The organism is Aeromonas sp. s8 (assembly GCF_040907785.1).
Taxonomy (GTDB): domain Bacteria; phylum Pseudomonadota; class Gammaproteobacteria; order Enterobacterales; family Aeromonadaceae; genus Aeromonas; species Aeromonas veronii.
In genome coordinates, this window is sequence record NZ_JBFOCL010000046.1 from 1 (window position 1) to 54,820 (window position 54,820).

The 54,820-nt window shown below is 59.8% G+C and carries 51 protein-coding genes; 29 read left to right on the forward strand and 22 right to left on the reverse strand.

The annotated features are described in order from the left end of the window. The coding region (locus AB5Y86_RS15810) for an integrase core domain-containing protein (protein WP_368193409.1) at positions 1–102 on the forward strand (102 nt) is incomplete at its 5' end. A 68-nt stretch (positions 103–170) separates the two neighbouring features. On the opposite strand, the gene AB5Y86_RS15815 is transcribed toward AB5Y86_RS15810, so the two are convergent. Next, entirely contained in the window at positions 171–782 is a 612-nt protein-coding gene (locus AB5Y86_RS15815) for a flavin prenyltransferase UbiX (protein WP_101325777.1), read from the reverse strand. Then, positions 779–2,149: a UDP-N-acetylmuramate:L-alanyl-gamma-D-glutamyl-meso-diaminopimelate ligase gene (mpl, locus tag AB5Y86_RS15820; protein ID WP_236297419.1), complete on the reverse strand. Its 1,371-nt coding sequence runs from the start codon at positions 2,147–2,149 to the stop codon at positions 779–781. The genes AB5Y86_RS15815 and mpl overlap by 4 nt, the downstream gene beginning before the upstream one ends. Positions 2,150–2,407: 258 nt before the next feature. Between mpl and AB5Y86_RS15825 the strand changes: the two genes are divergently transcribed. Next, the gene (locus tag AB5Y86_RS15825; protein WP_368193367.1) at positions 2,408–3,109 is read left to right on the forward strand and encodes a phosphatase PAP2 family protein; all 702 of its coding nucleotides are present in this window, start codon (positions 2,408–2,410) and stop codon (positions 3,107–3,109) included. Positions 3,110–3,178: 69 nt separating this feature from the next. Here AB5Y86_RS15825 and galE read toward each other — a convergent pair whose 3' ends face one another. The 7 genes from galE to barA all read right to left on the reverse strand — a co-directional run bounded on the left by galE (position 3,179) and on the right by barA (position 12,157). Then, positions 3,179–4,192, reverse strand: coding sequence for a UDP-glucose 4-epimerase GalE (gene galE, locus AB5Y86_RS15830; RefSeq protein ID WP_368193369.1), 1,014 nt, complete (start codon positions 4,190–4,192; stop codon positions 3,179–3,181). A gap of 93 nt (positions 4,193–4,285) precedes the next feature. Then, positions 4,286–5,275 (reverse strand): FAD-binding oxidoreductase, encoded by a 990-nt coding sequence (locus AB5Y86_RS15835; protein ID WP_368193370.1) that lies wholly within the window; start codon positions 5,273–5,275, stop codon positions 4,286–4,288. Positions 5,276–5,386: 111 nt separating this feature from the next. Then, positions 5,387–7,036 (reverse strand): hydroxylamine reductase, encoded by a 1,650-nt coding sequence (gene hcp, locus AB5Y86_RS15840; RefSeq protein ID WP_368193411.1) that lies wholly within the window; start codon positions 7,034–7,036, stop codon positions 5,387–5,389. A gap of 289 nt (positions 7,037–7,325) precedes the next feature. Further along, the gene (locus AB5Y86_RS15845; protein WP_005362843.1) at positions 7,326–7,793 is read right to left on the reverse strand and encodes a Dps family protein; all 468 of its coding nucleotides are present in this window, start codon (positions 7,791–7,793) and stop codon (positions 7,326–7,328) included. Between the two features lie 155 nt (positions 7,794–7,948). Then, on the reverse strand, positions 7,949–8,836 hold the full coding sequence (locus AB5Y86_RS15850; RefSeq protein WP_368193372.1) for an N-acetylmuramoyl-L-alanine amidase: 888 nt from the start codon (positions 8,834–8,836) through the stop codon (positions 7,949–7,951). 34 nt (positions 8,837–8,870) lie between these two features. Further along, positions 8,871–9,350, reverse strand: coding sequence for a DUF1456 family protein (locus AB5Y86_RS15855; protein WP_005343323.1), 480 nt, complete (start codon positions 9,348–9,350; stop codon positions 8,871–8,873). A gap of 89 nt (positions 9,351–9,439) precedes the next feature. Beyond that, positions 9,440–12,157, reverse strand: a complete 2,718-nt coding sequence (gene barA, locus AB5Y86_RS15860; protein ID WP_201954273.1) for a two-component sensor histidine kinase BarA — start codon at positions 12,155–12,157, stop codon at positions 9,440–9,442. A gap of 153 nt (positions 12,158–12,310) precedes the next feature. On the opposite strand from barA, the gene rlmD reads away from it, so the two are divergent. From rlmD to eno, 5 genes are all read left to right on the forward strand, one after another. Beyond that, positions 12,311–13,633, forward strand: coding sequence for a 23S rRNA (uracil(1939)-C(5))-methyltransferase RlmD (rlmD, locus tag AB5Y86_RS15865; protein ID WP_368193375.1), 1,323 nt, complete (start codon positions 12,311–12,313; stop codon positions 13,631–13,633). Between the two features lie 231 nt (positions 13,634–13,864). Continuing rightward, positions 13,865–16,078: a GTP diphosphokinase gene (gene relA / locus AB5Y86_RS15870; protein ID WP_368193376.1), complete on the forward strand. Its 2,214-nt coding sequence runs from the start codon at positions 13,865–13,867 to the stop codon at positions 16,076–16,078. 73 nt (positions 16,079–16,151) lie between these two features. Continuing rightward, complete coding sequence (gene mazG, locus AB5Y86_RS15875; protein WP_368193378.1) at positions 16,152–16,949, forward strand: nucleoside triphosphate pyrophosphohydrolase; 798 nt, start codon at positions 16,152–16,154, stop codon at positions 16,947–16,949. A 141-nt stretch (positions 16,950–17,090) separates the two neighbouring features. Continuing rightward, entirely contained in the window at positions 17,091–18,728 is a 1,638-nt protein-coding gene (gene pyrG, locus AB5Y86_RS15880; RefSeq protein WP_005335584.1) for a glutamine hydrolyzing CTP synthase, read from the forward strand. 89 nt (positions 18,729–18,817) lie between these two features. Continuing rightward, positions 18,818–20,119, forward strand: a complete 1,302-nt coding sequence (eno, locus tag AB5Y86_RS15885) for a phosphopyruvate hydratase (protein ID WP_005335583.1) — start codon at positions 18,818–18,820, stop codon at positions 20,117–20,119. A 125-nt stretch (positions 20,120–20,244) separates the two neighbouring features. Here the strand turns inward: eno and AB5Y86_RS15890 are convergent, their stop codons facing one another. The 3 genes from AB5Y86_RS15890 to AB5Y86_RS15900 all read right to left on the reverse strand — a co-directional run bounded on the left by AB5Y86_RS15890 (position 20,245) and on the right by AB5Y86_RS15900 (position 23,921). Next, on the reverse strand, positions 20,245–20,730 hold the full coding sequence (locus tag AB5Y86_RS15890; RefSeq protein ID WP_368193380.1) for a GNAT family N-acetyltransferase: 486 nt from the start codon (positions 20,728–20,730) through the stop codon (positions 20,245–20,247). A 118-nt stretch (positions 20,731–20,848) separates the two neighbouring features. Then, positions 20,849–23,476 (reverse strand): AAA family ATPase, encoded by a 2,628-nt coding sequence (locus AB5Y86_RS15895; RefSeq protein ID WP_368193381.1) that lies wholly within the window; start codon positions 23,474–23,476, stop codon positions 20,849–20,851. A 16-nt stretch (positions 23,477–23,492) separates the two neighbouring features. Beyond that, a complete protein-coding gene (locus AB5Y86_RS15900) occupies positions 23,493–23,921 on the reverse strand; it encodes a VOC family protein (protein ID WP_331377803.1) in 429 nt (142 codons plus the stop codon). A gap of 455 nt (positions 23,922–24,376) precedes the next feature. On the opposite strand from AB5Y86_RS15900, the gene AB5Y86_RS15905 reads away from it, so the two are divergent. Continuing rightward, positions 24,377–25,552, forward strand: a complete 1,176-nt coding sequence (locus AB5Y86_RS15905) for an aspartyl protease family protein (protein ID WP_368193383.1) — start codon at positions 24,377–24,379, stop codon at positions 25,550–25,552. A gap of 40 nt (positions 25,553–25,592) precedes the next feature. Here AB5Y86_RS15905 and AB5Y86_RS15910 read toward each other — a convergent pair whose 3' ends face one another. Together AB5Y86_RS15910 and AB5Y86_RS15915 are read right to left on the reverse strand one after the other, a co-directional pair. Then, positions 25,593–26,189 (reverse strand): MliC family protein, encoded by a 597-nt coding sequence (locus AB5Y86_RS15910; RefSeq protein ID WP_088868527.1) that lies wholly within the window; start codon positions 26,187–26,189, stop codon positions 25,593–25,595. Between the two features lie 186 nt (positions 26,190–26,375). Further along, positions 26,376–26,741 carry a DUF2061 domain-containing protein gene (locus AB5Y86_RS15915; protein WP_368193384.1) on the reverse strand — a complete coding sequence of 122 codons (366 nt, stop codon included), beginning with the start codon at positions 26,739–26,741 and terminating at the stop codon, positions 26,376–26,378. Between the two features lie 191 nt (positions 26,742–26,932). Between AB5Y86_RS15915 and AB5Y86_RS15920 the strand changes: the two genes are divergently transcribed. Next, positions 26,933–27,139 (forward strand): hypothetical protein, encoded by a 207-nt coding sequence (locus tag AB5Y86_RS15920; protein ID WP_368193386.1) that lies wholly within the window; start codon positions 26,933–26,935, stop codon positions 27,137–27,139. Between the two features lie 118 nt (positions 27,140–27,257). Here AB5Y86_RS15920 and AB5Y86_RS15925 read toward each other — a convergent pair whose 3' ends face one another. The 3 genes from AB5Y86_RS15925 to AB5Y86_RS15935 are packed head-to-tail and all read right to left on the reverse strand — an operon-like array spanning position 27,258 to position 30,470. Further along, positions 27,258–28,112: a 23S rRNA (adenine(2030)-N(6))-methyltransferase RlmJ gene (locus tag AB5Y86_RS15925; protein ID WP_368193387.1), complete on the reverse strand. Its 855-nt coding sequence runs from the start codon at positions 28,110–28,112 to the stop codon at positions 27,258–27,260. Beyond that, positions 28,106–28,567, reverse strand: coding sequence for a DUF2390 domain-containing protein (locus tag AB5Y86_RS15930; protein ID WP_005343337.1), 462 nt, complete (start codon positions 28,565–28,567; stop codon positions 28,106–28,108). Before AB5Y86_RS15930 ends, AB5Y86_RS15925 begins: the two co-directional genes overlap by 7 nt. Continuing rightward, on the reverse strand, positions 28,560–30,470 hold the full coding sequence (locus AB5Y86_RS15935; RefSeq protein WP_368193389.1) for an ABC transporter ATP-binding protein: 1,911 nt from the start codon (positions 30,468–30,470) through the stop codon (positions 28,560–28,562). The genes AB5Y86_RS15930 and AB5Y86_RS15935 overlap by 8 nt, the downstream gene beginning before the upstream one ends. A gap of 154 nt (positions 30,471–30,624) precedes the next feature. Here AB5Y86_RS15935 and AB5Y86_RS15940 point away from each other — a divergent pair, with 154 nt between their 5' ends. Next, a complete protein-coding gene (locus AB5Y86_RS15940; protein WP_368193390.1) occupies positions 30,625–31,038 on the forward strand; it encodes a CBS domain-containing protein in 414 nt (137 codons plus the stop codon). A gap of 113 nt (positions 31,039–31,151) precedes the next feature. On the opposite strand, the gene AB5Y86_RS15945 is transcribed toward AB5Y86_RS15940, so the two are convergent. The 3 genes from AB5Y86_RS15945 to AB5Y86_RS15955 all read right to left on the reverse strand — a co-directional run bounded on the left by AB5Y86_RS15945 (position 31,152) and on the right by AB5Y86_RS15955 (position 34,880). Next, positions 31,152–32,813 (reverse strand): hypothetical protein, encoded by a 1,662-nt coding sequence (locus tag AB5Y86_RS15945; RefSeq protein WP_368193392.1) that lies wholly within the window; start codon positions 32,811–32,813, stop codon positions 31,152–31,154. 168 nt (positions 32,814–32,981) lie between these two features. Further along, positions 32,982–33,449, reverse strand: coding sequence for a hypothetical protein (locus AB5Y86_RS15950; RefSeq protein WP_368193394.1), 468 nt, complete (start codon positions 33,447–33,449; stop codon positions 32,982–32,984). A 54-nt stretch (positions 33,450–33,503) separates the two neighbouring features. After that, complete coding sequence (locus AB5Y86_RS15955) at positions 33,504–34,880, reverse strand: PLP-dependent aminotransferase family protein (protein ID WP_368193395.1); 1,377 nt, start codon at positions 34,878–34,880, stop codon at positions 33,504–33,506. Between the two features lie 116 nt (positions 34,881–34,996). Here AB5Y86_RS15955 and AB5Y86_RS15960 point away from each other — a divergent pair, with 116 nt between their 5' ends. The 8 genes from AB5Y86_RS15960 to AB5Y86_RS15995 all read left to right on the forward strand — a co-directional run bounded on the left by AB5Y86_RS15960 (position 34,997) and on the right by AB5Y86_RS15995 (position 43,076). Continuing rightward, positions 34,997–35,593: a LysE family translocator gene (locus tag AB5Y86_RS15960; RefSeq protein WP_005335536.1), complete on the forward strand. Its 597-nt coding sequence runs from the start codon at positions 34,997–34,999 to the stop codon at positions 35,591–35,593. A gap of 125 nt (positions 35,594–35,718) precedes the next feature. Continuing rightward, a complete protein-coding gene (locus tag AB5Y86_RS15965) occupies positions 35,719–36,309 on the forward strand; it encodes a LysE family translocator (protein ID WP_088868534.1) in 591 nt (196 codons plus the stop codon). 126 nt (positions 36,310–36,435) lie between these two features. After that, positions 36,436–37,134, forward strand: coding sequence for an aspartate/glutamate racemase family protein (locus AB5Y86_RS15970; protein WP_216952007.1), 699 nt, complete (start codon positions 36,436–36,438; stop codon positions 37,132–37,134). Positions 37,135–37,264: 130 nt separating this feature from the next. Further along, positions 37,265–38,371: a 1-acyl-sn-glycerol-3-phosphate acyltransferase gene (locus AB5Y86_RS15975; RefSeq protein ID WP_368193397.1), complete on the forward strand. Its 1,107-nt coding sequence runs from the start codon at positions 37,265–37,267 to the stop codon at positions 38,369–38,371. Positions 38,372–38,685: 314 nt separating this feature from the next. Further along, positions 38,686–39,156 (forward strand): YhcH/YjgK/YiaL family protein, encoded by a 471-nt coding sequence (locus AB5Y86_RS15980; protein ID WP_019445320.1) that lies wholly within the window; start codon positions 38,686–38,688, stop codon positions 39,154–39,156. A gap of 221 nt (positions 39,157–39,377) precedes the next feature. After that, a complete protein-coding gene (locus AB5Y86_RS15985) occupies positions 39,378–40,577 on the forward strand; it encodes an acetate kinase (RefSeq protein ID WP_201995648.1) in 1,200 nt (399 codons plus the stop codon). A 143-nt stretch (positions 40,578–40,720) separates the two neighbouring features. After that, complete coding sequence (locus AB5Y86_RS15990) at positions 40,721–41,962, forward strand: mechanosensitive ion channel family protein (protein WP_005335524.1); 1,242 nt, start codon at positions 40,721–40,723, stop codon at positions 41,960–41,962. Between the two features lie 187 nt (positions 41,963–42,149). Then, complete coding sequence (locus AB5Y86_RS15995; RefSeq protein WP_368193399.1) at positions 42,150–43,076, forward strand: L,D-transpeptidase family protein; 927 nt, start codon at positions 42,150–42,152, stop codon at positions 43,074–43,076. 69 nt (positions 43,077–43,145) lie between these two features. Here the strand turns inward: AB5Y86_RS15995 and AB5Y86_RS16000 are convergent, their stop codons facing one another. Further along, complete coding sequence (locus AB5Y86_RS16000; RefSeq protein WP_368193401.1) at positions 43,146–44,039, reverse strand: VirK/YbjX family protein; 894 nt, start codon at positions 44,037–44,039, stop codon at positions 43,146–43,148. A gap of 324 nt (positions 44,040–44,363) precedes the next feature. Between AB5Y86_RS16000 and putP the strand changes: the two genes are divergently transcribed. The 10 genes from putP to rpoS all read left to right on the forward strand — a co-directional run bounded on the left by putP (position 44,364) and on the right by rpoS (position 52,827). Continuing rightward, positions 44,364–45,881, forward strand: coding sequence for a sodium/proline symporter PutP (gene putP / locus AB5Y86_RS16005; protein ID WP_368193402.1), 1,518 nt, complete (start codon positions 44,364–44,366; stop codon positions 45,879–45,881). A 208-nt stretch (positions 45,882–46,089) separates the two neighbouring features. After that, entirely contained in the window at positions 46,090–46,407 is a 318-nt protein-coding gene (ftsB, locus tag AB5Y86_RS16010; RefSeq protein WP_005335520.1) for a cell division protein FtsB, read from the forward strand. Then, positions 46,400–47,092 carry a 2-C-methyl-D-erythritol 4-phosphate cytidylyltransferase gene (gene ispD / locus AB5Y86_RS16015; RefSeq protein ID WP_368193404.1) on the forward strand — a complete coding sequence of 231 codons (693 nt, stop codon included), beginning with the start codon at positions 46,400–46,402 and terminating at the stop codon, positions 47,090–47,092. Before ftsB ends, ispD begins: the two co-directional genes overlap by 8 nt. Positions 47,093–47,238: 146 nt before the next feature. Beyond that, positions 47,239–47,715, forward strand: coding sequence for a 2-C-methyl-D-erythritol 2,4-cyclodiphosphate synthase (gene ispF / locus AB5Y86_RS16020; protein WP_005335518.1), 477 nt, complete (start codon positions 47,239–47,241; stop codon positions 47,713–47,715). Beyond that, complete coding sequence (truD, locus tag AB5Y86_RS16025; RefSeq protein WP_368193405.1) at positions 47,715–48,773, forward strand: tRNA pseudouridine(13) synthase TruD; 1,059 nt, start codon at positions 47,715–47,717, stop codon at positions 48,771–48,773. Before ispF ends, truD begins: the two co-directional genes overlap by 1 nt. Continuing rightward, entirely contained in the window at positions 48,754–49,515 is a 762-nt protein-coding gene (gene surE / locus AB5Y86_RS16030) for a 5'/3'-nucleotidase SurE (RefSeq protein WP_005335515.1), read from the forward strand. Before truD ends, surE begins: the two co-directional genes overlap by 20 nt. Before the next feature lie 7 nt (positions 49,516–49,522). Then, positions 49,523–50,140 (forward strand): protein-L-isoaspartate(D-aspartate) O-methyltransferase, encoded by a 618-nt coding sequence (locus AB5Y86_RS16035; RefSeq protein WP_005335507.1) that lies wholly within the window; start codon positions 49,523–49,525, stop codon positions 50,138–50,140. Beyond that, positions 50,137–50,718, forward strand: a complete 582-nt coding sequence (locus AB5Y86_RS16040; protein WP_005354505.1) for a YqaA family protein — start codon at positions 50,137–50,139, stop codon at positions 50,716–50,718. Before AB5Y86_RS16035 ends, AB5Y86_RS16040 begins: the two co-directional genes overlap by 4 nt. Positions 50,719–50,727: 9 nt before the next feature. After that, positions 50,728–51,798 carry a LysM peptidoglycan-binding domain-containing protein gene (locus AB5Y86_RS16045; protein WP_043821617.1) on the forward strand — a complete coding sequence of 357 codons (1,071 nt, stop codon included), beginning with the start codon at positions 50,728–50,730 and terminating at the stop codon, positions 51,796–51,798. A gap of 45 nt (positions 51,799–51,843) precedes the next feature. After that, complete coding sequence (rpoS, locus tag AB5Y86_RS16050; RefSeq protein WP_005335504.1) at positions 51,844–52,827, forward strand: RNA polymerase sigma factor RpoS; 984 nt, start codon at positions 51,844–51,846, stop codon at positions 52,825–52,827. Between the two features lie 114 nt (positions 52,828–52,941). On the opposite strand, the gene AB5Y86_RS16055 is transcribed toward rpoS, so the two are convergent. Continuing rightward, a complete protein-coding gene (locus tag AB5Y86_RS16055) occupies positions 52,942–53,979 on the reverse strand; it encodes an alkene reductase (protein WP_368193407.1) in 1,038 nt (345 codons plus the stop codon). 199 nt (positions 53,980–54,178) lie between these two features. On the opposite strand from AB5Y86_RS16055, the gene AB5Y86_RS16060 reads away from it, so the two are divergent. Next, the gene (locus tag AB5Y86_RS16060) at positions 54,179–54,745 is read left to right on the forward strand and encodes a TetR/AcrR family transcriptional regulator (RefSeq protein ID WP_346202372.1); all 567 of its coding nucleotides are present in this window, start codon (positions 54,179–54,181) and stop codon (positions 54,743–54,745) included. Positions 54,746–54,820: the final 75 nt, after the last annotated feature.

Genomic DNA, 54,820 nt, shown 5'->3' on the forward strand with positions numbered 1-54,820 from the left:
GCGCGGGAAATGGTGCGTGAAGCGGTGGATATTTACAACGTGGAGCGGCCGCATCATGCGTTGAAATACAGAACCCCCGATGCGGTGCATAGGGGGTTCTGAGTAGAGAAATGCTAGTTGAAAATGTGTAAACCTATTTCAGGACTAGACAGCCGAATGTGGCGGTCACCTCAATGGTGGCCATAGCCCCAGCGGTGGGTCAACTCATGCTCGACACCGAGATGATCGAGGATGCGGGCGACCATAAAGTCCACCAGATCCTCGATGCTTTTCGGCTCATGATAGAAACCGGGCGCAGCGGGCATGATGGTCACCCCGAGCCGTGCCAGTTTCAGCATGTTCTCCAGATGGATCGCCGAGAAGGGGGTTTCGCGGGGCACCAGGATCAGCTGGCCGCGCTCCTTGATCACCACATCCGCTGCCCGCTCCAGCAGGTTGTCGGAGGTGCCGTTGGCAATGGCCGAGACGGTGCCCATGGAGCAGGGGCAGACCACCATCTGCTTGGGCGCGGCCGAGCCGGAGGCGACCGGCGAGAACCACTCCTCCTTGCCGCAGGCGACAATCTGCCCCTCCTTGGCGCCATATTGGCGACAAAGATAGGCAGAGAGCTCTTTCGGCGAGCCGGGCCAATCCTGCTGCTGCTCGGTCTTGAGTACCACACGAGCTGCCGATGAGGCGAGCAGATAGACCCGATAGTCCGCCTGCACCAGACACTGGAGCAGGCGCAGGGCGTAGGGGGCGCCGGAGGCACCGGTCAGCGCCAGGGTGATCGTTTTGTTCATAGTTCGCCGTGGTAATCCTTGAGGCGGGCGATCAGCTTGTCATGAATGCCACCGAAGCCGCCGTTGCTCATGATCAGAATATGGTCGCCATCACGGCTCTCGGCCACCAGCCGGTTGATCAGGGTCTCCAGATCGTTGAATACCTTGGCGGGTCGGGTCATATGGGCCGTCACCTCGCCGAGATCCCAGCCGATGTTGGGTGGCTGGAAGAAGAACACTTCATCGGCGCCAGTGAAGCAGCCAGCCAGCTCCTCCTTGTGAACCCCCAGCTTCATGGTGTTGGAGCGTGGCTCCAGCACCGCCAGAATACGGGCTTCTCCTACCTTGGCGCGCAGGCCGCCGAGGGTGGTCTCGATGGCGGTGGGGTGGTGGGCGAAGTCGTCATAGACGCTGATGCCCGCTACCTCACCCTTGAGCTCCATCCGCCGCTTGGGGGATTTGAATTGGCAGAGGGCTGCGATGCCATGCTCCACCATGACACCGGCGTGGCGGGCGGCAGCGATGGCCATCAGACCATTGTTGACGTTGTGTTCGCCGATGCACTCCCAGTGCACTTCGCCCTGTTTCTCGCCATCCAGCCACACCTCGAAGGCGGAGCCGTCATCGGCCAGCTTGACCGCTTTCCACTTGGCGTCGTCCTGACCCACCAGCTCTACTTCACTCCAGCAGCCCATCTTGCGCACGGCGGTGAGGTTGTCATCCGCCTGCGGGAACAGCACCCGGCCGTTGCTTGGCACGGTGCGCATCAGGTGGTGGAACTGACGTTGGATAGCGGCGAGATCCGGGAAGATGTCCGCGTGATCGAACTCCAGGTTGTTCATCACCAGGGTGCGCGGGTGGTAGTGGACGAACTTGGAGCGTTTGTCGAAGAAGGCGCAGTCATATTCGTCCGCTTCGATCACGAAGAAGGGGGCAGAGCCGAGGCGGGCCGAGACCGGGAAGTTGCCCGGCACGCCGCCAATAAGGAAACCGGGCTCCAGCTTGGCGTACTCCAGCACCCAGGCCAGCATGCTGGCGGTGGTGGTCTTGCCGTGGGTGCCGGCAACGGCCAGCACCCAGCGATCTTGCAGCACGTGCTCCAGCAGCCACTGGGGGCCGGAGATGTAGGGCAGATTGCGGTCCAGCACATATTCAACACAGGGGTTACCGCGGCTCATGGCGTTGCCAATCACCACCAGATCCGGCGCCGGATCGAGTTGGGAAGGGTCATAGCCCTCGGTCAGTTCGATGCCCTGTTGCTCGAGCTGGGTACTCATGGGGGGATAGACATTGGCATCCGAACCGGTCACCCGGTAACCAAGCTGTTTTGCCAACACCGCCAGACCACCCATAAAGGTGCCGCAGATCCCGAGAATGTGAATATGCATACCGCTTCCTTTCGCAGTAAAGGGAAGTGCGCATTCTAGGGGGTGTTGCGGTGGTGGCACAAGCCGCACTCATGGTGAGAGGCCCACAGATGCAGCACTGGAGGCAGAAATCTTGGCGCTGTTGGGATATGCGAGATTGGAATGGGCTGGAAGGCTTTATTTGAGACTTGATATTGTGTCGCACTTTCTTACAATTCTTCGGTTTTGTGACGCACTCTACAGTTTTACGATATCGCCCTTTTCCAAAGGAGAGTCCCCATGGGCAAGTTCCTGCTTTGCTATCTGGTCGGTGGTCTGGTGGCCATCAGTTGGGCTGCGTTGCCCGCTCATGGTCCCTGGGATCAGTGGGACCTCGCGATTTTTCATACCGTCAACGGCTGGCTCGGCCAGTCGGCTCTGTGGGCCGATCTGGTGGCCATCACCAATAACCGGCTGTTCGATCTGGCGGTTTTGGCCTGTATGGGGCTGATCTTGGCTCGTTGCTTCTTCGCTCGGAATTTGGCGGGTCGTCGCCAACTGGTGGCAATGGGCATAGTGATGCTGCTGAGTGCTCTGGTGATCAACCAGCTTGGTCACCGATTGCCGGTGGAGCGACCCAGCCCGACCCTGATGGTAGCTGATGCGCTGCGGGTGACCCAGATCAGCGGTATTCCGACCAAGGACTCTTCCGGTGATAGCTTCCCCGGGGATCACGCCCTGTTCCTGATGATCTTCGCCGGCTATGCCTTGCGCTATTTGCCGCGCTGGGCGGGAGTCACCGCATTGCTGATGGTGCCAATCTTTTCCGCGCCGCGCATTCTGGCTGGCGCCCACTGGTTTACCGATGTCTACGTCGGCGCACTGGGACTAGCGACCCTCTGTCTGCCCTGGTTGCTGCTGACCCCGCTGGCGGATCGGCTGATAGAGCGCATTGCCCCCCGATTGGCCTGTGTGCCGCTGCTGCGCAGTCAGACCCACTGATGGAACGTCGCAAAATAAAACGCCCCGACATGAAAATGTCGGGGCGTTCTGTTATCAACCCGCGAGAGATCAGCCTTGATAGCCGTTCGGGTTGTTGCTTTGCCAGCGCCAGGTATCGACCATCATCTGCTCCAGACCGCGCTCTGCTTGCCAGCCCAGCTCGGCACGGGCCAGCGTCGGCTCTGCCCAGCACTCGGCGATGTCGCCCGGGCGACGGGGTTTGATCTGGTAGGGAATGGGTCGGCCGCTGGCCGCTTCAAACGCCTTGACCATCTCCAGTACCGAGTAGCCCTGACCTGTGCCCAGGTTGTAGGTGAAGACGCCGGTGTCGCTCTTGATGCGCGCCAGTGCTTTCAGGTGACCGATGGCGAGATCCACCACATGGATGTAGTCGCGCACGCCGGTGCCATCCGGGGTCGGGTAGTCGTTGCCAAATACCCCCAGCTCCTTGAGCTTGCCGACACCCACCTGGCTGATATAGGGCAACAGGTTGTTGGGGATGCCGTTGGGATCTTCACCAATCAAGCCGCTCTCGTGGGCGCCGACCGGGTTGAAGTAACGCAGCAGTACGATGGCCCAGCGGGGATCGGATTTGGCGAGATCACGGAGGATCTCCTCCACCATCAGCTTGGAGCGACCATAGGGGTTGGTGGCGCTGGTGGGGAAATCTTCCCGCAGCGGCACCGAGGCGGGATCGCCATAGACGGTGGCCGAGGAGCTGAATACCAGCCGGAACACGCCAGCCTTGGCCATCTCTTCGCACAGCACTAGGGTACCGCTGATGTTGTTCTGGTAGTAGGTGAGCGGGATCTTGCTCGACTCCCCGACCGCCTTGAGGCCGGCGAAGTGAATGACCGATTCGATCTGGTGGTTGGCGAACAGCTGCTGCAGGCAGGCTCTGTCCAGCACATCCCCTTCGACGAAGGTGACCGGCTTGCCGGTGATCTGCTCGACCCGCTTGAGTGACTCCGGTGAGGAGTTGGAGAGGTTGTCGAGTACCACGACCTGCTGCCCGACGTTTAAGAGTTCAACCAGGGTGTGGGAGCCGATATAGCCAGCGCCCCCTGTGACCAGTATTGTCATTTTTTATCCCGTGTTCTGGTGAAACTGGGCAGAGTCTAGCGCCCCTGTCTACTTGGGAAAAGGTTGGGATACCGATGACGCCTTCACCACGCCTCAATAATCGAGACTGATATCCCCTTTCGCGGTGCAGGAGCAGGCCAGAGCAACGCCGCTCTCCAAATCCTGAGCACTTAGGGTCATCACGCTCTGGCGCTCGATGTCACCTGTGGTGGTGCAACGACAGCTGCCACATACCCCGGCGCGACAAGCCGCCATCATGGTTTCGCCCGCCGCTTCCAGCGCCGCCAGCAGGGTCTGACCCGGCAGGATCTTCACCTTTTTGCCGCTCTTTTTCAGGGTCAGCCAGAAGTGGTCGCTGGTGGTGGTGGCAGGCTCTGCTGGAGGAAGGCCAAAAGACTCCTGATGCAGCTGCTCCGGCGGCAGTCCCAGCTCCGTCAGCATGGTTTTGACCTCCGCCATATAGGGGGCCGGGCCGCAGAGATAGACATGGCGTTCGCGCAGATCCGGGGTCAGTTCGGCCAGCATGGCGGGGGTGAGTCGGCCCACCCAGGGATGAGCCGTTGGCGCCTCTTCCAGAATCAGGGCATGGCGTACACCGGCATGGGCCTCAGCCAGTGCAGCCAAGTCATCTGCGAAGATCACATCTGCTGGCGAGCGGGCGCTGTGAATAAAGCGGATATCGGCATCCGGCCGTTTGGCCAGCTCGTCCCGTAACATGGACCACATGGGGGTAATGCCGGAACCGGCACTGAGCAGTAGTGGCCGTTTGCAAGGGAGGTTGGTCAGGTTGAAATCGCCGAACGGACCATCCACCCGGATCTCGTCTCCCACCTGCAAGGTCTGGTGCAGATGGCGGGAGACCCGTCCCACATCCTTGATGGTGACCTGCCAGCATGAATCCTGCGGGCTGGAGGATAGGGTATAGGCGCGGCACTCCGGCTGGCCGTCGATCTCGGTATGCAGGGTGATGCACTGGCCAGCCAGCACGGGAGGGAGGCTGCCGGAAAGCGGCGCCAGCTGCCAGCTCACGACGTCGTGGGTGTTCTGTTGGCGGCCAATGCAGGTGAGCGTGAGATAGGTCATCACAAGGCTCCTTAGGTTTGAAACGGTTCGAAAAACGTCTGATGAAAAAGCCGGATCCAGAAAAAAGGCGAGCCGGACGGCTCGCCAAACGCTTACAACATGAGGTGCCGATCAGGCCGCCAGGATCTCGGCCAGGTCAGCCTCGGCCGTGGTGGTCCCTTTCAGACCGAACTGCTCTTCCAGCACCTTGAGCAGAGCCGGGGTGAGGAAGGCGGGGGCGGTCGGGCCGGTACGAATGTCCTTCACCCCGAGGGAGAGCAGGGTGAGCAGAATAACGATGGCTTTTTGCTCGAACCAGGAGAGCACCAGCGTCAGCGGCAGATCGTTGACACCGCACTCGAACGCTTCGGAGAGCGCCAGCGCCAGCTGGATGGCGGAGTAGGCATCGTTGCACTGACCCACGTCCAGCAGACGCGGAATGCCGCCGATGTCGCCAAAGTCGAGCTTGTTGAACTTGTATTTGCCGCAGCCCAGGGTGAGCAGCAGGCTGTCTCGCGGTGCCGCCTTGGCAAACTCGGTGAAGTAGGCGCGCTCGGCCTTGTCGCCGTCACAGCCACCCACCAGGAAGAAGTGGCTGATCTCCCCGGCCTTGACCTTCTCGATCACCGCGGGTGCTGCCTGCATCAGAGCGTTGCGGGCAAAGCCGATGGTGATGAAGTGTTCGAGTTCGGTGTGTTTGAAGCCTTCAAGCGCTTGGGCCTTGGCGATCACGGCGGAGAAATCATCCCCCTCAAGATGGGTGACGCCCGGCCAGCCGACGATGGAGCGGGTGAAGATGCGGTCCGAGTAGTTGCCCACATTCGGGTCGATGATGCAGTTGGAGGTCATCACCACGGCGCCCGGGAAGTTGGCAAACTCCTTCTGCTGGTTCTGCCAGGCGGAGCCGTAGTTGCCCACCAGATGAGGGTACTGCTTGAAGAAGGGGTAGGCCAGCGCGGGCAGCATCTCGCCGTGGGTGTAGACATGAATGCCGGTCCCCTGGGTCTGCTCCAGAATGAGCTTGAGATCCATCATGTCGTGGCCGGAGACCAGAATGCACTTGCCGGGGATGGGGGTTACGCGTACCTGGGTCGGCTCCGGATGGCCGAAGGCGCTGGTTTCACCGAGATCCAGCATCTCCATGATTTTGAAGTTGAGCTGACCGATCTCCATGGCACAGCTGAACAGCCGACCCATTTCGCTCGGGTCTGTGCTTAGCCAGCTCATGATGCGGTGGAATTCGGCGGCCACCTCGTCACTCTGCTGATCCAGCACCCGGGCGTGCTCCATATAGGCGGCCGCTCCCTTGAGGCCGTAGAGGCAGAGCAGGCGCAGCCCCATGATGTCTTCGTTCACCTCGCTCTTGCCCCGATTGGGGGCGGCTGATGCGGCATGGGCAAGTTGCTCCAGCAGCTCGGCACCGGGTTCGAAGTAAGCGGAGTGTGGCAAGTCGTTGACCTGCACCGCCATGGCGGTCAGACGATCGGCCAGCTGCTGGCGATAGGCGAGGGCCTGATTGACGTAGGCCACGATGCGGGCGGAGTCGAAGTTGACGTTGGTGAGGGTGGCGAAGAAGGCCTTGGGCACGAAGGCATCGATCTCGCGGTCGATGATGCCCTGCTCACGGGCGGCCAGCGCCCAGGCGCTGAGCCCCTGCAGGGTGTAGATCAGCACATCCTGCAGATCCGAGGTTTCAGCCGTCTTGCCGCACATACCTTGTGCGTAGGCACAGCCGTTGCCAGCCGGGGTACGAATTGTCTGTTCACATTGCACACAAAACATCATGCCTCTCCTAATTTGACATTTCAGTTGTCTGTTTTGTGGCGATTCTATTCCTCTCGCGAAAAACTTAATAGGCATTCAATTTGCCAATTAAGATTCCCTTGATGCAGATCAAAAACAAAAAAAGCCGCCCAAACAGGGCGGCAAGCGGGTGGATAAAAGGAGAGACAACTCAGGTTTGCAACAGAACATAACAATCAGACGGATTGGGCCGTGGTCTGGTCAGGTGCTTCCGGCCCGGTACTTACTCAAGCCCGCATACGTACGCTGTAGCTGGCTTGGTTCACTATCAGGCCAGATAAGCGCGCAGCATCCAGACCAGTTTTTCCTGCTGCTGCACATAGTCGGAGAGGATGGAGGCCGTGCCCTCATCACCGGCTTCGGCGGCCTGACCCAGAATACGACGCTGGGCGACCAGCAGTTCGCGGAAGCTATCCAGCAGGGATTCGACACAGGCGCGGCCATCGTGCAGCCCTTTTTGCTCCGGGATGGCAGAGACTTTCAGGTAGTCACTGAAGCTGTGCATTGGCACGCCATCCAGGGTCAGGATCCGCTCGGCCAGTGCATCGACTTTCAGCAGCAGGTCGTTGTAAATCTCTTCAAATTTCAGGTGCAGCTCGAAGAACTGGTTGCCACGGATATTCCAGTGGAAGCCGCGCACGTTCATGTAGAGGATCTGGTAGCTGGCCAGCAATTTGTTCAACTCGGCTGCCAGGGCTTGTGATTGAGCAGTATCAAGACCAATCGGGCTTTTCATCATTCACCTCCAGATTTGGAAATCGGTTTTAAATTCTCTTTCGGAACGCAGTCAGAATAACGCCTTGCAAAATGCAGGGACAATTGCTTGTGCCTAACTGTTTGATAGCTAACGGCTATCAAACAGTACGCTGCAGTGGGGACAATGGATGAGTATTAGGGGAAGTATTTTTCCAGCAGCGCCATCAGGATGGCCTGACACTCGCGGTCTGGTTTGCTATCGACCTTGCTGGCGCGAAAGTGGAGTTGAAAGGCGCCCATGACGGCGCGGCTCTGCTCATCCCACTGGCCGGTTTGGGACAGGCCGTAGCCATAGCGGGCCAGCTGCTGTTGCCACATGGTGGCACTCCATTCCAGCAGAGGGTTGGCAAGCAGCTCTGCCACCCGGTTTTCATCAGGCCAGGCGCCGACGCCATACTCCAGATAGAGCTGACGCCAGGGGAAGTGGGGGCCGGGATCTTGCTTACGCTCGGGGGCGACGTCGCTGTGAGCCAGCACCTGGGTCGGCGGGATCCGGTAACGGTCGACCAGCTTGCGGCTGAGTGCGCCGACGGCAGCAATCTGCTGCGGGGTATAGGGTTGCCAGCGGCGCGCATCGGGGGCCAGCGGCTCATCTTCTGCTGGATAGCCGAGGTTGACGATCTCGATGCCAAGGGAGCTGGCATTGAGCCCGGCATATTGGTGCCAGCGGCTGCGTCCCGCATGCCAGGCGCGCGCGCTGTCCGGCACCAGTTGATAGACGGTGAGCGGTGTCTCGCGGCTGTCGCGGGGGATCAGGTAGTGGGCGCTCACCTTGTGCTCCGGCTCGGTCAGCAGGCGCAGGGAGTTGGCATCATCTTCATCGGTGTAGTGGAGGATCAGAAAGGCGATCCGCTCGTTCTGGTTGGCGCTCTGATAACGGGTTGAGAGCTGATATTCGGACGGAGTACAACCACCCAGCAGCAGAACCAGTGGCAACAAGAAGAGGGGAAGAAGACAGCGCCAGCGCCATCCCCCTGCTGCAGCCAGGTTGCTGAGCGTGGGAGGAGTGAGTCGCTGGCACATGTCGAAGGCTCTGTCTGGTCAGTCGCGCGGCTGGTCAGCCGCGGTATTTGGCCGTGAGACCAATCAGGAAGTTGCGCAGGATCTGATCCCCGCAATCCTGATAGTGCTTGTGATCCTTGGAGCGGAACAGGGCACTGAGCTCGGACTTGGAGAGGTTGAAGTCGGCGAGTTTGAGGGTGCCGAGCATGTCCTCTTCCTTGAAGTTGAGACCGATGCGCAGCTTGCGCAGGATCATATTGTTGTTGATACGGTTCGGGATCACCTGGGGCGGTGCATCTTCCCGCACGCCGCGGCGGGCGATGATGAAACCGTCGAGGAACTGGCTCAGGGCCGAGTCGGGACAGGCGACATAGCCTGCCTCTTGCTCTTCACCTTCCGCTGCCTCTTTCATCAACCAGCTGTGCAGCTGGGCGTGAGTGACCGTCAGGTTGCCCTTGGCAAACATCTCGACCATCTGGTCGTTGCTGATGGTGAGGGCGTAGCGCAGACGGCGCAGAATATCGTTGTTGGTCATGCTGACTCCTGTGTAAACGGCGCAACTTTACCATCTGGCAGCCCTCGCGTCAGAAAAAGCGGGGGCCGATACAGTTCAGGTCAAGCTCATCAAGCCTTGCCGAGATAGCGGGGCGCCTCCTGGCGCACCAGTTCCAGCGCATCTTGCAGCTCCAGCAGCTCGGGTTCCAGTTCGCTCACCGGCACGCCGTCACGCAGCTGTTGCTCCAGCTGGGAGAGCAGCCGTTGAAGTCCCGGCACCCCGGAATAGGCACAGCCACCGTTGAGGCGATGGAGCTGGGCCAGCACCTCGCTATCTTCAATTTCGCCCGCCAGTGCGCTATCCAGCACAGGTTCCACCTCGTCGAAACTGGCCAGCAGCATGGTCAGCATCTCTTTGGCGAGATGCTCTTTCCCCGCCGCCTGTCGCACCGCCAGTGCCCAGTCGATCTGTTGGGCACCATTATTCTGGTGGCGGCGATGGGCAAAGTCGGTGATGAGCTGGGCCAGCATGCTCTCGTCGATGGGCTTGGCCAGATAGTCGTCCATCCCCTGGCGGATCAGCCGCTCCCGTTCGCCGGGGATGGCGTGAGCGGTCACCGCCACGATCGGGGTGGTGGTGTTGAGGGACTGGTTGCGGATCGCCTGGGTGGCGCTGATGCCATCCATGATCGGCATCTGGATATCCATGAAGATGATGTCGAACGGTTGGCTCTGGGCCTGTTTGACCGCCTCCTTGCCGTTTTTGCACACAACTACCTGACTCACCATCTCCTTGAGCATGGCGGCGATCAGCTTGAGGTTGGCTGCGTTGTCATCCACCGCCAGCACCTTGATTGGCTGCAACTGGCGCGGCGCAGGCTGGGCGGGCAGCTTCTGGCGGCTCGATTCCGGCGAGAGCAGGGCGTGCAGCAGCTTGCGGTGGTTGACCGGTTTGGAGAGACAGTGCTGGGCGCCATGGGCCAGCATAGCTTCATAGAGCGCCGGCTCGTGGCTGCTGAGCAGCACTATGGTGTTCTGCTGCTGGCCGTTCAGTCTGTCGAGACGGCCGAGCACTTGCTGCGGCGTATGCAGGGTGCTGCTGCCGATGATCACCATCTCCTGCTCGCTCATCTCGGGCCAGGGATCATCGCTGGTCAGTGGGTGCACGTCGAGGTGCCATTCCGCCAGCAGGGCGAGCAGGGAGGCTTGCGCGAAGGGATCCGGTTCCAGCAGCCAGAGCCGTTTGCCACGGATCCGATCCAGCGGCAGTTGATCGGTCTGGGGCAGGGGGGATACCTCCACATCCAGACTGAAGGAGAAGATGGAGCCCTTGCCGAGCTCCGATTCAAAACGGATCTGGCCGCCCATCTGCTGCACCAGCTTCTGGGTGATGACGAGGCCCAGGCCCGTGCCGCCATAACGGCGGGAGATGGAGGAGTCGGCCTGATTGAAGGCCTGGAACAGCTGATGTTGCTGCTCTTGGGAGATGCCGATGCCGGTATCGCGGATCTGGACGTTGAGCCTCACCTTGTGGTTGCCACTGCCGGTCTGCTCGATATGGACATCCACGTTGCCCTGCTCGGTGAACTTGATGGCGTTGCCGGTGAGATTGGTCAGCACCTGTTGCAGACGCATGGGGTCGCCGGTGAGGTAGTCCGGCACATCGGCATCCACCCGCAAGGAGAGCTCCAGCTGCTTGTCGTGGGCGCTGGGGCCGAGCAGGTGCATGGTCTCGTTGAGGGTGTCGCGCAGGCTGAACGGGATATGCTCCAGCTGCAGCTTGCCCGCTTCCAGCTTCGAGAAGTCGAGGATGTCGTTGATGATGCCAAGCAGGTTGCGCGCCGACTTCTCGATGGTCTGCATGTAGTCGGTCTGGCTCGGGGTCAGGCTGGTTTTCAGCAGCTGGCGGGTAAAACCGATGACCCCGTTGAGCGGGGTACGCAATTCGTGGGACATGTTGGCCAGAAACTCCGACTTGACCCGCGCCGCCTCCTGCGCCCGCTTCTTGGCCATGTCGAGCTCGACGTTCTGGATCTCGATCTGCTCCAGGGTTTCGCGCAGGTCAGAGGTGGCCTGATCGATATTCTGCTGCATCTCTTCGTGATATTCGGAGAGCGCCTTGGCCATGGCGTTGATGCCGTTTTTCAGCATATCCAGCTCGCCGGTGAGCTGGCCGCTGACCCGGGTATCGAGCCGCCCCTCCCTGATCTTGTGCACCGCCTGCACCATGTTGGTGATGGGTTGGGTCACGCTCTTGACCAGACGGAAGCCAAACAGGGTACTGAAGGCGACTCCGATGAGCACCATGATTACCGCAAAGAAGGTGTCGCGGTATTGCAGCAACATGGCCCTGTCGGTCGCCATCTGCATCGAGATGTAGCCGATCATCGGCGGCTCCACATCGCTTGGCAGCGGGAAGCCATCCAGACTGGTTTCAGCCTGGATCGGGGTGCGCAAAATGATGTCGTCTCCCTGAAATGTCACGCTGGTCAAATCGGGAATAGGCTCACCATCGGGCAGCCTGAGCCGGGTGAAATCCCGGTGGTAGTTCGAGGTGACGAACAGCTGGTTGTCCTGGGTGAAAACCGCGATGGACTTGATGAAGGGGGAGTTCTTGCGATGGGTCAGGCCAATCAGCCGCTTGAGGGATTCGCGACTGTGCTGGGTCATCCCGTATTCACTGGCGATTGCCAGCGGTTCGATGATGTTGATCCCCTGATCAATGAGGTTGTTTTCCAGCTGCTGGTAGCGGTGGAAAGTGAAGTAACCGGCCATCAGGCCACCGATGATCAGGGTCGGCAGGATGGTGAAGGCGAGAACGCGTGCTCTCAGGCCATATTTGGTCATACGAACAGGCCACCAGTGAACAGGGTTGGCGATAGGGTTGATGGCAATACACGGGCTCTGTGGCCGTATTTGGTCATACTATTATTCTTGTGGGACAATACCCGGCAGCAGATTCCACAATCATGACATAGCCACCTATAGGCACCAAGTTTTATGGCCCAGTTTTTCAAGCCCCAAAAGAAGTCCACTCAGCTCCAACGCATTGAATTTACGATAGACACCCTCGATCACCACTGCGTCGGTATCGGTCGCCATCAGGGCAAGGCGATCTTCGTCGAAGGGGCACTGCCCGGCGAGACCGTCAAGGCACGCATCACCGAAGAGAAAAAACAGTATGGTCACGCCGCCTTGCAACAGGTGGTGACCCCGGCGGCCAATCGTATCGCTCCCTTTTGCAGCCATTATCGCGAGTGCGGCGGTTGCAGTGCCCAGCACATGTCGGTTGCCGATCAGCAAGCCGCCAAGGCGGCCGGACTGGTCAGCCTGTTCGAGCGGTTGGGCAACATCAAGGCGCCGGCGCTGGAGCCGGTACTGACCGGTGAAGATCGTGCCTACCGCCGGGTCTGTCGTCTGGCCATCAAATTTGACAAGAACGGTCGCTGCACCCGGGTCGGTTTCCGCCGCCGCAACAGCAACGATCTGGTGGAGATCGACGGTTGCCCTGTGCTGGCTGAGCCGCTCTCTGCGTTGATTGGCCCGCTGCGTGAATGCCTCAATCGCCTCAAGAGCCAGCGCGAGCTGGGCCATGCGGAGCTAATCCAGGCCGAGCAGGGGATCATGATGCTGCTGCGTCACACCGGCCGTCCCAATGAGGCGGATCGCGCCCTGCTGGTGGAGTTTGCAAAAACGCAGGGGATCGACCTCTATCTGCAGGCGGCGGATGATCGCATCGAAGCGCTGCAGCAACAATTTTCCACATCCTACTCGCTGGATGGCCTGTCTCTTGCATTTGCACCCGGTGATTTCATTCAGGTCAACGGCCCCATCAACCAGAGCATGGTGGAGCAGGCGCTGACATGGCTCGGGGCGAGCAAGGATGACAAGGTGCTCGATCTCTTCTGCGGCATCGGCAACTTCACCCTGCCGCTGGCCCGTCAGGCTCGCGAAGTGGTGGGTGTCGAAGGTGAACTGGCCATGGTGCAGCGGGCCGAAGAGAACGCCCGTCGCAACGGCATCACCAATGCCCGTTTCTACAAGGCAGACCTGAGCGATGACATTGTCGGCATGTCCTGGGCGCGGGAAGGGTTTGATCTGGTGCTGCTGGATCCGGCTCGCCCCGGCGCGCTGGAAGTGATGGGACACGTCGTGAAACTTTCACCCAAGCGGGTGGTCTACGTCTCCTGTAACCCGGTCACCCTGGCGCGGGACAGTCAGGTACTGGTGAAAGGGGGTTACCGTCTGGTGCGCCTCGGCATGCTGGACATGTTCCCTCACACCGGTCATCTGGAGTCCATGGCGCTGTTTGAACGGGAGTAAATGACTCATCAGTTCGGCGATGCGGATATGTAATCTGGCATGTCTGCGTCTGTTTGAGCTGATGTGATTGGGGTAATCTAGACCCTCGTCGTTCGGCAGGGCCTGTTGGCGCGCTCTATTGTCTTTCTGGACAATATGCCTTGAAAAGTGCGCTGGATATCCCCATTTGAGGCAATCTCATGAAGGGAGAAAGTGACAGCTTTCGGCCCGATAATTTAAAGGATTGATACCATGGTTGCGGTTCGCGATATTCATTTGAAAGACAACTTCACCCTGGAAGAGTGGGTCAGCTCGCTCTCCTTGAGTGACAGTGAAAAGGATCAGCTGCGAACCGTCTACCAGTATTGTCTGACGCTCGGTGACGAGGCGCTGACCAGCAAGCTGCTGGTACGCGGCATCGAAATGGTGGGCATCCTGCAGATGCTCAGCATGGATATTGGTACCCTCAAAGCGGCCATTATCTACCCCTTCGTCGAAGCCGGTCTCATCAGCCAGGAGCGGATGGACGAGGATTTCGGCTCCAAGATCGCCAAGCTGGTGGAAGGGGTGCTGGAGATGGAGGCCATCCGCTCCCTGCAGACCCTCCATCGCAGCGAAACCTCGCCGGAGCAGGTCGACAACGTGCGTCGCATGTTGCTCGCCATGGTCGAGGATGTGCGTGCCGTGGTGATCAAGCTGGCGGAGCGGATCGCCTGCCTGCGGGAAGCGAAGACGGCAGATGAAGAGACCCGGGTGCTGATGGCCCAGGAGATCACCAACATCTATGCACCGCTCGCCAACCGTCTGGGCATCGGCCAGCTCAAGTGGGAGCTGGAAGATCTCGCCTTCCGTTACCTGCACCCGGATACCTACAAGCAGATCGCCAAGCAGCTCGACGAGAAGCGGCTCGACCGCGAGCGCTACATCCGCGAGTTTGTGCAATCCCTGCGTAATGGCCTGAAAGAGGCGGGAGTTGACGCCGAGGTGTACGGTCGGCCGAAACACATCTACAGCATCTGGCGCAAGATGCAGAAGAAGCACCTCGAATTCAACGAGTTGTTCGACGTGCGCGCGGTGCGGGTAGTGACCAAGCGGCTGCAGGATTGTTATGCGGCGCTCGGCATCGTTCATACCCACTTCCATCACATTCCCCGCGAGTTTGACGACTATGTCGCCAACCCCAAACCCAACGGCTATCAGTCGATCCACACCGTAGTGGTGGGGCCGGAGGGCAAGACGGTCGAGATCCAGATCCGTACCGACCAGATGCACCAGGATGCCGAGCTCGGCGTCGCGGCGCACTGGCGCTACAAGGAAGGGGCACAGGCTGGCGGCAAGGCCAACACCTTCGAAGACAAGATCGAGTGGCTGCGCAAGCTGCTCGCCTGGCAGGAAGATCTCTCCGAGAGCGGCTCTCTGCTCGAAGATCTGCGCAGTCAGGTGTTCGAGGACCGGGTCTACGTCTTCACCCCGAAAGGGGATGTGATCGACCTGCCGGCTGGCGCTACCCCGCTTGATTTTGCCTATCACGTCCACAGCATGATCGGCCACCGTTGCATCGGCGCCAAAATTGATGGCCGCATCGTTCCGTTCACCTACGCGCTGCAGACCGGCGATCAGGTGGAGGTGATCACCCAGAAAGAGCCGAACCCGAGCCGCGACTGGATGAACCCCAACGCCGGCTTCCTGCGCTCCAGCCGGGCGCGGGCCAAGGTGGCGACCTGGTTCAGAAAACTGGATCGGGACAAGAATATCGTGGCCGGTCGCGAGCTGTTCGAGAAGGAGCTGGATCGCCACAACCTCAGCATGTCCAAGATCGACAAGGGCAACATGCTGCGCCGCTTCAATCTGGAGAGCACCGACGATCTGCTGGCTGGTATCGGCAGCGGCGACATCCGCATCAACCAGGTGCTCAACTATCTCGACACCTGTTACAACAAGCCGACGGCGGAAGAGGAAGATCGCCGCCTGCTGGAGAAGCTGGAGCAGAAGGCCAATGCGCCGATGCGCCACAAGCCCAAGGATCACATAGTGGTGGAAGGGGTCGGCAACCTGATGACCCATATTGCCCGCTGCTGCCAGCCCATTCCAGGGGACTCCATTCAGGGCTTTATCACCATGGGGCGCGGCGTATCCATTCACCGGGAAGATTGCGAGCAGTTGAAAGAGTTGTCACGTCGCAACCCCGAGCGGCTGATCGATGCGGTGTGGGGGGAGAACTACTCCGGCGGCTACGGCCTCACCATCCGGATCATCTCCAACGATCGCTCCGGCCTGCTGCGCGATATCACTACCGTGCTGGCCAACGAGAAGATCAATGTGATGGGGGTGCGCTCGCGCTCCAATGTGCGCGAGCAGACCGCGGAGATCGACATGGAGCTGGAGATTTACAACATCAACGCCTTCAACCGGGCGTTGGCCAAGCTCAGTCAGCTCAACGATGTGATCAGCGCCAAGCGGCTTTGATATCGAACCGACCGGCCCCAGTGGCCGGTCTGTATTTATGACCCTTTTTGAACGAATTGAAAGCGAATATCCCATGTCCCAACGTTACGATCTGCCCCAACTGCTCGATATCATGGCTCGTCTGCGTGACCCGCAAAACGGCTGCCCCTGGGATCTGAAACAGGACTTCCAGAGCATAGTGCCGCACACCCTGGAAGAGGCCTACGAAGTGGCCGATGCCATCGAAACCGAGGATTGGCAGGGGCTGAAAGGGGAGTTGGGCGACCTGCTGTTTCAGGTGGTGTTTTACGCCCAGCTGGGTAAAGAGCGGGGCTTGTTCGACTTCGCCGATATCGTCGATACGGTGAGTGAAAAGCTCATTCGTCGTCACCCCCACGTTTTTTCCGATGCAGATCTCTCCAACGAGCAGGCGGTAAAAGCGAACTGGGAGGCGGAAAAAGCCAAAGAGCGGGCCGCGCTCGATCAAGAGAGCGTGCTGGACGATATCCCGCAGGCGCTGCCTGCCCTGACTCGCGCCGCCAAAATTCAGAAACGCTGCGCCACCGTCGGCTTTGACTGGAAGACGCTGGGGCCTGTGGTGGACAAGATCCACGAAGAGATCGACGAGGTGATGGAAGAGGCATTGATGGCCGATGTGGACGAGGCGCGGGTGAGCGACGAGCTCGGTGATCTGTTGTTTGCCACCGTCAATCTGGTGCGGCATCTGGGCAAGGATCCGGAGCAGGTGCTGCGAGGCGCCAACGCCAAGTTCGAACGTCGTTTTCGTCAGGTTGAGCAGATAATCGCCGCAGAAGGCTTGAAAATGACCGATTGCACCCTCGAAAAGCTCGATGCCGCTTGGGATAAGGCGAAGGAAACCGAGCAAAGTTGATTTGGCGCAAGATGGGGGGGCGGTGAGCCTGATAGATTTTTGCTCATTGTTTGGGAGAGGGGTTTTTGGTATACTGTTTCCCCGTCCTGCTTCATCCCCGAAGCACCCCTTAAAATTCCCTAAACTTCTTTCAGGTTCAGCATGACGACCAAATATATTTTTGTTACTGGTGGCGTTGTTTCATCCCTCGGCAAAGGCATTGCCGCAGCTTCTCTGGCAGCCATTCTGGAAGCCCGTGGTCTGGATGTGACCATCATGAAACTGGACCCGTACATCAACGTGGATCCGGGCACCATGAGCCCGACCCAGCATGGTGAAGTGTTCGTAACCGAGGACGGGGCCGAAACCGATCTGGATTTGGGCCACTACGAGCGTTTCATCCGCACCAAGATGACCCGTCGCAACAACTTTACCACCGGCCGTATCTACGCCGACGTACTGCGTAAAGAGCGTCGTGGTGACTATCTGGGCGCCACCATTCAGGTTATCCCGCACATCACCAACGCCATCAAAGAGCGGGTGATTGCCGGTGCCGAAGGCCATCAGGTTGCCATCGTCGAAGTGGGCGGTACCGTAGGTGACATCGAGTCCCTGCCGTTCCTCGAAGCCATTCGTCAGCTGGCTGCCGAAGTGGGCCGCAACAATGCCATGTTCATGCACCTGACCCTGGTTCCTTACCTGGCTGCTGCCGGTGAAGTGAAGACCAAGCCGACCCAGCACTCCGTCAAAGAGCTGCTCTCCATCGGTATCCAGCCGGATGTGCTGATCTGCCGCTCCGACCGTGCCATTCCGGCCAACGAGCGCGCCAAGATCGCCCTGTTCTGCAACGTGCCCGAGCGCGCCGTCATCTCCATGAAAGACGTCGACTCCATCTACAAGATCCCGGCACTGCTGAAATCCCAGAACCTGGACTCCTACTTCACCGAGCGTTTCGGTCTGGAGTGCAAAGAGGCTGACTTGTCCGAGTGGGAACAGGTTATCTACGAAGAGGCCAACCCGACTGGTGAAGTAACCATCGGTATGGTCGGCAAGTACGTTTCCCTGCCGGACGCCTACAAGTCCGTCAACGAGGCGCTCAAGCACGGTGGTCTCAAGACCCGTCACTCCGTCAACATCAAGTACATCGACTCTCAGGACATCGAGACCCGTGGCGCCGAGCTGCTGGAAGGTCTGGACGCGATCCTGGTGCCGGGTGGCTTTGGTGAGCGCGGTGTGGAAGGCAAAATTCTGGCTGCCCAGTATGCCCGCGAGAACAAGATCCCCTACCTGGGTATCTGCCTCGGCATGCAGGTTGCCATGATCGAATTCGCTCGCAACGTGGCGGGCATGGAAGGGGCTCACTCCTCCGAATTCAAGAAAGATTGCGCATACCCGGTCGTCGGCCTCATCACCGAGTGGGTGGATGAAGAGGGCAACGTCGAGACCCGTACCGAGAAGTCCGATCTGGGCGGTACCATGCGTCTGGGTTCCCAGCTCTGCCACCTGGTCGAAGATTCCAAGGTGCGTCAGATGTACGGCAGCCCGACCATTTACGAGCGTCACCGCCACCGTTATGAAGTCAACAACAAGCTGCTGCCGCAGATTGAAGCGGCAGGTCTGAAAGTGACCGGTCTCTCCGCCGACAAGAAGTTGGTGGAAATCATCGAGATCCCGGATCACCCCTGGTTCGTGGCTGCGCAGTTCCACCCGGAGTTCACCTCTACTCCTCGTGATGGCCACGCTCTGTTCGCCGGTTTTGTGAAGGCGGCAGGCGAGTATCAGAAGCGTAATTTGAAGTAATTGAAAATAAATGCGGTTGGGGCACTGTGCCACAGCCGCTTTTTTTGGCATATTTTTGTTGTTTTTTTACGAAACCTGAGGAAATACACATGTCCAAGATCGTTAAAGTGATCGGTCGTGAAATCATCGACTCCCGTGGTAACCCGACCGTTGAGGCCGAAGTTCACCTGGAAGGTGGTTTTGTTGGTATGGCAGCCGCTCCGTCTGGCGCGTCCACCGGTTCCCGCGAAGCGCTGGAACTGCGTGACGGCGACAAGAGCCGTTTCCTGGGTAAAGGCGTGCTGAAAGCCATCGAAGCCGTAAACGGCCCGATCGCTCAAGCTCTGCTGGGTAAAGATGCCAAGGACCAGGCCACCGTTGACCAGATCATGATCGACCTCGACGGTACCGAGAACAAATCCAAGTTCGGCGCCAACGCCATCCTGGCTGTTTCCCTGGCTAACGCCAAAGCTGCCGCTGCTGCCAAAGGCATGCCGCTGTACGCCCACATCGCCGAGCTGAACGGCACCCCGGGTGTTTACTCCATGCCGCTGCCGATGATGAACATCATCAACGGTGGTGAGCACGCCGACAACAACGTCGACATCCAGGAGTTCATGATCCAGCCGGTTGGCGCCAAGACCCTGAAAGAAGCCGTTCGCATGGGCGCAGAAGTGTTCCACAACCTGGCCAAAGTGCTGAAGTCCAAGGGCTACAACACTGCAGTTGGTGACGAAGGTGGTTTCGCTCCGAACCTGAAATCCAACGCCGAAGCGCTGGAAGTTATCGCTGAAGCCGTTGCCGCTGCCGGTTACAAACTGGGCACCGACATCACCCTGGCTATGGACTGCGCTGCTTCCGAGTTCTACGACGCAGAGAAGAAAGAGTACAACCTGAAAGGCGAAGGTCGTGTCTTCACCTCCAACGGTTTCTCCGACTTCCTGGCTGACCTGACCACCAAGTTCCCGATCGTCTCCATCGAAGATGGCCTGGACGAATCTGACTGGGAAGGTTTCGCCTACCAGACTGCTGAACTGGGCAAGAAAATCCAGATCGTGGGTGACGACCTGTTCGTAACCAACACCAAGATCCTGAAGCGCGGTATCGACAACGGCATCGCCAACTCCATCCTGATCAAGTTCAACCAGATCGGTTCCCTGACCGAAACTCTGGCTGCCATCAAGATGGCCAAAGACGCTGGCTACACTGCCGTCATCTCCCACCGCTCCGGTGAGACCGAAGACGCGACCATCGCCGACCTGGCTGTTGGTACCGCTGCTGGCCAGATCAAGACCGGTTCCATGAGCCGTTCTGACCGTGTTGCCAAGTACAACCAGCTGATCCGTATCGAAGAAGCTCTGGGTGCCAAAGCTCCTTTCCGCGGTCTGAAAGAAGTTAAAAACCAGGCTTAATTTGCTGGTTTGCCAGCCTCGGCTGGAATGAAAAAAAACCGGAACCCTTGGGTTCCGGTTTTTTTATGCCTAAGCCTTGCCACAATGACCTGAGAGGCGAGGGCGTTGTGGCTCTGGTAATCGGGTCAGACAAAGGGGAGCGTGCGCTGATAGCGCCCTGCATGCGCCTTGAAGCCCAGTTTTTCAAACAGGGCGATAGAGCGGACGTTATCTGCATCGATATCTGCGGTGAGGCTGGTGACTCCCAGTGTGCTGGCGTGGGCGAACAGCAATCCCAGCGCTTCCGACATAAACCCTCTTCGCCAATAGGCCGCATTGAGCAGGCAGCCTACCTCGCAGTAGCGGCCCGCCTCGCTAAAACTGTGCAGGCCGCAGGTGCCGATCACCTTGTTGCTCTTTCGCTCGACAATCGCCCACTCCAGCGACTCACCCGTTTGCTCCAGCCGCACCACGCTTGCCATCATCTGCGCCATCATGGTGGGAGAGGTAAAGCAGGGATCAGAGGCAAACTCCATGGTCAGTGGATTGCCATAAATCTCGAACAGATCGGTGGCATCCTGCGGACCAATGGTGCGCAGCACAATCCGTCTGCCGGTTAAGTCAGGCTTCATTTATCTCCTTGGCGCATTCGCCAAACAGTGATTGGCTGTGATTGCAAATGGAGTCAGACACCGACTGGAGGCTGCTGTCAGGTGATAACTAGACCTGTACAATATGACATGGATATTTTCATCTGTTTTGCATGCGGTCGAGTGCTGTATCTAATGAGACAATGGATTCGATAATTGTTCTTACTGTCGATCGGTCAAATTCATGGTCACGCTGGGAATCATGTACGCCACCATTGAGATAGCCCCATTCAATACTCGTACCATTGATGTTGAGCAGGCGAACCAGTGCGGCAACAGCCTCAGGCGCTCCTACATGTTGGGCTGCGATACGCTCAACTGCCGAGCGTAATTTGGAGCACTTGTTGTTCAGCTCCCAAGGTGAACGGGGCCCGCTGAGTTTGATATCAATGCGACCATCCCCGCGGCGCCCCAACCAGGACCACAGTCGATCAGTAAGGCTCTCAAGTGCGGGTCTAGCTTGGCGCAATGCCTCGCGCTTCTCATCGTTCTCTAATGCTTGTTGGGCCAGTAGAACGTAGTTCTTCATGGGGGGATGGCTATCAACCCGAAGATCATGTTCACCATGATGGGGCAGGAACTTATATTGCTTAATGGCTGCTGCACGGCCAGCCCCTAGCTCTTGTTGAATACGATGTAGAAATTCTTCTGCGTGAGAGGTCAGAATGACCTGTTTATCATCCAAAAGCCCGTCTTGGAAGAAAGTACGCCAGATACCATTTCTGTGTTCATCATCAATTGCATTTACAACATCATCGAAAATAACCACAGAACAGCCCTGAGAGATGTTCTTCGCAAGCAAGATTGCTAGGCCAAGACATTTGATGTGTCCTTCGCTAAGAACTATCAGGGCGTCGTAACGGACGCCGGGTTCACCAGCAAACTCTATTTCGATATCACCGTTCTCCGCCACAGGCAGCCACAGCGCGTGGAGTAGGTCTCCGGGTGGGTCATCACGATTGAAAGCGTTGTAGAGATTACATGCCTGTTCCCCTAATCCTTGTAGGAGGAGACCAGGTAGTGCGGCCAGATAGGCTTGGATCTTAGGAATAAAGCCATCATAGGCTGCCTTGACCCGTTGATGATGAGATACCAAAGGCGCTTCATCTTCTACTGCCTGAATCAGTTCGCTGTTTGTCTCTACGAATTGAGCTACAGTCTGGCGAGCTGATGCGAGATCTTGTTCTACTGTTTCTCGCATAACTCGCAACCGTTCAATTTCCAACCGATATTGATCTAAGCTATCCCGTTCTTGGATTAACGCAGAGCGTTGTTCGTGGATGGCTCTAGCCTGTGCATCAAAACCCTCAATAATGCTGGCGATTTGCAGTAAAGCTGACCAAGCATGCTGTTCACCATCGACCCATGTTCTTAGCCAATCTCCTGCATATGTCGTCGGTAAGATAGGGAGCCCTGCGGCTTGTAGTTCAGCAGGACAAGCTCGTGTACCAACTTCCACTACTCGACGCATTTCTTCCCACAATATTCGAACAGCCTCATTCAACTGTGCCTGAAGAGATTCCCCCTGCTGCTGAAGAACAGCAAGTTGTGCCAGTTGTTCCAAACCCACACGAGCTTTTGTGAAGGGATTCTGGCTTACAGCAGCAAGTCCGGTGCCACATGCAGGACATACAGTCGCTCCATCGGAAAGTGCTAACACCGCGTCATAAAGCTTGGCGTATGACACTTCCCCTGCTCGAGCTGCGAGTTGCTGTGAGGTGTCTTGCCATAATGCATTGACACGGTATGCATCTTCCAGCCGAGTCTGTAGTTGTGCTTGGGTAACATTGTGGATAGTTGGCGGAATCGCATTTAGCTGGGCTTGCAAATATGGCAGGCGACCCTGTTGGTGCGGGGTCCCAAGCAACCAATCAACGAACCACTGATATGTCGCATCTGGCCAAATGCGCTGCGCCAAGGCTGCTTCTTGTAATTCGATTTCCGCTACTTTTTGTGAATGAGCTGAGATTATCTGTTCAGCGTTTGTTAGTTGCAGGCGAAGCTGAGCAAGTTGAGAAGCTAGGGGGCCGGCCAGTATAAGATTTTGGTCTAACGAAGGGTTGAATCCACGAACGAATTCGCTGAACTGCTCTACACCGAATAATGTTGCGATTAGCTGTCGTTGATCGCTTGGAGTCCTAGCGGCAATACGAGCGAAGTCATCTAGCCGGTTTTTCTCGATAAAGCAGAAGCGGTATTCCGCTTCGTCGGGTTGAAGGGGGAGCTGGGTCCCATGAGGATCTTCAGCAAATAAGGTTGGTGCTACATGTCTACGCAGACGGGCATTGTTACAGTAAAGTCGCTGCTCTACCCGTTTGATCTGTGCCTCGCTAATGGAGCCCAGCATCGCTACTTCTAATGCCTCGCAGAAGCTGCTTTTACCAGTTCCATTAGCTCCATAGATCAGCGTTATATCATGGCTAAGGTCGAATATTTCTTGGCGCATGAATCCGCGAAATGGACCGACTTCGAGCCGAAGCAAGCGACCAGCTGTAGGCACTGCTTCTGCTCGATGTGTATCACCTGTGTACTCGATTGGCATTTGTGCCAGATGTTCAATAGCCAATGGTGCTAGTCGGGTTGATCGGCCACGGCGTGTTGCGCCGACCTCTGAAAGGGGTTGAAGATGAGCGAGCACTAGGTGTGCAAGTCGACGCACATCATCCGGCACATCTTGCTGTGATAGATATGCAAGAAAACGGTGATATTCCGAGTAAACACTTGCCATAAAGCTTCCTGTTGTCTCAAAAAGTAATTACTACAGATCCCGCACTACGTTTTGCCTCGCCGTGATAAACCGCTTCAATATTATTGCCGTCCGGGTCGAGGACAAAAGCTGCGTAATAGCCGGGGTGATAATTACGCTCGCCCGGGGCGCCGTTATCTTTGCCGCCGTTAGCCAATGCGGCCTGATAAAAGCGATCCACCATGGCGCGGTCTTGCGCCTGGAAGGCGAGATGATGGCGACCGGTCAACACCCCCAGTGCGGCGGGGCTGTCGACAGAGGTGACAAACAGTTCGTCTGCCCAGAAGTAGCCCTCACCTGTGCCGCCCAGCGGAATATCGAGGGTGGTGAGAATGGCCGTATAAAAGCGCTGGCTGGCGACCAAATCTTTGACCACCAGTTGGATATGGTCGATCAAGCGACCACGATGCAGGGTTTGTGTTTCCATACACCACCTTGATTTGCATGTTGTGGGTGAGGCACCGGCTTGGCAGGCAGGGGAATTGGCATGGCTACCGCCCCTGAATTTCAGCCTCCAGTCTGCTGCGTTTCACCAACGGGATGGGGTTGGCATGGCTCATGGGAGACTCCGACGAGGCAATTGTTGCCAAATGGCAATATTAACCATGGCGCTGTGGAGAGAAAGCTCAATATTGAGGATTTCTGTTCAAGATCAATAAATTAATCAAATGTCACCCACGATTGATGACGCGCCGACATAGCGTGAACAACCATTTTTCATCTATCACCATAGAATATTCATGGTCATATCTGGCTTGAACCAGCATAAAACTCTTTGTTATTGTCCGCATCCCCCGCTGAAATAGCTTATTTATCTATAAATCAACAAGATAGCATTATGCGGTGGCGTCGCGGGGGCATCTGCTATCGGGAAGGAGAGTTATGAAGTCTCAGTTCAAAGTGGCGCTGGCCATGTTGGCCCTGTTCGTCGTCCAAGGCTGCACAGCCCCGGATTCATCCACCAAGCGCAATGCACCCGGCCCGGTGCTGACAGTGCATTACGAAAGTGCCCCCCTGATCCCCGTTACCATAGCCGGTGAGCAGTACCAGTTTTTGCTCGATACCGGGGCCAGTATCACCGTTATCGACCGTCGTCTGGCCAGCCGCTTCAAGGCGCTGACCTTAAGCGAATTGCCCAGGGCCTATCAGGCTGATTTTGCCACTGTGAGCAGCTTTTCGAGCCAGCTGGGCAGCGAGCAGCTTGGCTTTGTTGAGCCGCAGCCCTTCTCGCTGGAGTCGGTCACCATTGATGACAGCGAGCTGTGGGCAACTATTGATCTCGATCTTTTCTCCCAGTCTCTCGGCAGCCGTATCGATGGCATCCTTGGGATCGACACCATCCGCCGTTTCAACTGGGTGTTTGATCGCGACAAGCATCAGCTAACTGCTTTGCTGACGGCACCGTCGGCAGCCACGTTCGAGCGTTGCATCGGCTATGAAGATAGCTACAACCGCTCACCGGCAGTGTATCTGACCCACGGCGAGAGCAGCGTGCGCATGTATCTGGATACCGGGGCCGATCAGAGCTATGCCGACCATGCCTTTATCGACTTTATGGCGAGCCAGAAGGCGATCTCTGGCGAAGATGCGATGCCACGCAAAGGGGTGGATGCCAGCGGTATGGTGGAGGGGCGTGACCATATCCTCACCGGCCTGCACTTTGATGAGCGCCAGCTCGGTGAGCTGCGCGTGTCGGAAAACAGCAATGAGCAGTATGGTCTGGGTCTGGATTTTGTTAACCGCTTCAATCGCTTTGCGATCATGCCTGGGCGGATGATGCTCTGCTACGACGCCGACAGCCTGGCGCGCAAAGTGCTGCCAACCCTGCGCAATATCGGGGTGCGTTTTGATGGCGAGCATCTGCAGATCTACTACAGCGACGAACGGGATCTTGCCCCCTATGGTCTGGCCAATGGCGACATTCTGGAACAGATCAACGGGGTGGCTTATCGTCCCCTCGAGATCGACAAGGTGCGTGAGCTGCTCAGCACCAGCAAGCCGGGGTCGCTCAAGTTGCGGATTGTGCGGGAAGGAAAACCGCTGGATATCGCTATCTAGTCAAGGTGGGGGGCGGCAAGACGAGCCGCCCCTATGAGCCTCAGCCCTTGGTTGGATTTTCCATGCAGGTGAGGGTTGGCTGGCCGTAACGCTCCAGCGTGGCGTCGTCCCCTTTGGTGAAGAAGGTGAGGTTTTGCCCTTCATAGCGGGCGCCGCTGGCGCTGGGGGCTTCATAGGCGAGCACTTGTTGCTGCTTGTCGCCCTCGCTCAGGTTGATCACCGCGGCGGGCAGCTTGGCATCGTTATAGAAGTAGGTGGAGAGAGTGACGTTCTTGCCACACTGGTAGTTGACCGGAGCCGGCACCATCAGCTGGCCGCCGCTGATCTGCAGTTCGGTGATCCGCAGCAGGTAGTTATCCTCCACACACTGGCGCAGATCCTGTCCCTTCCAGCAGTCGTTGCGACCCTTGATCCAGCCGCGCTGCATGGCGCGCTCAGTCTTGAGCTGTTCGGGAGAGAGCGCCGCAATCGCCTTGGGGTAGAGGGCCGCCAGTTCGTTATCAAGGGCGGCCAGTCCGGCATCCTTGCAGATCAGGGTTTCGACCGACCCGGAGGCTTTGGTGCAGTCAAAGGAGGGGGTTGCGGCGCTGGCCAGCAGAGGGGCAAACAGCAGGGTGGCAAGCAAGGTCTTGTTCATCGATAGGTTCCAGCAATGAGGAGTGCATATCTGCCTACTACAGCACACTCTACAGGGCAATGCAGCAGGGGAGCTGAGCCCACTTGCACTGCTGAATGGCTGCCAAACGGAAAAACCCGACACTCCTGGCCGGAATGTCGGGTTTTTTGTTGCCGCGATAAAGGGGAAGGCGGGTTGCCCGGTTGATCAAGCCAGCGCCAGTTGCTGACTGCGGGCGCGCCACAGCCGCTCGTGGAAGAAGAACACCACGGTATTGATGGCCGGTTCGATCATCGCCATCACACCACCGGTGAGCAGCTCGCCGCTCAGCAGGAAGGCAACCCCGAAGGCCACCGAGAAATGGGCCACCGCGAAGCTGCTGGTCTTGGCCTGCAGGCTGTGCTTTGGTTTGAGCTTGTGCCAGCCAAGGTCATGAAAGTAGAAGGCGACCGTGTTGACGGCGGGCTCGATCAGGGCGATCAGGCTGGCGGTCAGCAGCTCACCGGTCAGCAGGTAGGCCACGGTAAAGGCGACACCGAAGTGCAGAATGGCAAAGCTGATGGTCTTTTTCATGATGACGGCTCCCTCTGTTGATGATGAGAGTATCCGCCGAAATGAGATTAAATGAAAACTATTCTCATCTATTGCCAAAATAGAGAGAACCTATCAACGGGCGAGTGGCCGGTGTGGTTCAGAGGTTGCCAATCGCAGCCAAGGCGATAAAGTACAGGTTCTTCACACTTGCCCATGAAAAAGGATCTTTCATGAATATCAATGCCACCCTGCTTGGCCAGTTCATTGCGTTGCTGATGGTCATCGTCGGCGTCATCGCCTGGCGACTGGCGCGCCGCAAGCGCGAGCATCCGGCGCTGGTCACCCTTATCTGCTCCCTGCTCTGTCTGTTTCCGCCCTTTGGCCTGCTGGCCTTGTTGCTGGTTGCGCTGAAACAGGATCTGCCCGCCCGCTCATAGGGCGCGCTGCGGTTGACGCACAGGTTCAGGCTGCCGCACACACCGGCCGCCCCAAAAGCAAAAGCCCCGTGATGGGGCTTTTGCTTTTGAACTCGGTGAGCGCCGTAGGGGCGGGGGATTAATCCTCGGCCTTGTTGAGCCACTCGACCTTGTATTGGGCACCGGCACCCTGAGCCAGCTTGGTACACAGCGGTTTCAGGAAGGCTTCAATCTGCTTGTCCAGCATCCAGGGCGGGCTGATGATCAGCATGCCTGAGCCGTTCATGCCCCAGTCGGCAGTCTGACCGGCCACTTCCAGCTCGGCCACCAGCACGTTGCCGAAGTTCTCGCGCTTGATGGCGCGCAGCATGTCGCGGGATTTGTCCGCCTCCTGCCCGAGGATCGGATACCAGAGGGCGTAGATGCCGGTCGCCCAGCGTTTTTGCGCCTTTTTCAGGGTATCGACCACGGCGAAGTAATCTTCTTTGAGCTCATAGGGCGGGTCGATCAGCACCAGCCCGCGGCGCGGGGTGGGCGGTAGCAGGGCGATCAGCCCCTCGAAGCCGTCACGGTGGTGGACTGCCACGCGAGGGTCGTAACCCATGTTGGCGCGCAGATCTTCGACCTCGTTGTTGTGCAGCTCCATCAGCGCCAGCTTGTCCTGCTCGCGGGTGAGGCGACGCGACAGCTCCGGTGAGCCGGGGTAGTAGTGGAGCTGGCCATCGCTATTCATCTCGTCGATAACGGCGAAATAGGGGGCCATGGCGGGCCACTGGCTGCGCTCGTCCCACAGGCGGCCGATGCCGTCGGCATACTCGGCCTTCTTTTGGGACCAGTCGCCGCGCAGGTCGTAGAGACCGCCACCGGCATGGGTGTCCAGCACGATGAAGGGTTTCTCCTTCTTCTTGAGGGACTCGATGATCAGGGCCTGAACGGCATGTTTCAGCACGTCGGCATGGTTGCCGGCGTGAAAGGCGTGGCGGTAGCTCAGCATATTAGATCTCTGAGGGGGCCCTGCTGGGCACCCAGTAACGATAGATAGTTCAACAAATTGCGGCTGTTGCCGCGAAACAGGGATAGGCTGCGCAGGGTCTGCAACAGGACGCCCTGTTGCAGCCGCTCCAGCTCCAGCTCGTGGGCCAGCATCGACTGATACTGCTGCTCGTCGAGTCGCGTCTTGGCGCTCTGGCGCAGGGCGCGCCACGGGGTCAGCACCGCTTCGGTCTGCACCAGCGCCGGTTGCAGGTCGGTCAGATCGACCACGATGCCGAGTTGATCGAGCCGGTGCAGCAGCAGCGCCAGATTGACGTTGCCCCCCTGCTCCTGCACGGTGAGCCAATCCTGGCTGCGCTCACCATAGACCTTGCCGCTCCAGTGCCAGAAGCCGATTGGCGTCGGCAATTCGTGGACCGCGACCCGCTCGCTGGCCATCAGCTGTTCGTCACGCAAAGAAGGCTTGCTCCATGGTTTCCAGCTCCTCACTGAGGCTCATCCACTCCAGCTCCACCTCTTCCAGCTGCTCCTTGAGGGGGCCCTGGGATTTGAGCAGTTCGGAGAGCTTGGTTTTAGCGCTCTCTTCGTAGATGGCGGGGGCGGCCAGCTGGCTCTCGATGTCGCCAAGCTTGCCTTGCAGCTTCTCCATGCTCGCTTCGAGCTTTTCCAGCTTCTGGCGCAGGGGACGTGTCGCTTGCCGGAACTCAGCCTCGCGCCGCTTCTGATCCTTGCGCGCCACCGCCGAGTTGGCAGAGACGGGGCCATCGGCCGGTTTGGCGTTGGCCTCTTTCTCCTGCTCGCCGAGCCACTTGTGGTAATCGTCCAGATCGCCGTCGAACGGCTCGACCCGGCCGCCGTGGACCAGATAGAAGTCATCTGTGGTGGTGCGCAGCAGGTGACGGTCGTGGGAGACCACTACCATGGCCCCTTCGAAGCCTTGCAGCGCCATGGTCAGGGCGTGGCGCATCTCCAGATCCAGGTGGTTGGTCGGTTCATCCAGCAGCAGCAGGTTGGGCTTTTGCCAGGTGATCAGCGCCAGCACCAGCCGCGCTTTTTCACCACCGGAGAAGGGGGCTACTTTGTCGAGCGCCTTGTCACCGTGAAAACCGAAGCTGCCCAGATAGTTGCGCAGCTCCTGCTCGGTCTTGTCCGGCGCGAGGCGGGCCAGATGATCGAGCGGGGTGTCGTCGAGACGCAGGGTCTCCAGCTGATGCTGAGCGAAGTAGCCGATGCTCACCCCGGCGCTCACTTCGAGCTTGCCGGAGAGCGGCGGGTTGGAGCCTGCCAGCATCTTGATAAAGGTCGATTTACCTGCGCCGTTGCGACCGAGCAGACCGATGCGCGAACCCGGTACCAGATTGAGTTTGATCTTCTCGAGGATCACCTTGTCGCCGTAACCGGCGGAGAGGTTCTCCATAGCGATGAGCGGGGTCGGCAGGGCCGACGGCTCGCGAAACTCGAAGCTGAATTCGGAGTCGGCGTGGGCGGGCAGGATCTTCTCCATCCGCTCCATCGCTTTCAGGCGGCTCTGGGCCTGACGGGCCTTGGAGGCCTTGTAGCGGAAGCGGTCCACATAGGATTGCATGTGGGCCATTTCGCGCTGCTGCTTCTCGTACATGGACTGCTGCTGGGCCAGCTGTTCGGCGCGCTGCAGTTCGAAGTCGGAGTAGCCGCCGGTGTATTCGTTGAGCTTGCCGTTCTCGATATGGATGATGCGGCTGATGACCGAGTCGAGGAAATCGCGGTCGTGAGAGATGAGCACCAGCGTGCCCTGATAGCCCTTGAGCCACTTCTCCAGCCAGATCACCGCATCGAGATCCAGGTGGTTGGTCGGTTCATCGAGCAGCAGCAGATCGGAGCGGCAGAGCAGCGCCTGGGCGAGGTTCAGACGCATGCGCCAGCCACCGGAGAAACTGCGTACCGGCGAGCTCAGCTGCTCGTCGCTGAAACCGAGGCCGTGCAGCAGTTCTGCGGCGCGGGCGCGAATGCTGTAGGCACCTATGGTATCGAGGCGACCGTGCAGCTCGGCCACCAGCAGACCATTGTCATCCTGCTCGGCCTGCACCAGCTGAGCCTCCAGCGCGCGGAACTCCTTGTCGCCGTCGATCACATACTCGAGCGCGGAGCAGTCGAGCGCCGGGGTCTCCTGCGCGACGCCTGCGATCTGCCAGCCAGCGGGCAGGCTGAAGGTGCCGCTGTCGATGGCCAGCTCGCCCCGTACCAGTGCAAAAAAGGTGGACTTGCCACAGCCGTTTTTGCCCACCAGACCCACTTTGTGGCCGGGGTGAATGGTGGCGGAGGCGTTGTCCAGCAGCTTGCGGCCGCCGCGGATCAGTTCGATTTGACTGGCAACTATCATGGGTGGGATCTGCTTGCTCAAAATGGAGGAGAAAAACTGGCGCGGATCTTACGTGAAATGACGCTGATTTGCACTGTAGCGAAGGGCTGGCCACTGGCTGGCGCTGCAAAAACATGCCATAACAGAGAAACCAGTTTGGTAACGGGAGGTTAGCATGCATATCAGGGATATTATGACGACCCGGGTCGCCACCGTTTCAATGGATGATCGACTCAGTGTCATCAAGGATATCTTCGAGCAGGCTCACTTTCGCCACCTGCTGGTACTGGAAGAAGGGGAACTGGTAGGGGTCATCTCGGATCGGGATCTGTTCCGCGCTATCAGCCCCTATCTCGACTCCGAAGCCGAGATGAGCCGCGATACCGAAACCCTCAACAAGCGGGCCCACCAGATCATGAGTCGTCAGCTCGTCACCATCGCTCCCCATCTCACCGTGCGCGACGGCGTCAAGCTGATGCTGGAGAAGGGGGTCTCCTGCCTGCCAGTGCTGGAGAATGGCACCCTGGTCGGCATCATCAGCTGGAAGGATTTTCTCAAGGCGGCGCTGGAGAGTGACGCGCTGGTTTGAGCCCAACGCTTATCGCCACTAGCTGATAGAGAACCAATATAGAGAGGGGAGCCAAGGCTCCCCTCTCTATATTGGCTTTGCCGACAATGCCGGTTTGCACGCTGCCAGCATCCTCACGGCTCGGGCTGCCCTGCGACAAGGCAGGAGGGGCCGCTGCCGGAGAGGTGCGGCTGCAGGTGGGTGCGGATCTCCTGCAGGGTGCGCTGGTACTGCTGGGCATGTTGATCGAGAAACGCGGGGCTGTGCTTGAGGCGCCGCTCTAGGGTATCGACCAGCAGCGCCACCCTGGGAGCGGCCATACCCGCAGGCCAGCAGTGTTGCAGCAGCTCCAGCAGTTGCCAGGCATCGCCCGGCAGGGCGGGGAACTCCTCCAGCAGCTGCAAGCCCGCTTGCAGGGCGGTTTGATACTGGCTGGCCTGCATCGCCTTGTGGCGCAGCTGGCGCAGTTCGCTCAGCCGTTGTTCTCTCGCCGTCAGGCGCTGGCCCAGCTCGGCCACCAGATGGTGGAACAGCTGGCGGGTGAGCGGGTGGGGCGCCACCCTGACGCGGTATTGGGTCAGCTGGGTCAGGTAGCGCTGGGCGTGGTGGGGCAAACCGCAGAACTGGCTGACCGCAAAGCCGAGCAGCAGGGTGAGGTGGTTGTCGCTCCCCTCATCCGGCTGGTGGTGGGCAATCAGGATCAGCGCCTCGTCGAAGCGGTAATCCAGCCCCAGCATCAACGCCTGCAGCAGCTCATATTCGTGGGGTTGCAGGTGGACGGTGCGCTTGAGGTGCTCCCACTCCTGTTGCAGGGAGCGGATCCGGTTGCTGGAGGGGGCGTGCCACAGCACCGCCAGACTGGCATTGAGCATGAAGCTGTCGATGGCGAGCCGGACGCGCTGCTCGCTGAAGTGGCGCAGGGTCAGGCTGTTGGCCTGCTCCAGCACCTTCTCCTCATCTTGCAGCACCAGCCCGAGCAACATCGCCAGCTGATGCCAGCGCGGCTGATGGGGGCGGATCTGCAGCAGTTCCCCCATGGTCTCCCAGGCCGCCAGCCAGTGATGCTGATGCAGCTGGCTGGCGAGTTGCAGCTCCAGCCGGGTGGCCATCGAGACGCTGGCCTGATGGCGCTGCAAGTCGGTCCGGGCACTCTGCAATTTGCCGAGCCCCAGCATGGCGTAGAAGAGCCCGGCCCTTGGCCAGCTCGCCTGATACTCGTTGGCACAGAGGGCATAGTGCTGGGCGGCAGTGATCCGCTCGGCTGATTGCAGCAGCAGGTAGCCCTTGAGTCGATCCAGCCAGGGGGTCAACGAGCGATTCTCCCGTTGAAACAACAAGTCTTCACAGAGGGCGGTAGCAAGTTGCCACTCCCGCAGCAGAATGGGGGCGGCCAGCGTGCGGGTCAGGTTGCTTAACTTCACCAACTGGCCGAGCACCGCGGTGAGCTGTTGGGTCATGAAGGGGAGGGGCAGATAGAGGGAGAAGTAGAGATCCGAGGGGAGAAACTCCTGCTCGCTCTGATCGGCATCGAGCAGCAGCAATACGCAACCGGGTTGCAGCAGGCCGAGATAGTGCGCTTCGTGCAGCAGCCGGGCTCCGTCAAGATCCTGCTGCTTGTCTTGCTGACAGATGATGGCGTCGAAGGCGTGCTGTTGCAGCAAGGCCAGCAGGCCACTGCGCTCGTGGTTTGGATGGCTGTGGTAGTGGATCCGGTCGGCGGGCACCCCCTGTTCGGTCAGTTCCCGGGTGATGGCGCTACGGAGCAGGGGATCCTCTTCGAGCAGCAGTATCGTCATGCAGGTACTTCCTGTGAGCAAACCATTAGGTTGATTATGGTAGACCCAAGAGGAACATAGGCACAGCACTCGCTGAGTGAAAAGCTGACAGTAGCCAGCAGGGTGCTGGAGGGCGCACTATGGGCTGTTATTTCAATCGGTTATGCCACCTCTCAGGGCGGCAACCTGTTATTGCCGAGGGCGGGTCTGTGCCCCGAAGGGGCAGTCGCTCTGGCGGATCAGCCGCGACCCCTTGCCCTGTTCCCCCAGCCAGCTCAATTCCAGTTTGCCGAGGCGGCCCAGATGGCGCAGCTCGAACTCGTAGCGCTGGCAGAGGTTGTCCTGGGGCAGACTCGCCATCCCTGCAGGCAGACGGTATTGATAGCGCAGGAGTGGCCCATCTTCCAGCTTGCTGGTCACCGGCACCAGCCCCTCTGGGGTGGGCTGCGGCGCCCCGAGCGCGCGGCGCAAACTGAGCGGCGCATCGATCGCCTTTTGATAGTGCAGGCCATTCATCGCCGCCAGCTCCTCTTCCAGTCGTTGCAACTCCCCTTCCAGTCCATTGAGCGCAGCCCCCAGCTGCTGGTGGGTCGTTGACGAGGCGCAGCCACCCAACAACAGGGTGGCAAGCAGCAGGGCGGCTCTGATGGGGGGCACGGCATCTCCTTGGCGATGACGATGAAGCGTGAAGGTCAGGTCGGTTGGCCCTGACTATAGCAGGGGATTGCTGGGGGGCGTCCCCTGCAGCAGTTGGGCCAGACGGGCCAGCCCTTCGCCGACCCGGGCGTCGGTGGCGGGTTGGCTCAGGCTCAGGCGCACCCCCTGCGGAGCGGCAAACTGGCCGGCGGCGAAGTGTTCCCCGCTCGCCACGCCAACGTCAAGGGCGTCGGCGGCGGCAGCAAACTGCTGGCTGCGCCAGGGCTCAGGCAGCGGTAGCCAGGCGTGCATGCTGCCAGGCTGCCAGCGGGCGGCAGGCAGCAGGTGGCGCAGCAGTTCGCCACGGCGTTTGAGGATCTCCCGCTGCTGCTCGACCAGCGGCATGATCTGGCGCTGACTGACCATTTTGCAGGCCAGCTCGATCAGCAGCGGGCTCACCATCCAGCTCGATAGCCGCATGGTCTGGGCGAAGGCGCTGCGCAGGGCGGGGGGAGTGAGCACGAAGCCCACCCGCAGGCCGCCGCAGGCGATCTTGGCCAGACTGCCCAGATAGATGACCCGCTCCGGCGCCAGATTGACCAGAGGGATCACAGGTTGCTGGGGCAGCAGACCGTTGACGTCATCCTCGATGATCAGCAGATCGTGGCGACGGGCGATGGCGACGATGGCCTCCCGCCGCGCCAGACTCATGATGGCGGTGGTGGGGTTTTGCAGGGTCGGGGTGAGGTAGAGCAGCTTGGCCCGGCGGGTACGGCAGGCGGCGTCCAGCGCCTCGGGCAGCAGCCCCTCCTCGTCCATCGCGAGCCCCACCACCTGATTCTTCAGTTGGCGGGCGTTGCCCAGCATACCGGGGTAGCTCAGCCCCTCGCACAGGATGGTTTCCCCCACGCACTGGGTCGCCAGCAGCGCCAGCATGATGCCGTGCTGGGCGCCGTGGCTGAACAGCAGGCGATCCTCACTGCAAGCCACCCCTTGCTCCACCAGCCAGTTGACGAACTGCTGGCGCTGATCCGGCCGTCCCGCCTCCTGGTCGTAGCCGAGCAGGGCGTTGAGATCCCCGTCCGCCACTTCCCCCAGCATGGGGCGAATGATGGCCGCCCGATCCAGCTGCACCGGCAGGTTCTGCCACAGCTCGATGCGGTGCCCTTCCTCCTGGCGGATCACCCACTCATTGGCGGGATCTGTGTTCGCTCCTTTGACCCAGGTGCCGTGGCCCACCCGGGCAGCCAGCAGGCCGCGCCGCTCCGCCTCACTGTAGGCGCGGGTGACTGTGCCGACGGTGACACCCAGACGATCCGCCAGGGAGCGGTGGGTAGGCAATCGGGTCTGCGGTGGCAGCTCGCCATTCGCGATCCCCTGTTCGATCGCTTTGACCAGCTTGAGGTAGAGGGGGCCATCGAAGGCAGCAAGGTCGGGCGTCCAGATTGTCATGGTGACAATAAATCCATTGATCAAAATTTTTTGTCAATATAGCGTGAATTTCAACCTGATAACAACCAGATAGTACACATTGTATCGATACAATGTGGCAAGCAAGGAGTCACAATATGACGATGGAGTGGTATGTCACCCTGTTCGGTTTTGCCGTACTCACCTGCGGTACGCCGGGGCCCAACAACCTGATGCTGACGGCTTCCGGTGCCAACTTCGGGGTGCGTCGCACCCTGCCACATCTGCTTGGGGTGGGGCTGGGGCAGCCGGTGTTGCAACTGGTGCTGGCGCTGGGGCTCTATCCGCTGTTCGAGCGCTGGCCTTTATTACGCCTCGGTTTGCAGATCTTCGGCAGCCTCTATCTGCTGTGGCTGGCGTGGCGTATCGCGGTGGCTGGTGCGCCGGGGGATCCGGCCCGGCGCGCCCGTCCGCTAACCATGCTGGAGGGGCTGGGCTTTCAGTTCCTCAATCCCAAGGCGTGGATGATGGGGATCTCCGCCATCAGTCTGTTCAGCCTGCCCGGCGCCAGTTACTGGTCGAGTCAGCTGGCGGTGATGGTCATGTTTGTGCTGGTGGCCCTGCCGGTCTGCTTTGTCTGGGTACTGTTCGGCCATCAGCTGAGCAACTGGATCAGCTCGGATCGGGGCTGGCGGCGACTCAACGGCTCCCTCGGTCTGCTGACGGCGCTCTGCGTGGTGATGCTCTGGTATTGAGTCGTGTTGCGCTGATAGGGGAGGTGGCCGAGAAAGAGGCATTTCTGACTTGTCGCCACGGGGTTGGCTCTGCATATTAGAAGGCTTTCCCCATAACGGGGGCGTTGCATCGACAAGAGGTTGAGATGGATCTGAACTGGTTACTGCCCCTGGCGGGGTTTGCCCTGGTTACCTGCGGCACGCCGGGGCCCAACAATATGTTGCTCACCAGCGCCGGGGCGGCGCAGGGTTTTCGCCGCACGATTCCCCTGCTGGTAGGGGTGGTCGGGGGGATCAATCTGATGATCCTCGCTACCGCGCTGGGGCTTGGCGTGGTGTTCGAGAAGGTGCCGCTGCTGCACGACGGCCTCAAGCTTATCGGTTCGGCCTATCTGCTCTGGCTGGCGTGGAAGGTGGCGACCGCCAGCGGCCCGGCCGAGGGCAACCGTCCGCTCATTCCCGCTCATCAGGGGGCCATGCTGCAACTGCTCAATCCCAAGGCATGGATGATGGCGCTCTCCGCCATCAGCGGTTTCACTCTGGCGGGGGAGGCTTACTGGCCCTCCGCGCTCTGGGTGTTGGTGATCTTCTTTATTACCGGCCTCTACACCGGGGCGTTCTGGGTGCTTTTTGGTGCCCAGGTGCGGCAAATCATCCGCACTGCCCGGGGTTGGCGGCGTTTCAATCTCGGCATGGGGCTGGCGACGGCCGCCTGTGTCGCGATGATCTGGATTTAGCCCGGGGTTGGCCCGGGCCTTTACCGGCTGTCTTGTTGGCCCTGCGGGGCCTTTTTTATCTCGTCCGCGTGGCCTTGCCTGCAAGGTGGCGTGGTTCTGCCCTCCCTTGGGATGAAAGGAGTTCCTATGAAATGTATCGGTCTGTTGGGTGGCATGAGCTGGGAGTCCACCGTCAGTTACTATCAGGCGCTCAATCGCGGGGTGCGTGCGCAGCTTGGCGGTTTGCACTCGGCGCGGGTGCTGCTCAATAGCGTCGACTTTGCCGGTATCGAGCGGTTGCAGCATGCCGGTGACTGGCCCGCTACCGCCCGTCTGCTGGCGGCGGAGGCGCGCAAGTTGCAGGATGGCGGCGCCGATTTCTTGCTGATCGGCACCAACACCATGCACAAGGTGGCCCCCGAGATTGAGGCCGCCATCGATATCCCGCTGCTCCATATCGCCGATGCCACCGCGGCCAAATTGCGGGCGGACGGGATAACCCGGGTCGGCCTGCTCGGTACCCGCTTCACCATGGAGCAGGATTTTTACAAGGGGCGCTTGCAGGATCGCTTCGGGTTGGCGGTGCTGGTACCCGATGAGGCCGGACGGGAGCGGGTACACAGGATCATCTATGACGAGCTCTGTCTGGGGGAGATCCGTGAATCATCGCGGGCCGAGTATCTGGCGATTATCGAGGGGCTGGCAGCCGCGGGCGCCGAGGCGGTGATCCTCGGCTGCACCGAGATTGCCCTGCTGGTGGGCGATGCCCGGGCGGCGGTGCCGCTCTACGATACCACTGCCATCCATGCCGAAGCGGCGGTCGCGCTGGCACTGGCAGCTGATTAATAAACTGGTCAGATCTCACTATTCATGCTTGTCTCATACCCCTTGCCATAAAAGCGTGTAAAATTGCGCCCTGAATTTTCCCCGGCCAACGCGGGTTGGCTGCGGTTTCCTAGCATGCAAGGCTGACATTGTGACTGAAGTAGATAGATTCGCGGATATTCGCCCCTACCGCGATGAAGAAGTGCCGGCAGCCATCGAACGGCTGATCCAGGATGATGAATTTATCGGCGCCATCGCCAAGTATCGTTTCGGTTCCCTGATGAGCTGGCTGGGTTGGGCCATCCGCCCGATGATCCGCCTGTTCCTGCGCCGCAAATGGTCAAAAGTGACCACAGTGCATCAGGTCCAGATGGGGGTCACCCGGTATATGTCCCGCATGATCGCTACCTCCACCAAGGGGGTGACCTTCTCCGGGATCGAGCATCTGAAGAAAGAGCAGGGCTATCTGTTTGTCTCCAACCACAGAGACATCGCCATGGATCCGGCCTTCGTCAACTGGGGGCTGCACACCCACGGTTTCGATACCGTGCGCATCGCCATCGGTGACAACCTGCTGCGCAAACCCTGTGCCACCGAGCTGATGAAGCTCAACAAGAGCTTTATCGTCAAACGCTCCGCCAAGGGGCCGCGGGAGATGATGAAGGCACTCGGCGAGCTGTCTGCCTATATTGGCAATTCGGTTCACGAAGGTCACTCCATCTGGATTGCCCAGAAGGAAGGGCGCGCCAAGAATGGCGATGACAAGACAGATCCCGCCATCCTCAAGATGTTCTACGTCGACGGCAAGAAGCAGAAGATCGACTTCGTCGACTACATGCGCAGCCTCAATATCGTGCCGGTCAGCATCAGCTACGAGCTGGACCCGACCGACAAGGCGAAGGCGCGCGAGCTCTACGAGAAGTCGGTCAACGGCAGCTATGAGAAGGGCGAGTTCGAGGATATCGAGAGTATCGTCGCCGGTATCGTCGGCATGAAGGGGCGGGTACATGTCTCCTTCGGCGCGCCGATCACCGAGGGCTTCAGCGATCCGGACGAACTGGCCGCGCTGATCGACAAGGCGATCTGGAGCAATTACCACCTATTCCCCAGCAACTATCTGGCGGCCGATGTTTCCGGCAAGGCCAATACCATCGAACAGGCGGCCTTCCTGACCCGTCAGTCAGAGGTGCCGGAAGAGCACAAGGCGATCTGGCGGGCCATGTACGCCAAACCGGTGGAAAATGCCAAGAAGGCTTGAATGAAACCGGTTGTTAAACGGTTTTGCGAAAAAAACGGGCGCTGATGCGCCCGTTTTTGCGTCTGGTCAAAGTCGAGGGGGAAAGGGTGGTGAATAATATGGTTTCAGCTGGTACGATCACTATGAAAATGGGATTATGTCTCTTGGCAAGGTGCTGACGAGTGTGTAACAGTGCCCATATAGCTGAATATGAGTAAAAGCTCTAAACCGGTTTGCACGGATTGCAGACGGCATTATTGAAGGACCTGTCACAGGTCCTTTTTCATTGGCTGGCAAAGATGCCGCCCAGATATACCTAACAGGAAACAGACGCCATGATCACCGGTAGCCTGAACACCCTGCAGCGGACGCCGCTGCCCGCCCCGCTGGCCCGCATCATGGCCGAGGTGGTGAAGAGCGTGGCTCACTGGGGTGACGCTCCGCTCGGCAAGACCGAGATCGATGGCCTCAACCTGTTCTGTCTGGTGAGCGAAGATCTGACCGAGCCAGCCGCGGATCGCCGTGGCGAATTCCATCAGCAGTATCTCGATATCCAGTTGCTGCTGCGCGGTGAAGAGTGGATTGGTGTGGGCCCCCACGACTATGTGAGCGACGGCGCCGACCATCCCCATCCCGACCTCTGGTTTGTCGATGACGAGCAGACCAGCTATCTGGCGCTGCAACCTGGCGATTTCGCCATCTTCTGGCCGGGCGAGCTGCACCGCCCGCTCTGTACCTTCAACCAGCCCGCCAAGGTGAAGAAGCTGGTGGTCAAGGTACACAAGGATCTGTTGGCTATCGCCTGAGCATTCCCATTGAGGCGAGCCCTGCGCAGCTGATGCGTTGAGACTCGCAAGCATTGAAACCAGTGATACGCACCACAAGTTGCGATGACTCTTTCAAGAGCAAGAATTGAAAAATTGGACGCACCCTCCTGCGACCATAAGCCCCCGGCAGGGGAATCCCATCCTCTTTTGGATGACACGACACTGTCGGCATAAAGCCGAAGCACAGGAAGATGTAGAAAATGAGCAAGTTGGTATTGATCCTTAACTGCGGTAGCTCTTCCCTGAAATTTGCCGTAATGGACGCCGAAACAGGTGAGGACATGCTGTCCGGCCTGGCCGAATGCTTCAATCTGGATGATGCACGTATCAAATGGAAACTCCACGGGGTCAAGGGCGAAGCCATGCTGGGAGCGGGTGCCGCTCACCAGGAGGCCCTCGACCATATCGTGGGTCACATCCTGCCGCAGGATCCGACTCTTGCCGAGCAACTGGTGGCCATCGGTCACCGAATCGTACACGGTGGCGAGCAGTTCTCCCGCTCCGTGCGTATCGATGACGGCGTGATCGCCGGTATCGAAGCCGCCATTCCGTTCGCCCCGCTGCACAACCCGGCCCACCTCATCGGTATTCGCGCCGCGCTGAAAGTGTTCCCGCAGCTGGCCGAGAAGAACGTGGCCGTGTTCGACACCGCCTTCCACCAGACCCTGCCGCAAGAGGCCTACCTCTATGCGCTGCCGCACAAGCTCTACCGCGAACACGGCATCCGTCGTTACGGTGCCCACGGTACTTCTCACCGCTACATCGCGGAAGAAGCGGCAAAAGAGCTGGGCAAGCCGTTGAATGAGCTGAACATCATCAACTGCCACCTGGGTAACGGTGCCTCTGTCTGCGCCATCAAGAACGGCGAATCCGTAGACACCTCCATGGGTCTGACTCCGCTGGAAGGTCTGGCGATGGGTACCCGCTCCGGTGATATCGATCCGGCCGTGGTCTTCTTCATGCACGACCAGCTCGGTTACAGCGTGGAGCAGATCAACCACACCCTGACCCGTGAGTCCGGTCTGCTGGGGATGACCGAAGCGAGCAGCGATTGCCGCTACGTCACCACCAACTACGCCACCGACGCCGGTGCCAAGCGTGCGCTGGATGTCTTCACCTACCGTGTGGCCAAGTATGTCGGCGCCTATGCCGCTGCGATGGACGGTCGTCTGGACGCAGTGGTCTTTACCGGTGGTATCGGTGAGAACGCCGCCATGGTGCGCGAGATGGTGCTGAACCGTCTGGCCCTGTTCGGCTTCAAGGTGGACAAAGAGGCCAACAACGCCGCAGTACTGGGTGGCGAAGGTCGCATCACCACCGCCGACAGCCGTTGTGCCATGGTGATCCCGACCAACGAAGAGCTGGTCATCGCTCGCGATGCCCTGAGCCTGGTCTGCTAAGTCAACCTCGCTTTGAAACAACGCCCGGCCTGTGCCGGGCGTTGTCGTTTCTGGCGTACGCCGATTTGACATGGGGGAGGGGAGCAGTACCCTGACCACCACTGTTTTTGCAGCCAGCGGGCTGCCCGGTTCGGGAGAGAGCAATGAAAGAGGCGTTTTTTAACTGGTTGTCGGGCCTTGGGGTGGAAGTGACCAGCCTGATGGCGCTGGTGATCGCGCTGGGCTTTATCGTCATCACCTCGCTGCTGCTGCACATGGCGCTGCACCGGGTACTGCTGGTCCGGCTGGTGGGGATCCTCGGCAAGGCCAAGCAGGTATGGCTGCCGCCCCAGCTGCAACAGCGCCTCTTCAACCGGCTCGCCTTTGTGCTGCAGGGGGCCGTGCTGCTCGGCCAGGCGGAGATCTGGCTGCCCCGTCAATCGGATAGCCTCAAGCTTATCGAGATGGTGGCCCAGCTCTGGATCTTGCTGTTCCTGCTGCTGGCCTTCTTCGCCCTGCTCGACTGCCTGTTGTCGGTGAGCCGTTACACCCGCCTTGGTCGGGATTTGCCCCTGCGCGGCATCTTCCAGGGGGCCAAGCTGGTAGGCAGCATTCTGGTGGGCATCCTGATGATCGCCCTGCTGCTCGGCAAGTCGCCGCTGTTCCTGTTCAGCGGTCTGGGTGCCATGACCGCAGTGCTGATGCTGGTGTTCAAGGACCCCATCCTCGGGCTGGTGGCGGGGATCCAGCTCTCCGCCAACCGGATGCTGAGTGTCGGTGACTGGCTGCAGATGGACAAGTACGGCGCCGATGGCGAGGTGACCGACATCGGGCTTACCACGGTCAAGGTGTCGAACTGGGACAAGACCATCACCACCATTCCTACCTATGCCCTGATCTCCGACTCTTTCAAGAACTGGCAGGGGATGACCGAGTCGGGCGGCCGTCGCATCAAGCGCAGCGTCAATATCGACATGACCAGCGTGCGTTTTCTGACGGCTGAGGAGCAGTTGCAGCTCAAGCAGGCCCAACTGTTGGCACCCTATCTGAGCCGCAAGGAGCAGGAGCTGAGTGCCTACAACCAGCAACTGAGCGATGCCCTGAGCTGCCCCATCAATGGTCGTCACCTCACCAACCTCGGCACCCTGCGCGCCTATCTGGATGCCTACCTGCGTGCCCACCCCGGTATTCGCAAGGACATGACCCTGATGGTGCGCCAGCTGGCACCCACGTCAGACGGTCTGCCGCTGGAAATTTACTGCTTTACCGCGACAACGGCATGGGCCGATTACGAAGGGATCCAGGCCGATATTTTCGACCATATCTTCGCCATCATTGAGCAATTTCATCTGCGGTTGCATCAATCTCCCACAGGTTACGATATGCGTGCCTGGCAACGGGGATAAACAGGGAAACCGGGCGGGTCGGGGACGCGGAAAAAACCGCATATTAATCATCGACCCGTCGCCACTTGTCAGTTGAAATTTGCCGTGCAGAGGAGAAAAATGGCGGCCTTCTCTTCGCGCCCCTGATCCCCTCTTGATCAGCTGCCAGCCCAGAGACGTCACTTCAAGTCATCATCATGGGAAAGTTATGAAGCTCCTTCGCAATAGTGTGGCAACACTCTGCTACAGCCTGCTGCTGACCGCTGCGCCGGTTTTCGCTGTTGAATATGCTCTGCCTGCGGCCAACAGCCGTCTGGTAGGGGAGAATCTGGAATACGTGGTTTCGGCCGAAGAGAACGGCCAGCCGCTGGAGGCCATTGCGGCCAAATTCCAGCTGGGGCTCACCAACATGACCGAAGCCAACCCCGATGCGGATCCCCTGCTGGTACAGACCGGCGAGAAGCTGGTGATCCCCCAGCAACTGATCCTGCCGGATGCCCCCCGTGAAGGGATTGTGCTGAACGTGGCCGAGATGCGCCTCTACTACTATCCCAAGGGTAAAAAAGTGGTGGAAGTGCTGCCCATCGGCATCGGCCAGCTCGGCACCGATACCCCGGAAAACTGGGTAACCAGCGTGCAGCGCAAGAAAGCGGGCCCGACCTGGACCCCGACCGCCAAGATGCATGCCGAATATGCCGCCCGTGGCGAGAGCTTGCCTGCGGTATGGCCGGCCGGCCCGGACAACCCCATGGGTCTGTTTGCCCTCTACATCGGCAAGATGTACGCCATCCACGGTACCAACGCCAACTTCGGCATCGGCCTGCGGGTGAGCCACGGCTGTGTGCGCCTGCGCAACGATGACATCGCCTATCTGTTCAAGCAGGTACCGGTCGGTACTCGCGTCCAGTTCGTCAACCAGCCGATCAAGGTCTCTCTCGAGCCCAACGGTGTCCGCTATCTGGAAGTGCATCAGCCGCTGTCGCGCAGCGAAGAGGAGTTCAACTCCAAGCTGCCGGCACCGCTGCCGATGACTCCGGCGGTGACCCGCTTCATTGCCCACGCCGACAGCGACTCCCAACTGGTGAAGCAGGCGCTGGAGCAGCGCAACGGCATGCCGATGGCGATCAACCGCTAACGGCAAATCCCCGTCACGACAAAGGGCGAACAGCATGCTGTTCGCCCTTTTCGTTTCTGCTGCGCTGACTCAGCTTCGCAGCAGATTTGTCTGCAGCTCGCTGCCGAGCTGATCGAGCAGCTGATAGCGCGCCTTGTAGCTGGCCCGCTTGCGGGAGGGGATCTCCTCCAGCGTCTTGCGGGGCACTTCCAGCGGCAGGCTCATCCAGAGTTCATCTTGCACGCAGCCCTGATGCTCCTGCCACAAGCCGTCGAGATCGAACTTGACCCGATCGGCGGTGCGCTTGCTGCTCTGATAGACGTGGCTTTGGGTACGGATCCCGAGCAGGCTCTTGCACGCCAGCCCCCGGGCCAGCTCGGCGGCCATATAGACCAGCAGGGACATGGGGCGCAGCCCGCCGCACGCCTTGGTGACCAGCTTGATCTCCTCGCTCTGCCCCTTGCCGCCCTGCAGCGAGCAGATTTCGAGGGGCGGGTTCGGCGCGGGGCGCAGATTGAGGGCCATGTAATAGAGCGCCGCGTCACCCAGCTTGAGGGTCAGGCTCATCTCCCCCTCTTTGCCCATGTGGGTTTGGTAATCCAGTTGCAGGGTGAGGGGGGCCGTCAGCTTGTCGCTCTGCCACTGTGCCAGCAGCAGGCCGCGCCCGCTGTAGATTGCCAGTTGTTGCGCTTTGGGCAGCTGACGTGCCAGCTGCTGGTAGTGGCCGCTGATAAGCCCGGCTCGCAGGCGCTTGCGGAGCCCCTTGTGGCGATAGGGGTGGATTGGCTTTTCCAGAATATCGGGGAAGCGGCTGATCGCCTGCGCCAGCAGCGGCTGCTCCTGCTGCTGGCGATAGAGGGCGCGGGCGCCGGGATTGAGCCAGAGACGCCCCACATACTTGGCCCGTCGGATGAGATGACCCGACTCCTCCACCGGGTGAAGGCGGCGGGCGAGGGTTCGCAGGTGTGACAGATGAGATGACATGGTGCCGACCTCTGGCTGGTGTGATGAGACAGGGCGGGGAGTGTAGGAGCGGGGCGCTGGCTTGTAAAAAATGGATAGTAACAAAATGTGAAAACATAACGCTCAGTAGCGGCTGGCGCTGCGAGATGACCACCACGGCCACGGCAGGAAATCTGGCGCCATCCTCTTGATGCGGCAGATGATTTGATGCGCAAAGGTTTTTATTGTGTTTTGTGTTTGTTAAAAGTGGTTGAGCTGGCGCGAACGGCTGATTAAGCTAGGCCGGTTTTTAGGGATGAGCCCGTCACCAGAGCGGGCAGAAAATGACACAAAACGGAGTTTTGCATGACAGCTAGCACACCCATGTTAATCACCTTCCTGGTGTATATCCTCGGAATGGTGTTGATCGGCTTCGTCGCCTATCGCGCCACCCGCAACTTTGATGACTACATTCTGGGCGGTCGCCGGATGGGGAGCTGGGTGACCGCTCTCTCTGCCGGCGCCTCCGACATGAGCGGCTGGCTGCTGATGGGCCTGCCCGGCGCCGTCTTCATCAGCGGCATCTCCGAGAGCTGGATCGCCATCGGTCTGGTGATCGGCGCCTACCTCAACTGGCGCTGGGTAGCGGGCCGCCTGCGGGTACATACCGAGAAGAACCGCAACGCCCTGACCCTGCCGGACTACTTCACCTACCGCTTTGAAGATCACAGCAAGGTGCTGCGCATTCTCTCGGCGCTGGTGATCCTGCTGTTCTTCACCATCTATTGCGCCTCCGGCGTGGTGGCAGGTGCCCGTCTGTTCGAGAGCACCTTCGGCATGGATTACAACACCGCCCTCTGGGTCGGTGCCGCCGCCACCATCACCTACACCTTCTTTGGCGGCTTCCTCGCGGTGAGTTGGACCGACACGGTGCAGGCAACCCTGATGATCTTCGCCCTGATCCTGACCCCGGTCTTCGTCATCATCGCCGTCGGCGGGGTGGACAGCGCCATGATCGAGGTGGCCGCCAAGAGCGCTACCAACCTCGACATGTTCAAAAATCTGGATGTGATCGCCATTGTCTCGCTGATGGCCTGGGGCCTTGGTTACTTCGGTCAGCCCCACATTCTGGCCCGCTTCATGGCAGCCGATTCCCACCACTCCATGGCCAATGCCCGCCGTATCAGCATGACCTGGATGGTGTTCTGCCTCGCAGGCGCGGTGGCCATCGGCTTCTTCGGTCTGGCCTACTTCGCCCGCTTCCCGGAAGTGGCGGCTGGGGTGACCGGCAACCCGGAGCGGGTCTTTATCGAGCTCTCCAAGATCCTGTTCAACCCCTGGATCGCCGGGGTGCTGCTCTCCGCCATTCTGGCGGCGGTGATGAGCACTCTAAGTTGTCAATTACTGGTCTGCTCCAGCGCCATCACAGAGGATCTCTACAAACCCTTCCTGCGCAAGAACGCCTCCCAGCGTGAGCTGGTGTGGGTGGGTCGCCTGATGGTGCTGCTGATCGCCGTGATTGCCATCGCCGTCGCCATGAATCCGGAGAACCGGGTGCTGGGGCTGGTGAGCTACGCCTGGGCCGGTTTCGGTGCCGCCTTTGGCCCCGTGGTGCTGCTCTCCGTGCTGTGGCCGCGAATGACCCGCAACGGCGCGCTGGCGGGCATGCTGGTCGGTGCCATCACCGTCATCGTCTGGAAGCAGTTCGGCTGGCTGGGGCTGTATGAGATCATCCCGGGCTTCCTGTTCGCACTGCTGGCCATTGTGGTGGGCAGTCTGCTGGGCGAAGCGCCCTCAAAAGCGATGCTGGAGCGTTTCCGCGATGCCGAGGAGGAGTACAACACTCCGGCCGAGAGCGCGGGAGAGCCGGTCGCGGTGAACTGATCCCCCTTACCGCTTTCTGATTGAGAGCCCCGCCCCCGGACAAGGAGCGCCCTGGTTGGCCATCCTTGCGCCGGTTTGGCGGGGCTTTGTGCTATCTGATTCACTCTTGGGCACTTTTTTATGTTCGGCCGGTGGCTCCCGGGTGCTCGCTTTCTTTTGTCTTGGCACCGAATATGGGACACTAGGCCGCCTGAAGGAGACCTAGTGCATGCGGCTATTCACCCTGATCCTGATCCTCCTGCTGGGGGGACTGCAATATGACCTCTGGCTGGGGAAGAACGGGCTATCCGATTATCAGAACCTGTCGGAGGCCATCTCGCAGCAACAGCGGGACAACCAGACTCTCAAGGATCGTAACGACCTCATTTACCGCGAGATAGATGATCTCACCTCTGGCCTCGAGGCCATCGAGGAGTTGTCGCGCAACGATCTGGGTTACATCAAGCAGGGGGAGACCTTCTACCGGATCATCCCCAAAGAGAAAGACAAAGAGACAGCGCCGGACGATGAGCCCTACGATGACTGATGCCAGCCGGGTATCCGGCCTGACGGCGATCGTCCCTGCCGCCGGTATCGGCAGCCGGATGGGGGCCGATTGCCCCAAGCAGTACCTGCAACTGGCGGGTAAAACCATTCTCGAACATACCCTGGAGCGGCTGCTCTCCCACCCGGCCATCGCCCAGGTGATCGTGGCGCTGGCGCCCCATGACCGCTGGTTCGAGGCCCTGCCCGTGGCGGCCGACCCGCGAATTGTGCGGGTAGAGGGAGGCGCCGAGCGCGCCTTTTCCGTCCTCAATGGTCTCCATGTGGCGCAAGGGGAGTGGGTGCTGGTGCACGATGCGGCCCGCCCCTGCCTGACTCACGGCGATCTCGATGCGCTGATTGCCGCGGCCATGAACTGCGGCGGTGCCATTCTCGGCAGTCGGGTGCGCGATACCATGAAGCGCTCCGATGGGGAGGGCAATATCATCGCTACCGTCGAGCGCGAGCAGCTCTGGCATGCCCTGACGCCGCAGATGTTCCCGACCCTAGCCCTGAAGCGGGCGCTGGAAGAGGGGCTACTGCTGGGCGCCACCATCACCGACGAGGCCTCCGCCATGGAGCGGGCCGGATTCGCGGTGCGGATGGTGGAGGGGCGCGCCGACAATATCAAAGTGACCCGGCCGGAAGATTTGTCGCTGGCGGGGCTGTTTTTAAGCCAGCAGGCATAAGCCCCTCAGTCAGAACAGACCGTTCAGAGCAGAGTGTCTCGAACAAACAGGCCCGAACAAGGAGTTAGCATGATCCGGATTGGACATGGTGTGGACGTACACAAAATTGATGGGGTTGGTTTCAGCATGTTGGGAGGTTGCCGCTGATGATGCGCATTGGTCATGGTTTTGATGTCCATAAATTTGGTGGTGTTGGCCCCTGCATGCTGGGTGGCGTGCCGGTTCCCTACGAGCAGGGGCTGGTTGCCCACTCTGACGGCGATGTGGTGCTGCACGCGGTGAGCGATGCCCTGCTGGGGGCCATCGGTGCCGGTGACATCGGTCGCCACTTCCCCGATACCGCTGCCGAGTTCAAGGGGATCGACAGTCGCATCCTGCTGCGGGATGTCTTTGCCCGGGTACAGAAGGCGGGTTATGCCATCGGCAACCTGGATGTGACCATCATCGCCCAAGCCCCCAAAATGGCCCCCCATATCGACGCCATGTGCGCCGTGCTGGCCGCCGATCTGCAATGTGATTTGAACCGGGTGAACGTCAAGGCGACCACCACCGAACAGCTTGGGTTTACGGGGCGCAAGGAAGGGATCGCCACCGAAGCCGTCGTCCTACTGGTGAAACAATAATGCTGGAACAACTTGCCTATCTGCACGGGGCGCCCACCGCCCGCGGTATCCTCAAGGCCGAGGCCGCCGACTTCGTGGTCAATGAAGATCTCGGGTTTGAGCCTTGCGGGGAAGGGGAGCACATCTTCGTCCGTGTGCGCAAAACCGGCGAGAACACCGCCTGGGTGGCGGGTCTGCTGGCCGATGTGGCCGGGGTCAACCGCAATGCGGTGACCTGGGCGGGCCTGAAGGATCGCCACGCGGTGACCGAGCAGTGGTTCGGCATTCACCTGCCTGGCAAGGCCGAACCGGACTTGTCGGTTATCGAGAGCGACAGCATCCAGATCCTGCAAGCCAGGCGTCACAACCGCAAATTGCGGGTCGGCTACCTCAAGGGCAACCACTTCACCCTGCGTCTCACCGGTCTGGAACAGGCCGACGGGCTGGAAGCGCGCCTGCAGGCCATCGCCACTCAGGGCGTGCCCAATTACTATGGTGAGCAGCGTTTTGGCCGCGATGGCAACAACCTGGAAGCGGCCAAGGCGATGTTTGCCGGCAAGCGGATCAAGGATCGCAACAAGCGCTCCCTCTACCTCTCTGCCGCCCGCAGCATGCTGTTCAACGCCATCGTCAGCGCCCGTATCGAACAGGGGCTGGCCCATCAGCTGCTGGCCGGTGATTGCGTGATGCTCAAGGGTAGCCACTCCATCTTCAGCGAAGAGAGCGTGACCCCCGAGCTGGAAGCGCGTCTTGCCTCCGGCGACGTGCAACTTACCGCGCCCCAGTGGGGCCGTGGCCGCCTGGCCAGTCAGGGCGCCGCTGCCGAGTTCGAACAGGCTGTGTTGGCTCCCTATAGCGATTGGTGTGACGGGCTGGAGAAAGCCGGGCTGGATCAGGATCGCCGCCCCCTGCTGCTCAAGCCGGAGCAGATGAGCTGGCAGCTGGACGGCGAGGCGCTGACCCTCTCCTTCTTCCTGCCGGCGGGCGCGTTTGCCACCAGCGTGGTGCGCGAGTTATTGCAGGCCGAAGAGGCCGATCACGGTTTCAGGAATCAGACCGATGCGAATTCTGGTCAGTAATGATGATGGTGTGCATGCCGAGGGCATTCGTGCCCTCAGCGAGGCGCTGCGCGCCTGCGGCGAGGTCATTGTGGTGGCGCCGGATCGCAACCGCAGCGGCGCGAGTCACTCCCTGACGCTGGAAGTACCGCTGCGGGTTACCCGCATTGCAGAAAACGGCTTTAATGGGTGCGAGAGCTATGCGGTGAAGGGGACGCCGACCGACTGCGTGCATCTGGCGGTCAACGAGCTGGTGCGCCCTGAACCCGACATGGTGGTGGCCGGCATCAACCACGGTGCCAACCTGGGAGATGATGTCATCTACTCGGGCACGGTCGCCGCGGCCACCGAGGGGCGCCATCTTGGCTACCCCTCCATCGCCATCTCGCTGGTAGGCAAGACCCACTTCGCCACGGCGGCCCACTATGCGGCCCTGCTGGTGAAAGGGCTGATGAAACACCCCCTGCCTGCCGATCAGATCCTCAACGTCAACGTGCCGGACTTGCCCCTCGAGCAGATCAAGGGGATCAAGACCACCCGCCTTGGCAATCGCCACCGGGCGGAGTCGGTGATCTGCACCGAGGATCCCCGTGGTCAGCCCATCTACTGGATCGGCCCCCCCGGTAGCCAGCAGGATGCCGGTGAAGGCACCGATTTTGCCGCCATCGAGCAGGGCTATGTCTCGATTACCCCCCTGACCATCGATATGACTGCCTATGACAGTCTCGCCGGTCTGGGGGCCTGGTTAGATCTGCAGGGATGAGGGTGGTGTGATAGTACAGCGCCTGTTAAATCAGCTCATTGCGCAGGATATTCGCGATTTTCGCGTGCTGGCGACCATCGCGAAAGTGCCGCGCCAGCTGTTCGTGGACGAGGCCATGGCGCACAAGGCGTGGGACAATACCGCCCTGCCCATCGGCCACGGCCAGACCATTTCGCAGCCCTATATGGTGGCGCGAATGACCGAGTTGCTGATGCAAAACAATCCGGCCCATGTGCTGGAGATTGGCACTGGCTCGGGCTACCAGACGGCGATCCTCGCCCATCTGGTGGAGCATGTGTATACCGTTGAGCGGATCAAGTCGCTGCAGTTCCAGGCCCGACGCCGACTGCGCCAGCTCGATCTGCACAATGTCTCTGCCAAGCACGGCAACGGCTGGCTGGGGTGGCCCAACAAGGGGCCTTATGACGCCATTCTGGTGACGGCCGCGGCGAGCGAGATCCCGACGGCGCTCACCGATCAGCTGGCCGAAGGGGGCCGACTGGTGTTGCCGGTGGGTGACAGCCAGCAGACCTTGCAGCTGATCGAACGATCCGGATCCCAGCTTACCAGCCGTATTCTGGAGCCGGTACGTTTTGTTCCCCTGATTGACGGAGATGTTGAGTGAAGTTGTTTTCCCGTTTGTACGTACTGGTGATGCAGTGGGCTCGCCACAAGCATGCCCCCTGGTATCTCTCCATCACCGCTTTCATCGAGTCGGTGTTCTGGCCGATCCCGGTGGATGTGATGCTGGCGCCGATGGCGCTCGCCAAGCCCCACAAGGCGTGGCACTACGCCACGCTGGCTACCGTCTTCTCTGTGCTGGGCGCCCTGTTTGGCTATGCCCTTGGCTATGCCCTGTGGGATCCGGTAGTGCTGCCACTGGTGGAGTCTGTGGGCTATCAGGACAAGATCGAAATCGCTCGCAACTGGTTTGAGCAGTGGGGGATCTGGGTCATTTTCATTGCCAGCTTCACCCCTATCCCCTACAAGGTGTTTACCGTGACGGCAGGGTTGTTGCAAATGGCTCTGCTGCCCTTCATCATCACCTCCCTCATCGGTCGTGGCATGCGCTTTTTCCTGGTTGCGGGCCTGATGCGCTGGGGTGGCGAGAAGATGGAACGCAAACTGATGCACTACGTAGATGTGCTCGGTTGGCTCTGTATTGGTCTGGCCGTGGTGGCCTATTTCTGGTTTAGTCGTTAAGGATCCATTATGCGTTCGCGTATTTGGCAAGGAAGCAGTGTCGTGGTGTTGTCATGGCTGCTGCTTGCCTGCTCCTCCAGTAAAAATGCAGCTCCGGTAGATGGTGTTGATGAGGGGCAGTTTGTCTCGACCATTCCGGCTCGCCAAAGCGGTGCCCAGGTCAGCGCCCCCATCCAGGGCGGCAGCTATGTGGTGAAACGGGGCGATACCCTCTACTCCATCGCCTTCAACTCCGGCAACGATGTGCCGTCGCTGGCCAGCCTCAACAACATCAGCCCGCCCTACAACATCTATCCGGGGCAGCGACTGCGACTCGATGGTTCCAGCGCCAGTGTTGGCAGCAGCCGCAGTGCCGGTACCTATGAGGTGCGCCGCGGCGATACCCTGAGCAGCATCGGCCGCCAGTTCGGCATGACACCGCAGGCGCTGGCCCAGAGCAACAACCTGAGCGCCCCCTATGCGCTACAACCGGGTCAGGTGCTCAATGTCCAGACCGCAGGCGGCGGTTCGACCCAGATGGTAGCTGCGACTCGTCCGGCAACCGTGACACCGGTGGCCGTGAGCCGTCCGAGCAGCGGTCCGCGTCCGTTGGCCGAGCCGAGTGGATCTGGTCAGACCACGCCGTTCATCTCTCAGAAATCCGTTGCTCCGGCAGCACCGAAGGAATACGCTCAGGTAAAAGAACAAAAAACAAACAACTCCCAGTCGAGACTTGCTTGGCACTGGCCCGCAAAAGGCCGGATTGTCGAGGGGTTCTCTGTTGCAGAACAGGGTAACAAGGGGATCGACATAGCCGGCCAGAAGGGGCAACCCGTCTACGCCGCCAGCAGCGGTAAAGTGGTATACGCTGGCAGTGCTTTAAGGGGGTACGGCAAGCTGATTATCCTCAAGCATGATGATGACTATCTCTCCGCTTACGCACACAACGACGAGTTGCGGGTGAAGGAAGGGGACAGCGTCAAGGGGGGCTCGGTCATTGCCAACATGGGTAGCACGGACGCGCCGGATGTGCGATTGCATTTCGAGATCCGGTACAGAGGCAAGTCGATCAATCCGATGAGCTATTTGCCAAAGCGTTAACCCCAGAGAGACCGTCTTACTCTGGTAACGTCAGGGAGACACACCATGAGCCAAGAACAACTGGTAATGCAGGATGCAGAGTTAGAGTTTGACGCTGAACCCGAATCTCACGAGGTAGAAGAGTTGCAGGAGGTAGCCGCCGAGGCGGACGAGACTATCTCCGATGAGTTGCTGGCACCGGAACTGAACAAGGTGATGGATGCCACGCAACTCTATCTGGGGGAGATTGGCTTCTCCCCGCTGCTCACTGCCGAAGAGGAAGTCTACTACGCCCGTCGTGCCTTGCGGGGTGACAAAGCTGCCCGCAAGCGCATGATCGAGTCCAACCTGCGACTGGTGGTGAAAATCGCCCGTCGTTACAACAACCGCGGCCTGGTGCTGCTGGATCTTATCGAAGAGGGCAACCTCGGTCTTATCCGTGCGGTCGAGAAGTTCGACCCCGAGCGCGGCTTCCGTTTCTCCACCTATGCCACTTGGTGGATCCGCCAGACCATCGAGCGGGCCATCATGAACCAGACCCGCACCATCCGTCTGCCCATTCATGTGGTCAAAGAGTTAAACGTTTACCTGCGCACCGCGCGCGAACTCTCTCACCGTCTCGATCATGAACCGACCGCCGAGGATATCGCCTTCGCGCTGGATCGTTCGGTGGACGATGTGAATCGCATGCTCAAGCTCAACGAGAAGATCACCTCGGTGGACACCCCCATCGGTGGCGATCGCGACAAGGCATTGCTGGATGTGCTCTCCGACGAGCGCGGCATGGGGCCTGAGCTGGAGTCACAGGAAGATGATATGCGCAGCAGCATTGTGCACTGGCTGGAAGAGCTCAATCCCAAACAGCGGGAAGTGCTGGCCCGTCGTTTCGGTCTGCTGGGGTACGAGCCCGCTACCCTCGAGGATGTGGGAGCCGAGATTGGCCTGACCCGCGAGCGGGTACGTCAGATCCAGGTGGAGGGGCTGCGCCGTCTGCGGGAGATCCTGCTGAGCCAGGGGCTCTCCATCGAGGCGCTATTTCGTACCAATTAAGCATCCGCACCAATTAAGCCCGCACCAACGGAATGCGGCATCAGCCAGATAGCACGAGGGGAGCAACAGCTCCCCTCGTTTTTTATTGCCTGTCGTCTGGTGATGGCTTCGCGGTTATACCAGCTCGGCCAGCATGGTGTCGGCGTAGGGCACCAGCGCTTCTCCCTTCTTCACCTTGGTGAGGTAGTCCGGGTTGGCGATAAGCGGACGGCCGATGGCCACCAGATCGAAGCGGTTGGCCTCGATGGCCGCTGCGGCGCGCTCGGCGTCGTAGTTGCCCACCCCGACCAGATTGCCCTTGTAGTGGGCGCGCAGATAGTCGGAGGCTCGGCCACCCAGATAATCGAAGGTGAGGTTGTCATCGAAGATGCCGAGGTGGATATAGGCCAGCGGGCGGTCGTTGAGCTTGCCCAGCAGATAGTCGAACACGGCGCGATCTTCCGGGCTCCCCGCCAGATGGACATAAGCCCCCGGGGAGAGGCGAATACCAACCCGATCACCGCCGATTCGGGCGCTGATGGCATCGACCACTTCCAGCGCGAAGCGGCTCATATTTTCCGGGCAGCCACCGTAGTTGTCGGTGCGCAGGTTGGTGGAGTGGTGCAGGAACTGGTCGATCAGGTAGCCGTTGGCACCGTGGATCTCCACCCCGTCAAAGCCCGCCTCGATGGCGTTGGCAGCGGCTTGGGCGTAATCCAGCACCAGCTGGGCGATTTCCGCCTCGGTCAGGGCACGCGGCACCTGATAGGTCAGCTCGCGCATGCGGGGCACAGTGCCCTCGTGCGCTACGGCAGAGGGAGCCAGCACTTCAGCCTGATGGAAGAAGGGGTGGGAGAGGCGACCGACGTGCCACAGCTGGGCGAAGATCTTGCCGCCCTTGGCGTGCACGGCGCTGGTGACTTTCTTCCAGCCATCGATCTGCGCCTGGGTGAAGAGGCCCGGGGTATTGGGGTAACCCTGCGCGTCGGGGCGGATGATGACGGCCTCTGAAACAATCAGGCCGATGTCGGCGCGGCGGCCGTAATAGGCTGCCATCTGCTCGGTCGGCACCAGACCTGGGCCTGCCATGCAGCGGGTGAGCGGGGCCATCATGAAACGGTTGGCCAGGGTCAGAGTGTCATTGAGTCGATACGGCTGAAACAGGGTATTCATGATAGGTTGTCCTGAACGTGTTATTCTTGAACGTGCATTCAAGACGTTTTTTTGTTCCGATGCAAGTCTTTTTTGAATGTGCGTTCAAGAAGGTTGGCCCGAGCGGGCGGCTGGGGTAAACTTGCCGCCCTTTCCAGCCACTCTTTATCGGCGAGCCCTGTTGCCCCTTGCCGGTGAACCATTTCCCACGGGAGGAACCATGCGCATAGCCGAGTTTGATCGGGACGAGGTACTGCGAAATGCCATGGAAGCGTTTCGCGCCAAGGGATATGCCAAAACCACCATGCAGGAGCTGGTGGCTGCCACCGGCCTGCACCCGGGCAGCATTTACGGCGCCTTTGGCAACAAGCGCGGCCTGCTGCTGGCGGCGGTGGATCACTATGTCGAGGGCAAACGCACCCTGCGCCGCTCCCTGCTCGACAACCCGAGCCCGCTGGCGGGCCTTGCGGCCTATCTCGATCGGATTGTGGGGGAGGCGCTCTGCGGCTCCTGTCTGGTGACCCGCACCATGATGGAGCTGAGCGAGCAGGATGAGGAGCTGACCCAGCGGGTCAAGGGTATCTATGGCGAGCTGGAGCAGGATCTGGCCGAGTTGCTGACGCAGGCGCAGGCCAAGGGTGAACTGGCCCCGGATAGCAATATCCACACCCTCACCGCCCTGCTGCTGATCAACCTGCAAGGGTTGGTCACCTTCGCCCAGTGCTGCCCCGATCGCCCTCTGCTCGACGACGTAGTCGCCCAGCTGATGCGGGCCCTGCGGGCGTAACGCGCGCCCGGAAACAACCATGGCTCCTGCGGGAGCCATGGTTGTTTCCGGGGATGCCACACGCGCTGGGTTGTT

Bases quoted from the DNA above. Each gene is read 5' to 3' on its own strand.
- AB5Y86_RS15965 (WP_088868534.1), top strand. From the start codon at position 35,719: ATGGATCTGAACTGGTTACTGCCCCTGGCGGGGTTTGCCCTGGTTACC.
- AB5Y86_RS15850 (WP_368193372.1), bottom strand. From the start codon at position 8,836: ATGTGCCAGCGACTCACTCCTCCCACGCTCAGCAACCTGGCTGCAGCA.
- mpl (WP_236297419.1), bottom strand. From the start codon at position 2,149: ATGCATATTCACATTCTCGGGATCTGCGGCACCTTTATGGGTGGTCTG.
- AB5Y86_RS15935 (WP_368193389.1), bottom strand. From the start codon at position 30,470: ATGATAGTTGCCAGTCAAATCGAACTGATCCGCGGCGGCCGCAAGCTG.
- AB5Y86_RS15995 (WP_368193399.1), top strand. From the start codon at position 42,150: ATGAAGCTCCTTCGCAATAGTGTGGCAACACTCTGCTACAGCCTGCTG.
- relA (WP_368193376.1), top strand. From the start codon at position 13,865: ATGGTTGCGGTTCGCGATATTCATTTGAAAGACAACTTCACCCTGGAA.
- AB5Y86_RS15835 (WP_368193370.1), bottom strand. From the start codon at position 5,275: ATGACCTATCTCACGCTCACCTGCATTGGCCGCCAACAGAACACCCAC.
- AB5Y86_RS15855 (WP_005343323.1), bottom strand. From the start codon at position 9,350: ATGACCAACAACGATATTCTGCGCCGTCTGCGCTACGCCCTCACCATC.
- AB5Y86_RS15990 (WP_005335524.1), top strand. From the start codon at position 40,721: ATGAAAGAGGCGTTTTTTAACTGGTTGTCGGGCCTTGGGGTGGAAGTG.
- truD (WP_368193405.1), top strand. From the start codon at position 47,715: ATGCTGGAACAACTTGCCTATCTGCACGGGGCGCCCACCGCCCGCGGT.
- AB5Y86_RS15960 (WP_005335536.1), top strand. From the start codon at position 34,997: ATGACGATGGAGTGGTATGTCACCCTGTTCGGTTTTGCCGTACTCACC.
- AB5Y86_RS16055 (WP_368193407.1), bottom strand. From the start codon at position 53,979: ATGAATACCCTGTTTCAGCCGTATCGACTCAATGACACTCTGACCCTG.
- AB5Y86_RS15925 (WP_368193387.1), bottom strand. From the start codon at position 28,112: ATGCTGAGCTACCGCCACGCCTTTCACGCCGGCAACCATGCCGACGTG.
- surE (WP_005335515.1), top strand. From the start codon at position 48,754: ATGCGAATTCTGGTCAGTAATGATGATGGTGTGCATGCCGAGGGCATT.
- ispF (WP_005335518.1), top strand. From the start codon at position 47,239: ATGATGCGCATTGGTCATGGTTTTGATGTCCATAAATTTGGTGGTGTT.
- AB5Y86_RS15895 (WP_368193381.1), bottom strand. From the start codon at position 23,476: ATGGCAAGTGTTTACTCGGAATATCACCGTTTTCTTGCATATCTATCA.
- ftsB (WP_005335520.1), top strand. From the start codon at position 46,090: ATGCGGCTATTCACCCTGATCCTGATCCTCCTGCTGGGGGGACTGCAA.
- rpoS (WP_005335504.1), top strand. From the start codon at position 51,844: ATGAGCCAAGAACAACTGGTAATGCAGGATGCAGAGTTAGAGTTTGAC.
- putP (WP_368193402.1), top strand. From the start codon at position 44,364: ATGACAGCTAGCACACCCATGTTAATCACCTTCCTGGTGTATATCCTC.
- galE (WP_368193369.1), bottom strand. From the start codon at position 4,192: ATGACAATACTGGTCACAGGGGGCGCTGGCTATATCGGCTCCCACACC.
- AB5Y86_RS15900 (WP_331377803.1), bottom strand. From the start codon at position 23,921: ATGGAAACACAAACCCTGCATCGTGGTCGCTTGATCGACCATATCCAA.
- AB5Y86_RS15845 (WP_005362843.1), bottom strand. From the start codon at position 7,793: ATGAAAAGCCCGATTGGTCTTGATACTGCTCAATCACAAGCCCTGGCA.
- AB5Y86_RS16000 (WP_368193401.1), bottom strand. From the start codon at position 44,039: ATGTCATCTCATCTGTCACACCTGCGAACCCTCGCCCGCCGCCTTCAC.
- AB5Y86_RS15980 (WP_019445320.1), top strand. From the start codon at position 38,686: ATGATCACCGGTAGCCTGAACACCCTGCAGCGGACGCCGCTGCCCGCC.
- AB5Y86_RS15825 (WP_368193367.1), top strand. From the start codon at position 2,408: ATGGGCAAGTTCCTGCTTTGCTATCTGGTCGGTGGTCTGGTGGCCATC.
- pyrG (WP_005335584.1), top strand. From the start codon at position 17,091: ATGACGACCAAATATATTTTTGTTACTGGTGGCGTTGTTTCATCCCTC.
- AB5Y86_RS15890 (WP_368193380.1), bottom strand. From the start codon at position 20,730: ATGAAGCCTGACTTAACCGGCAGACGGATTGTGCTGCGCACCATTGGT.
- AB5Y86_RS16045 (WP_043821617.1), top strand. From the start codon at position 50,728: ATGCGTTCGCGTATTTGGCAAGGAAGCAGTGTCGTGGTGTTGTCATGG.
- AB5Y86_RS15815 (WP_101325777.1), bottom strand. From the start codon at position 782: ATGAACAAAACGATCACCCTGGCGCTGACCGGTGCCTCCGGCGCCCCC.
- hcp (WP_368193411.1), bottom strand. From the start codon at position 7,036: ATGTTTTGTGTGCAATGTGAACAGACAATTCGTACCCCGGCTGGCAAC.
- AB5Y86_RS15945 (WP_368193392.1), bottom strand. From the start codon at position 32,813: ATGACGATACTGCTGCTCGAAGAGGATCCCCTGCTCCGTAGCGCCATC.
- AB5Y86_RS15970 (WP_216952007.1), top strand. From the start codon at position 36,436: ATGAAATGTATCGGTCTGTTGGGTGGCATGAGCTGGGAGTCCACCGTC.
- AB5Y86_RS16060 (WP_346202372.1), top strand. From the start codon at position 54,179: ATGCGCATAGCCGAGTTTGATCGGGACGAGGTACTGCGAAATGCCATG.
- rlmD (WP_368193375.1), top strand. From the start codon at position 12,311: ATGGCCCAGTTTTTCAAGCCCCAAAAGAAGTCCACTCAGCTCCAACGC.
- AB5Y86_RS15910 (WP_088868527.1), bottom strand. From the start codon at position 26,189: ATGAACAAGACCTTGCTTGCCACCCTGCTGTTTGCCCCTCTGCTGGCC.
- AB5Y86_RS15955 (WP_368193395.1), bottom strand. From the start codon at position 34,880: ATGACAATCTGGACGCCCGACCTTGCTGCCTTCGATGGCCCCCTCTAC.
- AB5Y86_RS15920 (WP_368193386.1), top strand. From the start codon at position 26,933: ATGAATATCAATGCCACCCTGCTTGGCCAGTTCATTGCGTTGCTGATG.
- mazG (WP_368193378.1), top strand. From the start codon at position 16,152: ATGTCCCAACGTTACGATCTGCCCCAACTGCTCGATATCATGGCTCGT.
- ispD (WP_368193404.1), top strand. From the start codon at position 46,400: ATGACTGATGCCAGCCGGGTATCCGGCCTGACGGCGATCGTCCCTGCC.
- eno (WP_005335583.1), top strand. From the start codon at position 18,818: ATGTCCAAGATCGTTAAAGTGATCGGTCGTGAAATCATCGACTCCCGT.
- AB5Y86_RS15985 (WP_201995648.1), top strand. From the start codon at position 39,378: ATGAGCAAGTTGGTATTGATCCTTAACTGCGGTAGCTCTTCCCTGAAA.
- barA (WP_201954273.1), bottom strand. From the start codon at position 12,157: ATGACCAAATATGGCCTGAGAGCACGCGTTCTCGCCTTCACCATCCTG.
- AB5Y86_RS15940 (WP_368193390.1), top strand. From the start codon at position 30,625: ATGCATATCAGGGATATTATGACGACCCGGGTCGCCACCGTTTCAATG.
- AB5Y86_RS15905 (WP_368193383.1), top strand. From the start codon at position 24,377: ATGAAGTCTCAGTTCAAAGTGGCGCTGGCCATGTTGGCCCTGTTCGTC.
- AB5Y86_RS15915 (WP_368193384.1), bottom strand. From the start codon at position 26,741: ATGAAAAAGACCATCAGCTTTGCCATTCTGCACTTCGGTGTCGCCTTT.